Source organism: Ruegeria sp. L11 (assembly GCF_056531755.1).
In genome coordinates this window covers 457,143-514,813 of sequence record NZ_JBQFMI010000001.1, presented here as the reverse complement: position 1 = coordinate 514,813, position 57,671 = coordinate 457,143, and the positions used below count along the sequence as shown (strand labels likewise).

Here is a 57,671-nt window from a genome sequence, read left to right as displayed (position 1 = left end):
ACCTGTGTGGTCAACACATCGCCATTTCTGAGGATGCTGCGTTGCGGCATGAAATCGGAGCCTACCTGGCCGCAGCTGCTTTACCACCCCTGACAGATTCACAATCGAGTGATTTGGAACGTGCGATGTATTGCCTCAAGGATCGGGCGCGGACTTTTCCTGAACTCCTTGAAAAGGCTCACTTTGCCTTGACGGAACGCCCAATCGTTCCCGACGAGAAAGCCGCAAAGGCGCTGGCATCTGTATCCGACGGTATACTGGAAGAATTGACGCCGCAGTTGCAAAATGCTAGCTGGTCTCGAGACGAACTGGAGGAGACCCTGAATTCCTTTGCCGAGTCAAAGGAGCTCACGTTCGGCAAGCTGGCTGGCCCACTCAGGGCCGCCTTGGCTGGTCGGGCCGTCACGCCTTCGGTTTTTGACATGATGCTTGTGCTGGGACGGGATGAAACCCTGGCGCGGCTTTCAGAAGCAGCGAAATAACCCGAATTTCATAAACGGGTAACGCTGCTCCGCTAACACCCGGACTGCGCGAAAGCGCGCAGTCGTTGCCCGCACTGCCCGAGGTTTCTTTGGCATGCGTATGAATGAAGAAGGGATAACCATGACAGACAGCAACAAAACAGCCACTCTGACCGTTCACGGCAAAGAGTATGAGTTGCCGGTTCATACCCCGACCGCCGGTCCGGATGTCATTGATATTCGGAAGCTTTACGGTCAGGCAGGGGTATTCACCTATGATCCCGGTTTCACTTCAACCGCAAGCTGTGACAGCACAATAACCTTTATCGATGGTGAAAAAGGCGAGTTGCTGCACCGTGGCTACCCGATCGACCAACTGGCAGAGAAATCGCACTTTCTTGAGGTCTGCTACCTGCTGCTCTACGGAGAGCTGCCGGTCGCAAAAGATCTGGAGAAATTCGAAACCACGATCACCCGCCACACCATGCTGCATGAGCAGATGCAGTATTTCTACCGTGGTTTCCGCCGCGACGCGCATCCCATGGCCATTATGGTCGGTGTTGTCGGCGCAATGTCGGCCTTCTATCACGATTCGACCGATATCGCGGACCCGCATCAGCGCGAGGTCGCCTCGCATCGCCTGATCGCCAAAATGCCGACAATCGCCGCATGGGCTTATAAATACCACACGGGGCAGCCCTTCGTGTATCCGCGCAATGACTTGGATTATGCGTCGAACTTCCTGCGCATGTGTTTCAGCGTTCCTGCCGAAGAATATGAGGTCAACCCGATCCTCAGCCGCGCGATGGACCGTATCTTAACGCTTCACGCAGACCACGAGCAGAATGCGTCAACGTCCACCGTGCGTCTGGCGTCGTCATCGGGCGCAAATCCGTTTGCATGCATCGCCGCTGGTATTGCCTGCTTGTGGGGGCCGTCCCATGGTGGCGCCAACCAGGCATGTCTGGAAATGTTGGAAGAGATCGGCACCGTAGATCGCATTCCCGAATTCATCGCCCGTGCCAAAGACAAGAACGACCCGTTCCGCCTGATGGGCTTTGGCCACCGCGTGTACAAAAACTTTGACCCACGCGCAAAGGTGATGAAACAGTCGGCCGACGAGGTTCTGGATCTGCTGGGCATTGAAGACAACCCTAAACTGCAAGTTGCTAAAGAGCTGGAACGCGAAGCGCTGGAAGACCCGTATTTCGCCGACAAAAAACTGTTCCCGAACGTTGACTTCTATTCGGGTATCATCCTCGAGGCGATGGGTTTCCCGACCTCAATGTTCACACCAATCTTTGCACTTTCGCGGACTGTTGGCTGGGTCAGCCAGTGGAAAGAAATGATTGAAGATCCACAGAACAAGATCGGCCGCCCGCGTCAGCTGTACCTGGGTGAGACGCTGCGCGATTACGTGGACATCGAAAACCGCTGATCCATCAAAGCACGCAATAAATCCAGAAGGCCCCGGTTAAACCGGGGTCTTTTGCTTTCGATACTGAAGCAGCGGACGGTTGGGTATTTGGTTTCAGAACAAGCTCATTTGATCCCCGGGTTGCGGCGGAACTGCAAACCGGTCGCATCGTAACGGAGCGGATTTGATCGAAAGCCCCAGTCTTTTGCAAGTTTTAGCAAACCTCAGCGCGATGAGCTCGGCGTATTCCCCCTCACCCCGCATCCTGTGCCCCCAGCGCGGATCATAGTCGCGCCCGCCATGCATTTCACGCAGCTTGGACATGACCTTTTCTGCACGGGCGGGTTCATGCTCTGCCAGCCAGTCCTGCCAAAGCTGAGAGACTTCGCGGGGCAATCGCAACATGATCCAGCTTGCCGCATCTGCGCCCGCCTCTTTTCCAGCGTCCAACAGGCTCTCCAACTCATGATCTGTCAGCCCAGGCACAATAGGCGAGGTCATTACGCGAACCGGAACACCGGCATCGGTCAACGCTCTGATCGTCTGCAACCGACGCGCCGGAGACGGTGCGCGAGGCTCCATCCGCCGGGACAGACCCGCATCCAGCGTGGTGAGCGATATACCGACCCGCACCAACCCCCGGCTGGCCATGTCAGCCAGAATATCCAGATCACGCTCGATCAGTGTTCCTTTGGTCACGATTGCGACGGGGTGGTTGAACTCTTGCAAGACCTCAAGGCACGACCTTGTAATCAGGCGGTTTTTTTCAATGGGCTGGTATGGGTCAGTGTTTGTCCCGATCGCGAGCGTGGCGACCTTGTAGGACTTCGCCGACAGTTCCTTGCGCAGAACAACGCTCATGTTGGCGCGCGCAACAAGGCGGGTTTCGAAATCCAGTCCAGCGGACAAGCCCAGATAGGCGTGGCTTGGTCTGGCGAAACAATAGACACAGCCATGCTCACAGCCCCGATATGGGTTGATCGAACGATCAAAAGGCAAATCAGGTGAACGGTTAAAGGTGATGGCACTGCGCGCCACCTCATCCCGCGTCTCGGTTCGCAAGGGCGGCAAGTCTTCATCGATGTCCCACCCGTCATCAACAGCCTGCGTTGCAAACCGTTCAAACCGCCCGGTCGTATTGGACGTCACCCCCCTTGCTTTGATGATATGCCCGATGCTCACGGCACATATGTTCCCTTTTTGTTCCTATCTGACGATAAACCTGAAACGAATCCTGTGCAAGCCAGCACCGCGAAGAAACCGGGAAGCATTGATGAAAAATAAACAGGATAATATTGCAGACTTTTCAATCGAGCCGGTGCCATTTTTGGCATATAGGTCGGTCCCGAAACGACCAACGTCGCAATCGTCACAGTCAGAATGCGACGTTTTGGCCAAAACGGAAAAAATGCCACCACGGGCCGATGGCCCGCCCAGCACAGGGAATACCCCATGTCCGACGAAGAAGATATCGTCCTGTCCGAACTGAATGATGACGAACTGGTCGATCAGATGTTCGACGATCTCTATGACGGATTGAAAGAAGAGATCGAAGAAGGCACCAATATCCTGCTGGAACGCGGATGGACGCCGTATGACATCCTGACCAAAGCTCTGGTTGGCGGCATGACCATTGTGGGCCATGACTTCCGCGACGGCATTCTGTTCGTTCCCGAGGTTCTGCTGGCAGCCAACGCGATGAAAGGCGGCATGTCGATCCTCAAGCCGCTGCTGGCCGAAACCGGTGCTCCGCGTGTTGGCAAGATGGTCATCGGCACCGTGAAGGGTGACATCCACGATATCGGCAAGAACCTTGTGTCGATGATGATGGAAGGTGCAGGATTCGAGGTTGTCGATCTGGGAATCAACAACCCGGTCGAGAATTACCTGGAAGCACTGGAAACGGAACAGCCCGACATTCTGGGCATGTCCGCCCTGCTGACCACCACGATGCCCTACATGAAAGTCGTTATCGACACCCTGGTCGAACAGGGCGTGCGCGACGATTACATTGTTCTGGTCGGTGGCGCGCCGCTGAACGAAGAGTTCGGCAAAGCCATCGGTGCAGACGCCTACTGCCGTGACGCTGCGGTTGCAGTGGAAACCGCCAAGGATTTCGTGGGCCGCAAGCACAACCAACTGGCTGGCTAAGACCTTTAAGGTTTTTCTTAAAAGACCGCCCATTTCGGGCGGTCTTTTTCGTTTTAGCGCTCCGCCCCTTCATGAGGTGTATCGTTTATCCGTTTGTAAACGAAAGTGCGGTTAAAAAACCGAAACGTCCAAGTTTCGGGGGTTCCGTGCCACAGTCTTTCACAGCCATTTCGTTGGGCAAACTTGCCGATATCGATATCGCCGAGGGCAACAATGTCGCCGAAAACGCCTCTGCCCTGGTTGGGCAAACCTTCGGTCACGCGGACGCGCCGTTGGCGCATAACAGCGTGACGTGGAACGTGGTTGGAAACTCCGGCTCTGCCTATGACATGAACAACATGTCTGCCAATGATCGGTTTTCGATCGACGGCGGCGCGCCGCAAACCTTTGATGGCACATCAGTGTACCACGCCACCGTCACTTATTTCGACGGCACAAGTGCAAACATTACTGCCGTTGTCGCGCAGGATGTGGATGGCAACACATATTTGGTGCCTGAGTTCTCGGCCAATGCAGATCAAGGCGCTCTGGAAGCGGGGCCTATACATTCGATCACCTTCAACAGCCTTGCTGGCAATCGATATTCAGGCATGGTGTCCAGCCGTGAAGACTGGGACCTGGTCCCCTGCTTTACCTCTGGCACGCTGATCAGAACCCGCAAAGGGGAACGCCCAGTGGAAACGCTGCGCCCCGGCGACTGGGTGGAAACCCTTGATCACGGGTTTCAAACGGTGCGCTGGGTCGGGCAGCGGCGGGTTCAGGCGGTTGGCGTGTTCGCGCCGGTCCTGTTCAAGGCAGGCGCGCTTGGGAACACCCGCGATCTGCTGGTGTCGCAGCAACACAGGATGCTGATCCAGAGCTGGCGCCTGGAACTGCATACCGGCCAAAACGAAGCACTGGCCCCCGCCAAACACCTGATCAACGGACATGACATCATCCTCAAACCCGGCGGGGTCGTAACCTACATTCACATTCTGTTTGATCAGCATGAGCTGCTCTGGTCGGAAGGCTGCCTGAGCGAGAGCTTTCATCCCGGTGCCCAAAGCTGGAACGCCCTTGAACAGTCAGCCCGACAAGAGATCCTGTCCTTGTTCCCCGAGATATCAAAGCAAGGTACTGTCGCCTACGGCCCGCCCGCTCGGCCTCTGTTATCGGCATTCGAAACACGAACGTCGGCAGCCTGACACGAGATGTCGGAAGAAGGCTTGCCTGCAAGCTGTTTTCATTCTCTTGTGCTATGAGCCCATAAGGATGCCGATCCATGCCAAGCGATACGTTACCAGATGATGCAAGCCTGACGACCAAAGGCTATGACGGCGTGGAAAACGCAAGCATCCTGCTGATCGCCTGCGGGGCGCTAGCGCGCGAAATTCTGGATATCAAAACGCGCAACGGCTGGGATCACATGGCGCTGACCTGCCTGCCTGCAATCCTGCATGTTCATCCGGAACGGATCACCCAAGCAGTTGAAGACAGCGTGGCCAAACACCGCGACAGGTTCGAAAAAATCTATGTGGTTTACGCCGATTGCGGAACCGGAGGTCTGCTGCAATCCGCTTGTGAAAAACTGGGCGTCGAGATGGTAAAAGGCCCTCATTGCTATTCGTTCTTCGAAGGCAATCAGGCCTTTCAGGAACGCGGCGAGGACGAAACAACTGCCTTCTACCTGACTGATTTTCTGGCCCGCCAGTTCGACGCATTTGTCTGGAAACCACTGGGTCTGGATCGCCACCCGGAACTGCGGGACATGTATTTCGGCAACTACACCAAACTGATTTATCAGGCCCAGATCGACGATCCGAAACTGACCGAACGCGCACGGGAATGCGCGGACCGCATGGGATTGGCGTTCGAACGGCGTTTCACCGGCTACGGCGATCTGGAAACCACTTTGTCAGACTGGGCAAACCGCCCCGAGTGACCTCAGGCGTTTTCCTGCGCGACCTGGCGGATGCGTTCAATCATGGCCCGCAGACCATTGGACCGCTGCGCTGACAGATGATCGTTCAAGCCCAATCGGGCCAGTTCCGCTGCCGCATCGACCTGAGGCACCTCGGACACCGGCAGCCCGTTGTATAGGGACCGAAGCACGGCGATCAGCCCGCGAACGATCAGTGCATCACTGTCGCCATCAAACTTGAACACGCCTGCTTCGATCATCGGGTGCAGCCAGACCTGACTGGCGCAGCCGTGAACCTTTGTCGCCGGAACTTTCAACGCGTCATCCAAAGGCTCCATCGCCTTGCCCTGTTCGATGACATGGCGATACCGGTCTTCCCAGTCTTCGAGAAACTCGAAATCCTCGACAATGTCTTCAAAGGCAGGCGTGGCCATGGCGCAGTGATCCTTTCGTTGAAATCACAATGTGACCTAAGCCGACGACCACCTGCTGTCCAGCCCCAGCTGTGGCTTTTCAACGCGAAGAATATACGCTAACCCATTGTCTGAATTCGTGTGAAAAGCAGTGGGTCCATGCAAAAGTCTCTGTCCGTTCTTATCATCGCCATGCTGACCCTGACTGCCTGCGGCAGCTGGCGCGACTCGCGGGTGAATCCGTCAAACTGGTTTGGCTCCAGCCGATCTGTGAAGTCTGAAACGCCGCCGGACCCAAATGCCGCCGATGCGTTGGTTCCCAAGACAAGTGAGGGAAGCGGCCTGTTTTCGCGCCCAGATGCCGAAGACACCAGTGTTCCAATCGCCAAAATCGATGAGCTGCGGATCGAACCTATACCATCAGGCGCGATCATCTACTCCTCTGGCACCGCGCTTCGGCAGGGTGCCTATAACGCACGCTTGGTTTCGGTTAATTCAGAAGAAAACAAAGAAAAGGGGATTCTGGAGTTTGTATTCCGCGTGAATTACCCCAGTTCAGAGACCCCGCAAGGATCTGAACGCACAAGAATGGTGTCGGATGCCATAAATGTTTCGACCCAGGATCTTGAAGGCATTCGCCTGATCCGTGTCGTCGGGCAACAGAACACCTTGGAATCGCGGCGGCGGTAATCGCCGCTAAAGCGAGACGACCTTGACCGCCTGCCCTTTGGCCGCCAGCGCGATTTTTCCCTCGCACAGTTTCAGCGCGTCTTCACCAAAGACCTCGTAACGCCACCCCGACATTGCGGGCAATTCTCGCTCGCCAGCGGCAATCTGGTCCAGTTCGGAACTAGTTGCGATCAGTTTGGCCGCAACGCCCGAACTTTCGGTTTTGGATTTCAGCAGAACACGAAGCAAGTCAGCCAAAGCCGGGTTGACCTTGAGATTGTCGCGGGAATTGTCGATCTTCGGCAGATTTTCCTGAGGACAATTCACGCCCTTCGTCACCGCAGCAAGAATACCTTCGGCAATCGGGCCTTTGCGCGCCTCGCGCAGCAAAAGCCTAGACGCACCGAGATCGGCGATTGTTTTAGGCTTGGTCGACGCCAGTTCGACCAGGGCGTCATCCTTAAAGACCCGGTTGCGCGGCACGTTATGCTCCTGCGCATACCCTTCGCGAAACTGCGCCAGCTCGCGCACAACAGCCAAGAACTTGGCCGAGTTGGTTCGCGTTTTGACCCGCTTCCACGCCTCTTCGGGGCGAATGTCATACGTGGCAGGCTGTGTCAGCGTCCGCAGCTCTTCAGCCACCCAGTGGCTGCGCATCGTCTTTTTGAGTTCCGCAGCAAGATATTCGTAGATCTTGCGAAGATGCGTCACATCCGCCAATGCATATGTTTTCTGGGCTTCCGTCAAAGGACGACGGGACCAATCGGTGAACCGCGACGTCTTGTCGACGCCCTGTTTGCAGATTTTCCGCACCAGCGTCTCATAGCCGACCTGCTCGCCAAACCCGCAGACCATTGCGGCGACCTGTGTGTCGAACAACGGGTTGGGAAAAACACCGGCCTCGACCCAGAAAATCTCAAGATCCTGACGCGCGGCGTGAAACACCTTGACCACGTTCTCGTTTCGGAAAAGCTCATACAGCGGTTCGAGAGACAGGCCATCAACCAGCGGATCAACCAGAACCGCGCTGTCTTCATCATCAGAGGGAAGCGCCAGTTGCACGAGGCACAGTTTCGAATAATAGGTCCGCTCGCGCAGAAACTCGGTATCGACTGTGATATATGGATAGCTTGCGGCCGCCTTGCAGAAATCAGCCAGTTCTTGCGTCGTCGTCAGAGTTTTCATGCGCCGTACTAGTTTTGCTCTTGCTCTTGTGAGTGCCCGTAATTTCCCTCGCCCCCAAGCGATACCGACGACCATAGGACGATTTTCAGGCGAGTGTAAATCACCCTCGGAACCTCACTGCATGAGAACGGGTGACCTGTTGCCTTCGGCAAAGCGGCGCAGCACCGCCGGATAAAGTTCATGTTCCCAGATCAGAACTTTTGCTGCCAAAGTGTCCGGGGTATCTGCTGGTTCGATATCCACCCGCGCCTGCCCCAAAATCGGGCCATCATCCAGGGCCGCCGTCACCTCATGGACCGAGCAGCCATGTTCCGCATCACCCGCTTCAATTGCGCGGGCGTGGGTATGTAACCCCTTGTATTTCGGCAGCAATGACGGATGGATGTTCAACATTCGCCCCTGAAAGCGGGTTACGAAATCCGCAGTCAGGACCCGCATGAACCCGGCCAGGCAGACAATATCCGGCCGCGCTTCTTCCAAAGGCTTCAGCAACTCAGCCTCAAAGGCTGCGCGATTGCCCTTGAATGGCCGGTGATCAACCACTGCGGTCGGAATGCCACGGTCCGCAGCTTTTTTCAGCCCGTCCGCCTGCGCATTGTTGGACAGAACCAAACAGGGCCGCGCCGGATGATCACCGGTCATGCTGTCGACAAGCGACACCATGTTGGACCCGCCCCCCGAAATCAGGATCGCGACGCGCTTGGGGCTCACAACAGTTTGCCCGAATAGGCAACTCCGGGCGTTTCGGTGACAGTGCCGATCCGCGCCACCGTCTCGCCGGCCTCGGCCAGCAATGTCGAAAGCTGATCGGCCCTATCTGGGTCGCACACAATGATCAGACCGATGCCACAGTTGAAGGTCTTGAGCATCTCGGCTTCCGCAATACCGCCAATCTGCGCCATCCAACTGAATACAGACGGCAATTGCCAGCTGTCCAGATCAATCTGGGCCCCCAGCCCTTCCGGCAATACGCGCGGCAGGTTCTCGGTCAGACCGCCACCGGTGATATGGGCCAGTGCGTGAACGCCACCATCGCGGATCGCGGACAGGGCCGGTTTGACATAAAGGCGCGTCGGCGTAAGCAGCGCCTCGCCCAACGAACCTTCACCAAAGGGGCACGGTGCATCCCAGCCCAGCCCAGACAGTTCGACGAGTTTACGTACCAGTGAGTACCCGTTGGAATGCACTCCGTTCGAGGCCAGACCAAGCAGCACATCCCCCGCCTGCACCCCCGAAGGCAGATCGGCACCGCGTTCCATTGCCCCGACCGAGAATCCGGCCAGATCGAAATCGCCATCAGGGTACATGCCGGGCATCTCGGCAGTTTCGCCACCAATCAGAGCACAACCGGATTGTGCACAGCCTTCGGCAATTCCTTCAATGATCCGCGCGGCTGTATCTGTGTCCAGCTTTCCTGTCGCGAAATAGTCGAGAAAAAACAGGGGCTCGGCCCCCTGACAGATCAGGTCATTGACACACATTGCCACCAGATCGATGCCAACCCCATCCACGACGCCGGTATCGATCGCAATTCGCAGTTTTGTACCAACCCCGTCCGTGGCACCAACCAGAATGGGATCCTGATACCCAGCAGCTTTCAGGTCGAACAGTGCGCCGAAACCGCCCAGTCCGCTCATCACGCCGGGGCGGTTGGTTCGCTTTGCTGCGGGCTTGATCCGGTCAACCAGAGCATTGCCCGCGTCGATATCCACGCCTGCATCGGCATAGGTGATTCCGTTCTTGCCCGCTTTCATGGCCAGTTCCTTTTGAATGCTTTGCGGGCGGGTTATTCGATTGTGGCGTTTGTTGCAACGGTCAGGCTTGACGCGGCTGTTCACCGTGATACGCAATGCGCCTAGGCGGGCCTGTAGCTCAATTGGTTAGAGCAGAGCGCTCATAACGCTTTGGTTGGGGGTTCGAGTCCCTCCGGGCCTACCAAATCACCGCCACGTGCCTTGAACACACCGCCCATCCTGCTGGTTTTGTTTGTATTTATGACCTCAGGCGTTCGTCACGTCTTGCGTACCCTGTCTACATACGCTTGGAAATCAGACGCATTTATTCAGTTCATCGATTTTCGCTTTCGGTTTAATCGCCGTGGGATGACAGGTCTTGCTAAAAACTCCGAAATCATTTCGCGAGTAATCCAGCGCCTCGGCTCAGAATATCGTCATATTGGCGCAGGTTTGGAGCGGCAAAGGTGTCAGGCGTTTACCGTCCAATAATTATATCCGCGCACAAACCGCCCAGGCGTTCACTTTTGGCCAATCGCAAAGTGCCACCATGTGCGCGCGCAACGTCCGCCACGATCGCCAACCCCAAACCCACGCCACTACCCTGATTCTGATTGCGCGCTGGGTCGAGCCGCGTAAAGGGTTTGACCGCCTCTGTGCGCTGCTCTGCGGGAATTCCAGGGCCATCATCTTCGACACGGATGCGCATCGACTTGGCGTTCAGCGATAGGCTGACCTCAGCACGGCTGCCGTAGCGCACAGCGTTGCCGATCAGGTTTTCAACGGCCCGACGAACAGCCATAGGGCGCAGCATTGCCGTTCCCTCACCCTCGACAGTGACCAACTCGGCCCGATGCCCTGCCCGATTGGCGTCATCCACAATCTGTCGAACAAATTCCGCCGGATTGATTTCCTCGGGCGATCCTTCGGACGCCCCGCGCGAAAATTCGAGGAATGCATCAACCAAGGACTGCATTTCCTTTACATCCTGTAGCAAAGGTCGTGCCTCATCCTCGGGCAGCATGGCCAGTCCTAGCTTCAGGCGCGTCAAAGGCGTGCGCAGATCATGGCTTACGCCTGATAACATCAGCGTCCGTTGTTCGATCTGACGTTCGATCCGTGACCGCATATCCAAAAACGCATTCCCCGCCGCGCGTACTTCGATGGCACCGCCCGGTGAATATGGTACGCTCCGCCCTCGTCCAAACGCCTGCGCCGCATTGGCCAGCCGTGTGATGGGGCGCAACTGGTTTCGCATGTACAGAAATGAAATCGAGGTCATTATGATCGCGAAAAACAGCATCGTCACGATCAACTGATGCGGCGCCGCTGGCGACAATCTGCGCCGGTCAAACGTCAGTTCCAGCACCCCCAGATGTGTATCCAGGTACAGACGCGCTTCGCGGCTGCTTGGCAACGCTACAGCACTCAGCTCTGGCAACCTTGCGCGAAGTTCGGCCTCGACCTGCGGTGCTATGAAGTCGTACCACCGTGGACGGTCAATTTTGGGAGTTTCGTTGGCTGGCAGAAATCTGGCCTGCATTTCCAGCGCCAGAAGATCCGGGCGCACTTCGGCCAATGCCTGGTGCTGCGTCTCGGCCCCATCCATCATGGTGGTGATCAGCATCACTTCCCTTGAGGCTGCGCGCGTCATCTGGTCAGTGACATCTTCCAGATGCTTTTGAAGAAAAGCAACTCCAACGACCAGAAGCAGCACGATCACAGGAAGAACCAGAATCAATGCTGCCCGGGCGTAAAGGCTGCGTGGCATATAGGGTTTGAGCCAGTGCGTGGACATGCGCTAAACCTAGCGGGCTGCCCGTACAAGAGGAAGAGCACAGAATGCAGGCACCTGACGAATTCAATCCGCCTTCGGGTGTTGCGACAGAATTGCAACCGGGTCTTCGGCGCATTCTGGCCCCCAACCCGTCACCGATGACCTATCGCGGCACCAACACCTATCTGCTGGGCGATCGTGACATTGCCGTCATTGATCCCGGCCCCGCAAGCGAAGAGCATTTGAACGCGATCCTGAGTGAACTGCGACCTGGCCAGAGAATCAGCCACATAGTCGTCACGCACACACATCTGGATCACTCACCCTTGGCAGCACCCCTTGCCGCGCGAACGGGAGCTGCGATCTATGCGTTTGGTGGTCCCGAATCCGGTCGCAGCGCTGTTATGGCGACCCTTGCAGCGCGTGGGTTGGCCGGAGGTGGCGAAGGCATCGACACCGCGTTTCGTCCGGATATCGAGGTTGCGGATGGTGAGGTCATCTTTGGCGATGACTGGCAGCTTGAGGTTATTCACACTCCGGGGCATCTGGGAAACCACATTGCCCTGGCATGGCAGGATACCTGTTTCACCGCCGACCATGTGATGGGATGGGCCAGTTCGCTGGTGTCGCCACCGGACGGAGACCTGACCGATTTCATGACGGCCTGCCACCGCCTGCGCGCGCGCGATTGGTCCGTTTTTCACGCGGGCCACGGTGCACCGATTACAAACCCCGCCGCGCGATTGGATTGGCTGATCCGGCACAGGCAAAACCGCGAAGCCCAGATTCTGTCTGCGCTCGAGGAAGCAGACGGATCGGCGCGGCACCTGGCCGAACGTATCTACACCGACACACCCGCGACACTGCTGTCAGCCGCGGAGCGGAATGTTTTTGCCCACCTCGTTGATCTGACGGGAAAAAAACAGGTGTCACCGCTCGGCGAACTATCTGCCACAGCGGTTTTTCGCAAAGATCTATGAAGCCGCGAAAAATTTTCAAAGTTCGCGTGCTTAACCTCTGGACGCCGGGATTCCGGGTTGCTATACGCCCCTCAGTTCCGGCGTAGCTCAGCGGTAGAGCAGTTGACTGTTAATCAATTGGTCGTAGGTTCGATCCCTACCGCCGGAGCCAAAACTTCCCAATATTCAACCTTTTGTCAGGGTCAGAAACCACATCGGTATTCTGGGGCTTTTTCGTTGAAAAAATAATATCCGCCCTCTGGACGCCGGATACTCCGGTTGCTATACGGCGCGGACCGTTCCGGCGTAGCTCAGCGGTAGAGCAGTTGACTGTTAATCAATTGGTCGTAGGTTCGATCCCTACCGCCGGAGCCAATTTACCCCGCTAGATCACATCTCACCCCGCAAGGGCATCCTTGAAATCCGCACGCAGGTTGCGTTTCAGCACCTTTCCGGTTGCGTTCAGCGGCAGCGCGTCAACAAAAACAACCTTGTCCGGAATCTGCCATTTGGCAATTTTCCCTTCGAAGAAGGCCAGAAGTTCCTTTTCGCTTGGGTTTTCGCCCTCGGCCCTTACTGCAACTAGCAAGGGGCGTTCGTCCCATTTCGGATGCGGAACACCGACCACGGCGGCAGTTGCCAGTTTCGGATGCGCAACAGCGATATTTTCAAGTTCGACCGAGCTGATCCACTCCCCTCCGGACTTGATGATGTCCTTGGATCGGTCACGAATGGTCATGTAACCATCGGTGTCCAGCGTTGCGACATCGCCTGTGGCGAACCAACCGTCTTGCAACAGATCCTGATCCTGCATCAGGAAATAGCTGTCCAGTACCCAATGCCCCCGCACCATCAGATCGCCCTGCGTTTCACCGTCATGTGGCAGATCTTTGCCGTCATCATCCACGATTTTCAGTTCAACCCCAAACGGTGGCCGACCCTGACTCAGACGGATAAGGTGTTGTTCTTCAAGCGGCAGCACCAGATGTTTGGCCAATGGGTAGTTGGCCGTACCAAGCGGGCTCATCTCGCTCATTCCCCACGCATGTACCGTATCGACGTCATATTTATTCCGGAAAGTCTCCATCATCGAAGGTGGGCAAGCGGCACCTCCAATCACGGTCCGTTCGAGGCTTTTCAAACTCGTCCCGCATTTGGCTGCATGCGCCAACAGTCCCTGCCAGATTGTAGGCACCCCCATGGCCAGCGTCACGCCATAGGTGTCGATCAGATTGACCAGCGCCTCGCCATGCAAATCCGGGCCGGGTAAAACCAGTCGCGATCCGGACATGGCGCAGGCATAAGGCGAGCCCCATGCATTAACGTGGAACATAGGAACGACGGGCATCACGACATCCATCGCCGAAAAGCCGATCACGTCGCGCGTATTCGACGCGAAACTGTGCAGGACCGTCGATCTGTGGGAATAAAGAACCCCCTTGGGATGGCCGGTTGTACCCGACGTGTAACACAGCCCTGACGCGGTGTTTTCATCCAGTTCAGGCCAATCAAAGGCCGCGTCACCGGTTTCGATCAGCTCATCATAAAATTTCAGGTCGGGTATCTTTGCTGCAGCGTCATCGTTGCGGGGGCCCATCAGAACAAAATGGCGAACATCCGTCAGCGCACCGTGCAAGGCAGCAACCAGCGGGACGAAGGTTGCATCAAAGAACAACACCCGATCCTGAGCATGGTTGATAATGTAAGTCAGTTGTTCAGGAAAAAGCCTCGGATTGACCGTGTGACAGACATATCCCGCACCCGAGGTGGCATAATAGATCTCCAGATGCCGACGATTGTTCCAGGCCAGCGTCCCGACCCTGTCCTGCGGCTCCAGACCCAGCTGCGTCAGGGCCGACGCCAAACGCCGGGCGTTCACGGCTATCTCGGACCAATTGGTTTCTGTCACTGATCCATCCGTTTCGACCGAGAAAATCTCGGTCTGACCGTGGTAACGCTGTGCGTGATCAATCAGCGACGAAATCAGCAAAGGCTGTGTCATCATCTGTCCCAGCATGGACATCCTCCCGTCATGGGCGGGACCTTGCCTGGCCCCTGCCTGTTCCGTCTGGCACAGACAGGCAGGGGTGTTCCCCGTCACGTCAGTCCAGCCGTTTCCTATAAGGAACCCTGCCAATCATTTAATTGTCTGACAATAAAAGAATGCAACCCACACCGGTAGCGGAATACATCCCGTCGCCTAATCCCGGTGTTTCAGCGCGTAGGCGACCAATGCTGCGGTCGACCCATCCTTGCCCTCGGCGCTTTCTTCGCCATCCACGATGGGGCCAAGCGAATTGGCCAGTTCCTTGCCCAGCTCAACCCCCCACTGGTCGAAAGAGTTGATGCCCAGCAACACGCCTTCGACAAACACCCGGTGTTCATAAAGCGCAATAATCTGACCCAACACAAACGGTGTGAGTTTGGGGTAAATCAATGTTGTCGAGGGACGATTGCCGGGGAAAACCCGGTGCCGGGCCTGCCGGTCCAGTTCATCACCCAGATACCCCTGCTGCGTCATGCGTTGGCGCGCTTCTTCGAACGAACGGCCACGCATCAGGGCCTCGGACTGCGCCAGACAATTGGCCAAAAGCAGACGGTGGTGATGGGTCAGTTCTGGTTCATGCCCCTCGGCCGCAACCATGAATTCGCAGGGAATGACATCTGTGCCCTGATGGATCAGCTGGTAAAACGCGTGTTGTCCATTGGTGCCCGGCTCACCCCAGACGACAGGTCCTGAAGGCATGGTCAAGGACGACCCATCCATCGCCACGGATTTGCCATTCGATTCCATTTCCAACTGCTGGAAATATGCGGGCAGACGCAAAAGCCGCTGGTCATAAGGCAGCACCGCACGACTGGTATGCCCCAGAACCTGACGATGCCAGATGCCAACCAATGCCAGCATCACAGGCATGTTTTCATCCCAGTCAGCCGAGCGGAAATGCAGGTCCATCGCCTGCCCGCCGCGTAAAAACGCGTCAAATGCGTTTGAACCAACAGCAATCATGACCGGCAAGCCGACCGGCCCCCAAACCGAATAACGCCCACCGACCCAATCGGCGAAACCAAATACATGCGCCTCGGGAATACCGAAGGCCTTCGTCTTGTCCAGAGCGCTGGAAACGGCGGCGAACTGGCGCAACGGATCGCCGCCGCCTTCTGACATCCACGCGCGGGCGGTGCGCGCATTGGTCATCGTTTCGATTGTGGTAAAGGTTTTTGAGGCGACAATGACCAGCGTGCGCGTCGGGTCAAGCTGCCGCAACGTGTCCGCAATATGCGCCCCATCCACATTCGAGACGTAATGCACCCGTGGTCCATCGTGATAAGGTGCCAGCGCCAAAGTGGCCATGACAGGGCCGAGGTCTGACCCGCCGATGCCGATATTGACCACATCGGTAAAGTTGCCCCCCGCCCCAGCGATAGCGCCGCCGCGCACCTCTTCCGCGAACACGCGCATCCGTTGCAGCGTATCCAGAACCTCGGGCATAACGTCCTGACCGTCCACTTCAACCGGCCCGCCATCAAGGTTGCGCAAGGCCGTGTGCAACACCGCGCGCCCTTCGGTCTCGTTGATCTTCTCGCCCGCGAACATCGCATCACGCCGAGACGCAAGACCAGCCTCTGCACACAATTGAATGAGCGCGGATCGCACCACATCATCGATCTGTGTTTTTGAATAGTCGAATACCACATCCCCGGTTGAGGCTGAAAATACTTCGGCCCGGTTTGCATCTGCCGCAAACAGGTCAAGGATACGACGGTCACTTGTCGTCTGAGCCAGTGTTTTCAAAGCATCCAGATGCATTGCTTTACTCCGCCCAGTGTACGGTCATGCCACCAAGAACTGCGGCGATCGGTGCCTCTTCCGGTGGTAGCGACATGGCTTTTTCAAGAACGGCGCGTTTTGCCTGTCCATAGATGATCAGATGTTTCGACAGCGCCCCGTCCAGGACCGGAGCGGTCAGGGAAATTCGCGCCTCTGGCTGCGTTTCGGTCCGGGCGACGATCAACGTAGGTGCATCACTGCGCAATGCCTCGTCCAGCCCTTCCATTCCCGGAAACAATGAGGCCGTGTGCATGTCTTCGCCCATTCCTAGTACCAGCACCGACAATGGCAATACCGGCGCAATCAGCGACTCGATTTCGGGCAACGCTGCCTCAGGTTCTGAATCAGGGACATAAAGCGGAATGTATTGTGCCACAGAGGCCCGGCTGGTCAGCAACCTTTCGCGGATCAAACGTTCGTTCGAGCGGTCATGATCTGCTGGCACACAGCGTTCATCCGTCGGCAACACACGCACACGATCCCATTCAAGATCAGCGGCACACAGGCTATCAAAAACAGGGCCCGGAGTTGTTCCCCCAGGAACGGCCATTGCAACGGTATCATGGTGCAGCAATGCGGCCTCAAGGTCGCCCGCCAGCACGTTGGCCACGTCGATGGCAAGCATTTCGCGATCAGCATATTCCTGAATTTTCATGGCTTTATCCCTTGCCAGTGACGTCCGTCACGTTTCATCAGAAGTTCGGCGTCGCCCGGCCCCGTGCTGCCGCTGTCATAAGGCTTGGGCACATCCCCACGTGCCAACCATCCGGCGATGATCGGATCGGTCCAGGCCCAGGCGGCCTCGACCTCATCCCCGCGCATGAACAGGGTCTGGTTTCCGCGGATCACGTCCATCACCAGGCGTTCATACGCATCTGGCGGGTCCTGATTTTCGGGGCCCAGGGCTTCGGCAAAGCTCATGTCCAAGGGAACGTCGATCAGTCGCATCCCCCCCTGCCCGGGTTCCTTGATCGTCACCTTCAGCGTGATCCCCTCGTTCGGCTGCAACCGGATCGACAACGTATTTGCATGGCGCCCCGCCTCTTCCCCGAATATCGAATGCGGCGCGTCCTTGAACATCACGTTGATCACCGACGAGCGCGCCACCAGACGCTTACCGGTGCGCAGGTAGAACGGTGTACCTGCCCAACGCCAGTTGCTGATGTGGGCCTTTAACGCCACATAGCTTTCGGTGGTTGATCGCGGATTGCCAACGCAGTCCCGGTACCCCGGCCCGTCTGGACCGACCGCAAACTGCCCCCGCACGATGTGGTGCGGTTCAACCGAATCAAGCGCCCGGATCACCTTGAGCTTTTCATCCCGAACTGCGTCAGGATCAAACTTGGCCGGAGGTTCCATCGCAATCAGGCAGAGCAGCTGCATCAAGTGGTTCTGCACCATGTCCCGCATCGCGCCCGCGCGCTCATAATAATCTTCGCGCCCTGCGACACCAACAGTTTCCGCAACCGTTATCTGGATATGGTCGACATACTGGCTGTTCCACAGCGGTTCGAACAGCATATTGCCAAACCGGACCGCCATCAGATTCTGGACGGTTTCTTTGCCCAGATAATGGTCGATCCGGTAGATCTGATTTTCATTAAAATGCGCGGCTAGCGTGGCATTCAAGTCCCGCGCGCTTGCCAAATCATGTCCAAACGGCTTTTCGACCACGATACGGGTTTCTTCTGTCACCAGATCATACGCCCTAACCCGTTCGGCCAATGGCCCGAACAGGCTGGGACCGACCGAGAAATAGAAAGCGCGAACCCGGTCCGGTGACAGCTTTTCGCCCAACACATTCCAACCTTCGGTCGTCAAGGCATCCAGCGATACATAGTCGACCCGTTGCAGGAAACGGGTCAGGGCTTGCGAATTCCGGGCCCGTTCCGAAGCATGCCGTTGCAGCGACGCTGCAACCATCTTTCGAAATTCATCCGCTGAATGACCGGCGCGCGCGGCTGCAATAATCCGGGCATCCTCATGCCACTGACCTGCACAATACCGACGGTAAAGCGCAGGCAGAATCTTACGCTGCGCCAGATCACCGGTGCCGCCGAAAATAACCAGATCAAATGGATCAACAGGGATGACACGTGAAACCATGAGTTGTCCTTACCCTGACCCTTCCGGCATGTCCAATGTTAGCGCAACCAAAATCCAAGAAATCTTGTTGATCAAAACTCTGTCAGAACCTCTGCACCAGACTTACCAAATCCGCGACAAAGGGCTAGATCAGTTTGATGACTTCAACGAACCGGATGTGGGAATGAAAGACAACGCCCCTCAGCTTGCCAATATCGGCAAGTTTCAGCGTAAACTGGTAACGGCCGATGGCCAGACCCGCGCAAAGGTTTCCCTGACCAACCCTCAGACCCTGTGGTTCAACACCGGCACGCTGTGCAATATTGAATGCGTAAACTGTTATATCGCCAGCAGCCCGACCAATGACGCACTGGTTTATATCACTGCGGACGAGGTTCGTGACTACCTGGATCAAATCAAAGCCCGCAATTGGCCGGTGCGTGAAATCGGTTTTACAGGCGGCGAGCCTTTCCTGAACCCCGAGATGATCGACATGACACGTGCCGCGCTGGAGCGTGGATACGAAGTTCTGATCCTCACCAACGCGATGGCCCCGATGATGCGCAGCAAGATGCGCGACGGGCTGCTGGCATTGCAAAAGACATTCAATGACAAGCTGACCCTGCGCGTTTCCGTCGATCATTACCGCGCAGAACTGCACGACCTTGAACGCGGCAAGGGGAGCTTTGAAAAAACCCTGACGGGTATGAAGTGGCTGCGCGATCACGGCTTTAACATCGCTGTTGCCGGGCGCACCGTTTGGGGTGAGTCTGACACGGAAAGTCGTGCGGGTTATGCCGCATTCTTTACAGAGCACGGCTTTGACATTGACCCGCATAACCCGGCACAGACCGTCCTGTTTCCCGAGATGGACGAAACTGTCGAAGTACCCGAGATTACAACGGCTTGCTGGGGAATACTGAGTAAGTCACCCGATGCATTGATGTGTGCCAGCGCCCGCATGGTGGTGAAACGGAAAGGCGCTGACCGGCCTGCCGTGTTGGCCTGCACCCTGCTGCCCTACGAGCCGGAATTCGAGATGGGTCATTCTCTGGCCGAATCCGAGGCTGACGTTCACCTGAACCACCCCCACTGTGCCAAATTCTGCGTGCTGGGCGGCGCCAGTTGTTCTGGCTGATTGGGCCAGGAAGTTCCTGATTTCATTTCAGACGCATCATCAGATACGCGCCGACCGCTTCGGTTCATTGTTTGAAGAGCATGCACTAACGGAAACTGCGCCTGCCCCTCGCTCAATTCACACGAAACTCGCCTACCATGTTGCGCCACTCACCCGGTGCGATCATTTTGCGGTGGGTGAATTTGACAGAATGCAGCGGGCCTTCGATTTCGCGCTGCCAGAAGTCGATGAATTTGAACAATTTCGGATGATCCGGCGCAAGGTCGTAATCCTGCCAGATGAACGTGTTCAAGACGTGGATATAGTCTGGCATATGATAGAAAAACTCCGCCGTCGTCAGCCCGTACCCCTTGAGCATCAATTCGGTTTCGCTTGGATTCATGCAGACCTCCTGTTTGATACAAGGCCTGTTCAAGATACCACGAAAACCTTCTAATACTTATATAACAATATGTTACTTGAGTATTACCGGGGAATTTCCCCGTAAAGGCGCTGCTTGCTTGCACCTTATGTGCCGGGTCTGATAAGATACACCCACAAGATATAGACCCAGAACAAGACACGGGCAGTTTACGTGAGCGATACGCCAGAAATTCCTGAAAACATGGATGAAACCCCGCCCGAGCGCCCAGTCTATGACGGCCCGACGGTTTCCATCGAATCCGAAATGCGCACGTCCTATCTGGACTATGCCATGTCGGTCATCGTCAGCCGCGCGATCCCTGATTTGCGCGACGGGCTGAAACCGGTTCACCGGCGTATCCTTTATGCAATGCACGAAACGGGGAATACCCACGATAAGGCGTACCGCAAATCGGCACGCCCGGTGGGCGACGTGATGGGTAAGTACCACCCGCATGGTGACAGTGCGATCTATGACGCGCTGGTGCGGATGGCGCAGGATTTCTCGATGTCGCTGCCGCTGCTGGATGGTCAGGGCAACTTTGGCTCGATGGACGGCGACAACCCGGCGGCTATGCGGTATACCGAAGTGCGGATGGACAAGCCCGCCGCTTCCCTGTTGGCTGATATCGAAAAAGAAACGGTCGATTTTCAGGACAACTATGACGGCAAGGACCGGGAGCCGACAGTTCTGCCGGCCCGTTTCCCGAACATGCTGGTCAATGGTGCCGGAGGTATCGCCGTGGGGATGGCGACAAACATTCCACCGCACAACCTTGGCGAAGTAGTCGATGCGACTCTGGCGCTGATCGACGATCCCGACCTTACATCAGAACAGTTGATCGAATACGTCCCCGGCCCCGACTTTCCAACCGGCGGTGTGATGCTTGGGCGCTCAGGTGCGCGTAAGGCCTATCTGGAGGGCCGCGGCAGCGTCATCATCCGCGCCAAGACCCGGGTGGAAGAAATTCGCAAGGACCGCTATGCCATCGTTGTCGACGAGATTCCCTATCAGGTGAACAAGGCCGCGATGATCGAAAAGATCGCCGAGGCGGTTCGCGAGAAGCGGATCGAAGGCGTGGCCCATGTACAGGACGAATCCGACCGCAACGGCGTGCGCGTTGTGGTCGAGCTCAAGCGCGATGCGACGCCCGAGGTGGTGCTGAACCAGCTCTACCGCTTTTCGCCGATGCAGACCTCCTTTGGCTGCAATATGCTGGCGCTGAATGGTGGCCGCCCCGAACAGCTGACCCTGCGCCGGTTCCTGACCTCGTTCATCGACTTCCGTGAAGATGTCGTTGCCCGCCGTACAGCCTATGACCTGCGCAAGGCGCGCGAACGCAGCCACATCCTGTGTGGTCTGGCTGTGGCCGTGTCCAATGTCGATGAAGTGGTCGCAACGATCCGGTCGTCGGCGGACGCCGCCGAGGCCCGCGAAAAACTGATGACCCGCCGTTGGCCTGCCTCAGGAATCGAAAGTTATCTGCGCCTGATCGATGATCCTCTGTCCAAGATGAATGACGATGGCACCTATAATCTGACTGAGGTTCAGGCCCGTGCCATTCTGGAGTTGCGCTTGCAACGCCTGACCCAACTGGGCGTCAAAGAGGTCACGGACGAGCTGGAAGAACTGGCGGCCAAGATCAAGGAATACCTTGATATTCTGTCCTCGCGCGAACGGATCATGAGCATCATCGCTGATGAGTTGCGCAGCGTGCGTGAACAGTTCGCGGTCGACCGCCGCACTGAGATCGTTGACTGGTCCGGTGACATGGAAGACGAAGACCTGATCGAGCGTGAAGACATGGTCGTGACCGTCACTTCGGGCGGGTACATCAAACGCACGCCGCTGGCAGATTTCCGCGCCCAGAAACGCGGTGGCAAGGGCCTGTCGGGGATGCAGACCAAGGAAGAGGACGTTGTGACCAACCTCTTCGTTGCAAACACCCATACACAGCTGCTGTTCTTCACGACGGACGGGATGGTCTACAAGCTCAAGACCTGGCGCTTGCCCCAATCCGGGCGCACCGGCAAAGGTAAGGCCATCGTCAACATCCTTCCGATCCCAACTGGCGTTTCCATCGCCGCGATCATGCCCGTGGATGTACCGGACGAGGAATGGGAAAACCTCCAGATCGTCTTTGCCACCAGCGCAGGTGACGTGCGTCGTAACCGGTTGTCGGACTTCACCAATGTCCGGCGCAACGGCAAGATTGCCATGAAGCTGCCCGACGGCATTGAACTGGTGAATGCGCGCATCTGTTCGGAAGACGAAGACGTGATGCTGGTCACCAATTCCGGCCGCGCGATCCGCTTCCGGACAACTGACGTGCGTGTCTTCAACTCGCGCGAATCCACAGGTGTCCGAGGGATCAGGCTGACCAACGGTGACCGCGTCGTGTCGATGTCCGTGATCCGTCATTTCGAGGCGACACCCGAAGATCGTGTGGCCTATCTCAAGATGCGGCGTGCGGTCGCGGGGCTTACCGAAGAAGACGCTGGTGAAGACGAGGAAGCCGCAGCAAGCAGCGATTTCAGCCAGGAAAAATACGCCGAGATGTCGGCTGCCGAAAACCTTATCCTCACTATCACCGCTGGTGGTGCAGGCAAGTTGAGTTCAAGCCACGACTATCCTGTGCGCGGACGTGGCGGCATGGGTGTGGCGGCGATGGACAAGGCCATGCGCGGCGGGGACTTGGTTGCATCCTTCCCGGTCGAGATCGACGATCAGATCATGCTGGCCACATCGAAAGGCCAATCTATCCGGGTGCCGGTCGATGGTATCTCTTTCCGCTCAAGATCCGCAGGTGGCGTGAAGGTGTTCAATACCGGCAAGGGCGAAGAAGTCGTCAGCGTCGCGTGGATCGCAGATCAGGGCGACGAGGAAGAATGACAGTAACCCCGGGCACCGGTTCGACGGTTCCCGGGGTTCAGTTCATGTCAGGTAGGTATTGAAAAAAGCGATGGTCCGGCTCCATGCCAGATTTGCCGCGGCTTCGTCATATCTGGGCGTCGTATCGTTGTGAAAGCCGTGATTGACGTCCGGATAGAAGTGCACGCTGAATTTCTTTTGATTGGCTTTCAACGCCTCTGAATATGCAGGCCATCCAGCGTTGATACGCTCATCCAGACCGGCATAGTGGATCATAAGAGGTGCTTCGATGGACGGAACATCTTCGGCTGGTGGTTGCCGACCGTAGAATGGCACCGAGGCCGCAAGGTCCGGATAGGCTACGGCCAACGCGTTGCAAACACCTCCGCCATAGCAGAAGCCGACAGCGCCAACCTTGCCTGTCGAAAGTTCATGATCACGAAGGAATTCAAAGGCGGCGAAGAAATCCGCCATCAGTTTTTCCCGGTCCATCGAGCGCTGCATTTCTCGCCCTTCTTCATCAGTACCGGGATAGCCGCCAAGGGGCGACAACCCATCAGGTCCAAAAGCCAGAAAACCGGCCTTGGCCGCGCGGCGCACAACGTCCTCGATATAGGGGTTTAGACCCCGGTTCTCGTGTACGACCAGTACCGCTGGCAATTTTCCTTCGGCATTTGCCGGCATCGCCATCAGGCCGCTGGTTTCGCTATGCCCATCCGGGCTGTCATATGCGACCACCATGGTTTGGATCGCGGGATCGTCCGGGGCCACCTGTTGCGCCCAGGCGTAATTGGGTTGCAACTGGTCCAGAATCATTGCGCCTGTCATTCCGGCAGCCGTGTATTTACCGGCTTTTGAGATGAACTCACGCTTGGACATCGTGCCGTGCACATATCCGTCGAATATTTCGAGGATACGCGGATCAAAATCACTGGCTTTCTTGCGGGCGTTTCCGGTCATCGTTGCCTCCCAGGCGATGGTATCGGTGCACCGATTCTAACGCCTAGGCTGCAATTCGGAAACTCACAAATCGTAAAGCGCGCCGAACTTGGTCTCGAGATAGCTTAGCAGTGGGTCCGGTCCGGGCTCGATGCCGCTTGCACGGGCAATCACCTCGCGCGGTGCATAAAGGCCGCCATGCTGCTGCACATGCTCGCGCAACCAGCCGGTTGCACCGGTGGTGTCGCCGCGAGCCAGTTGCGCATCAAGATCGGGCTCTGAACCGCGCAAAGCCTGATAGAGGCACCCAGCATAGACATTGCCCAGCGAGTATGTCGGGAAGTAACCGAACAACCCAACCGACCAATGCACATCCTGCAAACAACCGTTCGAGGGCTTGTCGACCGCATAACCGAAATCTGCCTTGAACCGATCATTCCAGGCGGCTTCCAGATCGCCGACCTGCAAGTCTCCGGCCATCAGCGCGCGTTCCAGATCAAACCGCAGCATGATGTGCAGATTGTATTGAACCTCATCCGCCTCGGTGCGGATATAGCCGTTATGGACGCGGTTGACCGTCGCATAAAACGCATCCGGATCGGCAATGCCGAACTCGCCGAACGCCTCTTTCATTTGTTCGAACAACCAACCGGTAAAGGCCCGCGACCGACCCAACTGGTTTTCGTAGATCCGGCTTTGACTTTCATGCACGCCCATCGACACACCAGACCCGAGCGGTGTCAGCAGGTATTTCCTGTCGATCCCCTGTTCATAGGCGGCGTGGCCCACCTCGTGAATGGTGGAATAGAAACAATTGAACGGGTCCGTTTCGCTGGTTCGCGTGGTGATGCGGACATCAAGACCACTGCCTGAACTGAACGGGTGAACCGCCTTGTCCACGCGGCCATTGTTCAGGTCATAGCCAAAGGCGACCGCCAGTTTTTGTGTCAGACGCATCTGGGTCTGCTCATCAAAACTGCGGTTCAGGGCAGCGGGCTCGGGCCGCTCCAGCACAGCGGCGCGCAGGGCCACCAGTCGTGGGCGCATCTGGTCGAAGATATCCGCAATCTGTGCGCTGGTCGTGTAAGGCTCGTAATCTTCGACCATGGCGTCGTATACGTCGCCCCCTTGCGCCAGCGCCTCGCCTTCCTGTCGTTTCAGCGATACGACCTCTTCCAGAACCGGAAGAAAGGCCGAGACATCTTCGTCCGCGCGCGCCTGCGCCCACTTTCCCTGCGCAGCGGATGTCACACGGGCAATCGCCGTCGCCAGATCGGCAGGCACCTTCACCGCGCGATCATATGCGCGCCGGATTTCACGCATCTGCGCCTTGCCGACCTCATCCTGAGGCGCGGCCTGATCCAGCCATTCGGCAACACGAGGATCAGAACGACGTGCGTGCAGGACAGATTCGATAGCTGCCATTTCTTCGGCGCGCTGTGGCGCAGCGCCGCGCGGCATGACGGTTTCCTGGTCCCAGCCAAGCCGACCGGCGATCTGGCCCAAAGCCGAAGTTTCCCGCTGAAAGGTCATCAGTTCATTGAAAGCGGTCATAATTTCAAACTCCGCGCACAGATGTTGCGATTGGATAAGCCGTGAGGAACCGCGCGCGCAGGATCAGCGTCCAAACGATGACGGCCATAAACTGGTGGAAGATAGCGACCTGCCATGGCGCGCCGTAAACCACGGTCACGATGCCGACGACGACCTGTAACGAAAGCGCGGCGAAAGCAGCGTTGAAGGCAAAACGCGTCTGCGGATGCGCGCTGCCGCTGCCACGTCGCCAGACGACAACGGCGAAGATGAACAGCAGATACCCTGCACACCGGTGGATGAACTGTACCAGACCGGGGCTTTCAAAGAAGTTTCGCCACATCGGCTCCAACATAGTCGCATCCGGTGGAAGCAACTGCCCTCCCATCAGCGGCCAGTCGGTGTAAGACCGCCCGGCGTCGATCCCGGCGACAAGCGCGCCAATGAGTATTTGTAAAAAGGCGAAGTGCATCAGCCCTGTGGACAATGAAAACAGCCTGACCTCTTTGGCCCGGCGCGCCTGCATCAGGTCACGTTCTTCCCGGCCGAGTTCAAAGATGTACCAGGCCAGGACTCCCAGGATCACAAAAGCCAGCCCCAAATGCGTTGCCAGACGGTAACTTGCAACAGCCGTCATGCCTTCACCCTGGGTGACGCCCGAGGCCACCATCCACCAACCAACAGCGCCCTGCAGACCGCCAAGAAGACCCGGAACGATCAGCTTTCCCATCCACCCTGTCGGGATCTTGCGGGTGAGAAGAAAGGTCAGAAATCCAACGGCCCAGACCAAACCGATCATGCGGCCCAACTGACGATGGCCCCATTCCCACCAATAGATGGATTTGAAATCACCCAGTTCCATCCACTGGTTCTGGATGCGCCATTGGTCAATCTGCTTGTACTTGTCGAACTCTGCCTGCCAGTCCGCCTCGGTCATCGGCGGCAAAGCTCCGGTGATCGGACGCCATTCGGTGATCGAGAGGCCGCTGTCGGTCAGGCGCGTCAGGCCGCCAACCGCGATCATCACAACGACCAGCGCAAACAGGATCATCAGCCAGATGCGGATCGCATTGCGAGCGCCGCCGCGCCCCCGGTCGATCATACCGGGTTGAACCGCCTGTTGTTTTTTGGTGTTCGTGACCTCTTCGAAGATGCTGCGCTTACCGCTCATGCTGTCCTCATGTCCTGATTTCGTCGCAAGCTAGGGCTTGGGTGAAGATAGGTCCAGCCTCAGCCTTTATCCTTCCAGCGGACCATCTGACGCATGATCCCGTGCAACATCTGCACATCGGCCCGCGTCATCCGCATCCGCGACCACAGGTTGCGAAGGTTTACCTTCATCCCTTCGGCCTTTTCGGGAGGGTAGAAGAACCCCGCCTCTTCCAGCCTGTCCTCGTAATGTTCGACAAGTTTTTCAACTTCGATCCCAGTGGCCCAGTCACCTTTGCCCAGGTCGGTCGATTCATGCACCACATCCCCGGTCTGGCGCATCCACTCATAGGCGGTCAGCAATACGCATTGACCAAGGTTCAGCGAGGCATATTCCGGGTTTACCGGCACCGAGATGATCGCGTTGGCCTTGGCGATGTCTTCATTCTCTAGCCCCGCGCGTTCAGGGCCGAACAGAACGGTAACCTTCTCGCCCGCGGCGATCTTTTCGGCGGCAATCTTCATTGCGTGTTCGGGGCTGTAGACAGGTTTGGTCAAGCCCCGCTGACGGGCTGTCGTGGCGAAGACAAACGTGCTGTCGGCCAGCGACCCGGCCAAGTCGTCAAACAGCTGCGCCTCATCCAGCAAGCGCCCTGCGCCGCTGGACATTGCCACCGCTTTGGGGTTCGGCCAGCCGTCACGAGGGGCTACGATACGCATCCGGTCCAGCCCAAAGTTCCACATCGCCCGCGCAGCAGCACCGATGTTTTCGCCCATCTGCGGGCGCACAAGCACGAAGGAAGGCTGGGGTTTGTCGCTGGGCATGGCTCACCTTAAGAAAACTTGGCCTGCTGTAATTGGCAGGCTCTTGCAGGGCAAGGCGCAGGGGCGTTATTTGCAGGCTCTTGACCATAAAAGTTTGCTTCCCAGCCGCAATCCGCTAAACCGCGCCAAAGACTGAAAGCCGAAGGACGCGCCCATGGACACCCCCGAGCAGCCGCAGATTTACCTGATCACGCCTCCGACTATCGAGTTGAGCACGTTCACGAACAAGCTGGCGACTGTGCTGGACGGGGTCGAGATTGCCTGTGTCCGCCTCGCGTTGGCCGGAAGTGACGAAGATACCATCGCTCGCGCGGCCGACGCTTGCCGTGAAATCGCCCACGCGCGCGACGTGGCCATCGTAATCTCGAACCATGTATTGCTGGCGCAGCGTCTGGGGCTGGACGGGGTGCACCTGGATGATGCTGCACGCTCGGTCCGCACCGCGCGCAAGGAACTGGGCGCCGATGCAATCGTCGGAAGCTTTTGCGGCGCGTCCAGCCATGATGGTATGACTGCTGGTGAAAACGGAGCGGATTATGTGGCCTTCGGTCCTGTCGGCTCGGCCAAACTGAGGGACGGGACCCGCGCCGAAAAGGACCTGTTCCAATGGTGGTCCGAGATGATCGAGGTTCCGGTTGTGGCCGAAGGTGGGTTGACGCCCGAATTGATCCGCGATCTGGCCCCCTGCACCGATTTCTTTGGCATTGGCGATGAGATCTGGGGCAATGACGATCCGCTTGGCGCACTGAAAACGCTGCTGGCCGCGTTGCCTTAACCCTGCACCCAAGGCTCGACTATCCAGTAGACCCCGGCACCTGCAATCAGCATCGAGGCCAGAACCGATACCCGGCCTCGTTTACGGTGTGAGCCGCCAGAAAACAAAAGCGCCAGAGCAAGCCCGGCAAAGGCTACTACAACAAGCGGCAGAATATTCCCGGCGCCAAAGCCCAAGATGGCCGGGGGCAGATGATCTGGCGGCACTCCGATCCCGATCAGGGCCGAGGCAAATACCAGACCTTGAAGACCGCCAATGGCGAGAACCGCCAACAAACGCCAGACCTGCAATCGCCGGGCAACCAGGTTCCACAGCGCCAGAACGATGGTCGAAGCCACCAGAACCGGGGCCTCGCTCACTTTTCCTGCATCCAATACGCCATGCAAACCCAGCCCAAGCCCGATCAGAGCGCCCGCTGACAGGAACACCAGTTGAGATACCACTGGGCGCAATTTCAAAGACAGAAACACTAGCGCCAAAACAAGAATGGATGGCTTAATTGGGTTTCGGAGAAATTGATCGACCCCTTTTGTGAAATATGTCTGCAATGTTTGTTGCGTTGTCAGAGATGCCCCGCCTTGCAAGGGGATCAGCGGGCTGGTTTCACCGGCAGCCAAATACCCGGTGTATGGGGCTGCAACATTTTGCTGTCGCAGAACGATTGGCCCGCTTTCTGACGGCCAGGTCAGACGCAGGTTTGACACCTGATCGGGTAAAGGTGCAGTCAGCAACAGTTTGGAAATGCGTACTTTTTCCGTATCTCCCACTACAGGAATACGCACACCTTCATAAGACAAACTCAATCGCTCTGGTGCCTCAACCACAAGATTTTGTTTCCAGAGCTGAACGAACTCTTTGATCTGGGGCTCCAGTTCAGAGGAAACCAGTCGCCGCAAGGATTTGTAGTTTGGATCGTCGGAAAACGAACCGGGCTGCGCGGGATTGTTCCCGGTCAACATAGCCTCGGCATTCCATTTCAACTCAAGAAACAAAGTGTCGGACTTGACCCAGAAATCAACGACGGTCGGCGGGGCGGATTGCGCCCTGCCCGATCCGGGATGCAAAGTTACAAGAACAAGAAAACTCAGGGCACAGGTTTTGAGGATTCGAAAGATGGCGCGGAAAACAGGGCCATTCATACGAAAAGCTCCAACAGGAAAATCAAATCACCAATCATTGCCTTCGATTGTTCCCGCGAAGGCGGCAGATCGCAAGCCCAAAGGGCATATGGGACCTGTGCACCGCAAATCTCTGATTGCGGTAACGTTCTGACTTGCATGGGCATCACCGCTGCGGCATGACGTCCTTTATGACTCAGAACAGTAATATCCTGTGTATCGGCTCGGTCCTGTGGGACGTGATCGGACGATCGGCCAGTGCCATGCGGCAAGGCTCGGACGTGCCTGGCCGGATTACCCGCCTGCCGGGTGGTGTTGCGATGAACATAGCCATGACGCTGGTGCGTTTTGGTATGACGCCCACCCTGCTGACCGCCATTGGCCGCGACCCCGAGGGCGACGAGCTGATTCATGCCTGTTCCCGCCTCGGTATGATCACGGATCACATCTATCGCTCGCAGGACCTGCCGACCGACCGATATATGGCCGTCGAAGGTGCCAACGGGTTGATCGCGGCCATTGCCGACGCGCATTCGCTGGAAGCCGCTGGCGCTAAGATACTGCGTCCGCTGATGCACGGCCCGCTTGGCTATGAAAACACGCCCTTTGAGGGGCCCATTGCGCTTGACGGCAACCTGACCCTGAACCTGCTGGAAGAAATCGCCCAAAGCCCTGCATTTGCCCGTGCCGATCTGCGTGTTGCCCCGGCCTCGCCCGGTAAGGCCGAGCGCCTGTTGCCCTTCCTGAAACATGCCCGCGCCACGCTTTATGTGAACCTCGAAGAAGCAGGAATATTGTGCCAGCGTGAATTCACCGATTCTGAATCTGCCGCAAAGGGCCTTCTGGATCGTGGCGCACTGCGCGTGCTGGTCACCGATGGCGGCAGCTCGGCCACGGTCGGCAGTTCGGACGAAATTCTGACCCAAACACCCCCCTCCGTTCTGGTCACCCGTGTGACCGGCGCCGGGGATACCTTCATGGCGGCTCATATCGCCTCAGAATCCGGCGGCGCATCGAGTGATGAGGCTCTGACCCGCGCTCTACATGCCGCAGCAACCTACGTTTCCGGAGAAACCCCACTGTGATCGACATTCAATATTCAGCCGAGGTCCGAGCTGCCAAGGACGCGGGTCATCCCATCGTTGCGCTGGAAAGCACCATCATCACCCATGGCATGCCCTACCCGCAAAACGTCGAAGTTGCGGCGCAGGTCGAACAGGACATCCGCGATGCGGGGGCGGTTCCGGCGACCATGGCGGTGATTGAAGGCAAATTGCACGTGGGGCTCGAGCCTGACCAGTTGCAATGGCTGGGTCAGGCGCAAGGCGTTGCCAAAATCTCGCGCGCAGATATGGCGGCCTGCATCTCGACCGGTGGTACCGGAGCCACAACCGTCGCCGCCACCATGATCGCCGCGCATTATGCCGGGATCGAGGTATTTGCCACCGGCGGCATCGGTGGCGTGCATCAAGGCGCCGAAACCACGTTCGACATCTCGGCTGATCTGCACGAACTTGGCCATACTCCAGTCACTGTCGTCGCTGCCGGGGCCAAGGCCATCCTTGATCTGGCCAAAACTCTTGAGGTTTTGGAAACGCTGGGTGTGCCCGTCATCGCCCATGGCCAGGATGCGTTTCCTGCCTTCTGGTCTGCAAAATCACCCTATGCCGCCCCCCTGCGCATGGACACTCCAGAGGCTATCGCCAAGGCCCATGCAACCCGTCGCGCGTTGGGCCTGCCCGGCGGGCAGCTGGTGGCCAACCCGATCCCGATCTCGGATCAGATCCCTGCCGAAATACTGGCCCCCATCATCGCCGAGGCACAGGCTGATGCAGATGCGCATCGGATCACCGGAAAAGATGTAACGCCCTATCTGCTGCAACGTATCTTTGAAAAGACCGAAGGACGTTCGCTGACCGCCAACATTGCCCTCGTGCGCAACAATGCGCGCCTTGCGGCGGCGATTGCACGGGCACTGGCAGAACAGGGATAACGCAAGCCTATTGTGCCATGGATACCGATTGACTACCTAAATCCCGATAACCACTCGGAACCAAGATGAATACACCGTTCGACGAAGAACCGCATCATCGCCGCCCTGGCATGCTGGCACGGCTGCGCGCATCTTTCCTGACCGGCCTCGTTGTCATTGCACCGGTCTGGCTGACGGTTTGGCTGATTTGGTCGGTAGTCGGCTGGATCGACAGTGCCGTTTTGCCACTGGTGCCTCATCAGTTCCAACCGGAACAATACGTTGGTATCAACCTGCGCGGTGTGGGCGTCGTGATCTTCCTGATCTTTACCGTGATTGTAGGGTGGATCGCCAAAGGCATTCTGGGCCGGTCCCTGATCCTGTTCGCCGAAAGCGTGGTAGATCGGATGCCGGTCGTCCGCTCGATCTATTCCGGGATCAAACAAATCTCGGAAACCGTATTTGCCCAAACCGAACGCTCTTTTGAAAAGGCTTGCCTGATCCAGTACCCCCGCCGCGGGATCTGGGCCATTGGGTTCGTCTCGACAACCGCCAGGGGCGAAATCAGCAAACGCGCAGAGACCGGAGGAGAGCTGCTAAGCGTCTTTGTTCCGACCACCCCCAACCCGACCTCGGGCTTTTTGCTGTTTTTCCCGGCGGAAGACGTAATTTTGCTGGACATGACAATTGAGGATGCCGCGAAACTGGTGATCTCGGCCGGGCTCGTTTATCCTAACGAAAAAGACCCTACGCAACCACCCGAGTGATTAACCGAACATGGTCGGCAGATCGACTGTACTGGTCTGGCCCAGATCACTCTTGTGCTTGGCCAGAAAACGATCCGCTGCCGCCCGCCCCGCCTGTTTCAGCTTGTGCAAAATAACCGGGTTGGGCACGGTTTTGGTGGCAACAGACAGGCTGCTCATCAACTCGTTATCCGCAATCATATGCACCAGAACGCGGCTCATGTCCCCGGCCTTCAGCTTGCCCTCTTTCAGAAGCCGCTGAACAAAGCTGATTGCCCGCAATTCGCGAAACAGGGAGGAATTGAAGCTGATCTCGTTGATCCGGTTCTGGATCTGCTGCGGTGTGACCGGTACCGCGTCGCGCTCCAACGGGTTGATATTCACGATCACTACGTCATCCGGCAGGTCATTGTTGAACAGCGGATAGAGCGCCGGATTACCAGTATAACCGCCATCCCAGTAGGCTTCGACCCGGTTAGTATTTGGATCAAATATCTCGACTGCCTTGAACAGGGTCGGCAGGCAAGCTGAAGCCAGAATGGCATCTGTCGAGACCTCCTCGCCAGTAAAGACGCGGATTTTCCCACTTCTCACGCAGGTGGCGCACACAAACAGGCGGGGTCCCGCATCGGCGCATACTTCCGCAAAATTGAACCTGTCCACCACCGGCTCCAGCGGATTGCTGTAGAATGGACCATAGGCATAAGGCGACACCATCCGCGACCAGGCATCACCGATTGAAAACGGCACCGAATATTCCATCGCCTGCGCGATTGCGGCCGGTTCCAACCCGCGAAACCAATTGGCTATACGCATGTCTCCAATCGCACCCATACGCCTCCAAAGCCCGTCCAGCTGCGCGCGCGCACCCTCACGTCCTGAATGAACCATCCCCGATTTGAACGCCGCACCGTTCAACGCACCGGCGGATGTTCCGGTGATCGCGGCTACCTCGATGTCTTCCTCATCCAGCAGTCGGTCAAGCACACCCCAGGTGAATGCCCCATGCGCACCGCCGCCCTGCAAAGCCAGATTGATCCGTATCACCGCCCTCACCCTTCATCTTTTCAGAAATACTCCGGGGGTTTGGGGGCAGCGCCCCCAAGGCCAATCACAAGGCGGTCCAGCCGCCATCGACAGAAATCGTGGTTCCCGTGATCTGCGCCGCTGCGTCCGAGCACAGGAAAATGGTTGTCCCGCCCAGTTGCTCAACCGTGGCGAATTCCTTGGAAGGTTGCCGTTCCAGAAGCACGTTTTTTACAACCTCCTCGCGGCTCATATTGTATTCTTTCATCGTGTTCGGGATTTGGGCCTCAACCAGGGGTGTCAGCACATAGCCCGGGCAAATGGCGTTGCAGGTGATAGGTTCTTGCGCGGTTTCCAACGCAACGGTCTTGGTCATCCCCACCACCCCGTGCTTGGCGGCAACATAGGCTGCCTTGAATGGCGACGCCGTCAGGCCGTGGGCCGAGGCGATATTCACGATACGACCCCAACCCGCCTTGCGCATCATCGGCAGTGCGGCAGCGGTCGTGTGAAAGACCGAGTTCATGTTGATCGCAATAATCGCATCCCATTTTTCCGCCGGAAACTGATCGATCGGGGACACAAACTGAATGCCCGCGTTGTTCACAAGTATGTCGCAAGCTCCGGCCTGCTTAATCAGCGCCCGGCACTCTTCGCCTTTTGACATGTCCGCCTTGATGTAACGCGCTTTGGTTCCGGTCTCTTTGGCAATCTCAGCGGCCAGCGCGTGATCTTCGTCTCGGTCCGTAAAGGAATTCAGGACAACATCTGCTCCGGCCTTCGCCAGCTCGCGCGCGACCCCCAGACCGATGCCAGAATTAGACCCCGTGATGATTGCTGTTTTGCCGGAAAGGCTCATGACCGTTCTCCCTGAAGCGATGATTTGGTGCACAATGCCATGCTGCACCTGCAAAGAAAACGGGGAAACACAACTGCCTGAAATCCCAGCCTGACACTTCTCAAGCAGCCAAAAAAAACGCCCGCACGAAGCGGGCGTTAAGTTATTGAGGCAGGTTTCATACAGGCAAGAAACCTATCGAGCAGTGCATCCTTTATAAGCAATTCCACGCCTTCGTCCAAGCTAAAAGTTTGATAATATGAAAAATCATCACTACGGTGAATCCCAACAAAATAAGGCCAGAGCAGGATTGTTTCCAAAATGAGCCCGGATTTTCTCCGACCGTTTCGACCACTTGCGGCGGGAATCGCCAGCATTTTCATGATCTCGTCCGCCCATGCAGAATCGTCTCATGGCATAGCTATGTATGGGGACCCGGCCCTACCACCGGATTTTGTGTCCCTACCCTATGCCAACCCCGATGCGCCCAAAGGCGGCAAAGTCGTTTTCGGAAATACTGGCGGCTATAACAGCCTGAACCCGTTTTTGCAAAAAGGCACCTCGCCCTGGCAATTGCCATTTTGGACCCATGAAAGCCTGATGGGGCGATCCTGGGACGAACCTTTCTCACTTTACGGGCTGTTAGCCGAATCAGTTGAGACGGCGCCGGACCGGTCGTGGGTTGAATTTACCCTGCGGGAAGAGGCCCGGTTTTCTGACGGCAGCCCGGTCACGATTGACGACGTGATTTGGTCATATGAGACGCTCGGCACTCAGGGGCATCTGCGCTATCGCGGTTTTTGGGACAAAATCGACAGGATCGAACAGACTGGCCCGCGTTCGGTTCGGATTACTTTCAACGTGCCTGATCGCGAACTTGCCCTGCTCGCAGGGATGCGTCCGATTCTGCAAAAGGCGCAGTGGCAGGACAAGGATTTTGCCGACGCCGCCCTGCACGATGTCCCAATCGGCACCGGCCCCTATGTGATCGATAGCTACGAGGCGGGGCGCTATGTGAACCTTCGTCGCAACCCTGAGTATTGGGGGCAGGATATCCCGTTCCGTCGCGGTACCATGAATCTGGATGAAATGCGGATCGAGTTCTACGGCGACGGCAGCGTCCTGTTCGAAGCCTTCAAAGCCGGTGAACTATCAGCGGTGCGTGAGTTCAACGGCGACAAATGGGACACGCAATACAGCTTCCCCGCCGTTCAGCGCGGTGATGTCATCAAGACCGAGATACCGCATGGCAAACCGTCAGGCATGACCGGGTTCGTGATGAACACCCGCAAAGCCCCGTTTAACGACTGGCGCGTTCGCGAGGCCCTGACGCTGGCCTTCAATTTCGAATTCATCAACGACACGATCACTGGTGGGGCGCAGCCAAGGATCACGTCCTACTTCTCGGGCTCAGACCTGGCCATGCAGCCCGGACCGGCCCAAGGGCAGGTAAAAGCCCTGTTGGAACCCTATGCCTCGGTTCTGATCCCCGGCACGCTGGAAGGGTATGAACTGCCGAACGGCGACGGTTCAGCCCGCAACCGCGCAAACATCCGCAAAGCCACCAAACTGCTGACCGAATCGGGCTGGACCGTTCAGGACGGGGTCCTGCGCAACACGAATGGTGACCCGTTCAAAATGACGGTCTTGCTACAGCAGGGGGATAGCGAGATGGCGTCGGTGGTCGAGATTTATTCCCGCGCGCTGGAACGGCTTGGCATTCAGGTCATAGCGGAACAGGTTGACAACGCGCAGTATGTCGGGCGCACCGGGGAACTGGATTTTGATGTTACGCCCTTCCGGCGTGCTCTTTCACTGTCTCCCGGCAACGAACAGCGTTTGTATTGGGGAAGCGAGAACGCGGACACACCCGGTACACGCAACCTGATGGGCGTGGCCTCGCCCGCTGTTGATGCTATGATTGACGCCATGCTCGCCTCGGAAACACCTGAAGATTTTACCGCTGCAACCCGCGCGCTTGATCGAGTTCTGACAGCCGGTCGCTATGTCATCCCGATCTGGAGTTTTGATGTCGGGCGGATTGCCCACATCCGCGAGCTCAAGTTCCCTGAGACTGTGCCAATCTATGGCGACGGACCGCAATACATGCCGGAAGTGTGGTGGTACGACGCCGGGTAATCACGTGAACATCAGGGCAGCCGGGCTTTGCACGACACCGGCTGTTCTCCGCGGGGTGTTGGCGGACCCCTTGAAAAACGCGATTCCTTCGCGCTTCCAGCACGATTGGCCCCGGAAAACCACGCCTGTCGGCGGAATTCAGCACATGGCCATCACACTAGGGATACGTTTCGCGACAGCAGGTCGCAGCATCAGATGCAGGCCATATCGGATGCCGGATGATCCCATGAGACGCACCTTCAGCCTGCTTCGGTCAACGTTAAAAGCTGCATTGAATCGCGGTATTTAGACATAGCCCAAAGATGGAGGTCGCCTTTACAACTCGCGCGCCGGGAATACCCGGTTCCGCACCAAACAGATCTCCTGATCCGCAGGTGCTTTAAACAGTTTCAAGCCCGCCGCCCTGTTGCGGCAGCTATTGCAGAGGCACAATCTTATAAAAGGAATGCAGTGACATGCTGCGACATTTTGTCATGTCTTCCCTTACGGCACCCATTACGTACCCTAAGGAGGGGGAGAGCAGTCCTAATCGCTACATAAGGAAAGCTCATACATGATGAACTGGACGGATTTGACACAAGACTGGAATGCGGCCTACGCACGTGCAAAGCGGCGTTTTCCGAATTTGCGTGACCAGGACATGATGCGCGTATCACAAGATCGTAAAGGGTTCGAAGCCTATCTGGCAGAGCGTCACCAGTTAACCATGAACGAAGCTCATGAAGAGGTCGAAGATTTCCTGTTTACCGAAGGCCTGAACAGAGAATACTGCCGCGCGTCGCTAAGCAAGTGATGTGACCCAAAGGATTGTCGCGTCTTCGTCGCTGACGGAGATCACGTTGTGGCCCATGCTGCCATCGTAATAGGCGCTGTCACCCCTGCGCATTTCAACCGGCTCATAGAATTCGGTATAAAGCCGGACAACACCGGTCAGAACATACATGAACTCTTCGCCATCGTGGCGCACCCAGCCGTCGAATTCGTCCATGGATCGCGCCCGAACCCGCGCACGGTAGGGCAGCATGTGCTTCTTGGTCAGGGTTTCGGCCAGCAACTCATGCTCGTAGGTCGTTGTCGCGTGGGCCGCCCCTTCGCCCATCCGGGTAATCGCCATCCGTCCGATGACCTGGTCCCGCTGCGGCGGTGTGAAAAGCTGAGGCACCGAGATTTCCAACCCAACCGCAAGCTTTTTGAGCGCGTCATAGGTAGGTGACATCTGCCCGTTCTCGATCTTGCTGAGCGTCGAACGGGCCAAACCGGCCTGACTGGCGGCCTGCTCCAGCGTCCATTTCCGCGCTTTTCGCAATTCGCGCACGCGCGCGCCAAGGTCCAGCGGTTCAACTTCGGTGTGATCGCCGGAATCGCGGGCAATTCGGATCAGGGATTTGGGATCTTGGGTGCTCATGCCATTCTCTATAGGCTTGGCCAGCCGCGCTTGCAACGCGCCAGACACCGCGTTAGCCAATGGCCATGTTATCTGTCTTCGATCAGGGGGCGCCCGCGCCCTGCCCCGCACCGTTCAATCTGGCGGCGCATGTCCTTGGCCGTGCCGATCAGGTCCCTGACAAAGTGGCGTTGTCGGTACTAATGCCCCACGGCGCGCAGGACTGGACCTATCGCGACCTGCAATCTGCCGTGTTGGGCACAGGCGCGGGGTTGCTGCAATCAGGTCTGACACCCGGCGATACCGTTCTGATGCGGCTCGGCAATACGGTGGATTTCCCGATTGCCTATCTGGGCGCGATTTCAGTGGGTATCATTCCGGTGCCGACTTCGTCGCAACTGACGGAACCCGAAACCGCCAGAATGATCGACGATCTGTCCCCGGCTGCGGTTCTTCGTGATCCCGCTGTCTCATGCGCGCCTCATCCCAGACAGATCGAGTTGGATGCATTAAAGGCCATGCGCGACATTCCACCCGCCAGCTATGACCTGGGCGACCCCGAGCGCATGGCATATGTCGTCTACACCTCGGGAACCTCGGGCAGTCCGCGTGCCGTGGCCCACGCCCATCGGGCAATCTGGGCGCGGCAGATGATGGTTGATGGTTGGTATGGTCTGCGCGCGTCCGATCGGCTGTGTCACGCCGGAGCGTTCAACTGGACCTATACACTTGGCACCGGTCTGATGGACCCGTGGACCATCGGCGCAACCGCCTTGATCCCGGAACCGGGCACGGACATCTCCGCCCTGCCCGCTCTGCTCCGCCAGCATCGCGCAACGATCTTTGCGGCGGCACCGGGGGTCTTTCGAAAATTGGTGCAAGAGTATGAGCAAATCAACTTACCTGACCTGCGCCACGGTTTATGCGCGGGGGAAAAGCTGTCGCGCGCCCTGCACGAGAAATGGCTAAGCGCCACCGGTACGGAATTGTTCGAAGCCTATGGCATGTCCGAATGCTCGACCTTCATATCCTCCAGCCCGGCACACCCTGCGCGCGGCGACGCATTGGGGCACCCGCAACCGGGCCGTCGCGTGGCCATTCTGGGCCCGGACGGCCCGGTGCCGCAGGGGCAAGAAGGCACCATCGCCATTCATCGGTCTGACCCTGGATTGATGCTGACCTACCTCAATGCACCGGATGAAGTTGAAACCCGGATGCAAGGCGAATGGTTCCTGACCGGAGATCAAGGGGCAATGGCTGTGGACGGCCAGATCAGTTATCTGGGCCGGGACGACGACATGATGAATGCCGGAGGCTACCGCGTATCCCCGGTCGAGGTCGAAGCCGCCCTGTCCCGTTTTCCCGGTATCACGCAGGTCGGCGCGGCCCCGGTCGAGGTCAAACCGGACACATTTGTGATAGCAGCCTTCTATACCGGCCCGGAAAAGCTGGACGATGCGGCCCTGCGCGCCTATGTCGAGGCCAATCTGGCACGTTATAAACAACCGCGCGCCTTCATCCACCTGTCTGCGCTGCCCACCGGCGGCAACGGCAAACTCCTGCGCCGGGCGTTGCCGGCCTATTTCGAGGCACCAGCCACATGACCCAGACCGTCAAGCTCGACATCCTGTCCGATCCGATCTGCCCGTGGTGCTATATCGGCAAAACGCATCTGGACAAAGCATTGGCCAATGTGCCCCAGCACCCTTTTGTCATCGAATGGCATCCGTTTCAGTTGAACCCTGATATGCCGGACGCAGGTATGGATCGTCGCGAATATCTGGAACGCAAGTTCGGTGGCAAGGACGGTGCCGTACGTGCTTATGCGCCCGTGGTTGAACACGCTGAAAACGCCGGTCTGAAGATCGACTTCGAAGGCATGAAACGCACACCTAATACACTGGATGCACATCGCCTGATCCATTGGGCCGGGATCGAAGGCAAACAGAATGCTGTCGTCGATGCGCTGTTCGATGCCTACTTCGTTCAGGCCCGCGATATCGGCGACCCCGAGGTCCTGTCCGACATTGCAGACAGTGCCGGAATGGATGCTGCGGTGGTCATGAAGCTGCTGAAATCCGACGCTGACCGCGAGGATATTCGAAACCGCGATACCCACTCACGCGAAATGGGCGTCAGTTCGGTCCCGACCTACATTGTTGCCAATCAACATGCCGTTCCGGGTGCTCAACCGCCTGAAATGTGGGAAAAAGTGATCGCTGAAATCATGTCTCAACTTGACACTTATCCTGCAGAATAGCACAGAGGTCTGTGCGAATTTCCAGTCTGGTCTAACCTGACCCGCCATGGTAGCGCGAACAGGTTAGGAGTGCTTCATGGCCAACCGCATGTCGAAGGCGGAATTCATTGCGCTGATCGCAATGATGTTCGCCACTATCGCGTTTTCGATCGATTCAATGCTGCCCGCCCTGCCCGAAATCGGCGCGCAGCTCAGCCCAGAGGACGTCAATCGCGCCCAACTGATCCTGACGTCCTTCGTTCTGGGAATGGGTATCGGTACATTCTTTACCGGCCCGCTATCGGATGCGCTGGGGCGCAAGCCAGTGATCTTTTGCGGTGCGCTTTTGTACATTGCGGCTTCGGCTGTGGCCTGGGCCAGTTCTTCGCTGGAGCTTGTGCTGATTGCGCGTGTTGTGCAGGGTCTGGGCGCTGCCGGGCCACGTGTCGTGGCGATGGCCATCACGCGTGACTTGTATTCGGGCCGGGAAATGGCACGCATCATCTCGATTGCCATGATGATATTCACTTTGGTACCAGCAGCGGCCCCGATGCTGGGCGCGGGCGTTATAGCCCTCTTCGGTTGGCGCGGGATCTTCGTGTCTTTCATCCTGTTTGCTCTGATCGTCGTATTGTGGATGAGCACACGACTGCCCGAATCCCTGGCTGTCGAGGACCGCCGTCCCTTCCGTCTGCATCTGATGATTGCGGCTGTGAACGAAATGTTTGCGCATCCCACTGTGCGCTTGTCTATCTTCGTGCAAACCTTGTGCATGGGGACCTTGTTCACCATGCTGACTATGGTGCAACCGGTCTATGATGTGATCCATGATCGGGCCGACAGCTTTCCCTTCTGGTTCGGATTTGTCGCCCTGATGTCAGGTTCGGCCAGCCTTTTGAACGCGGCTTTGGTGGTGCGTGTCGGGATGCGCCGGATGGTGACTTTTGCCTTCGGCGCGCAGATTGCCATCACGTCTGTCGTCATCATCCTGAACATGGCGAACCTTTCACCCGCGATGTCATTTGCCCTGTTTGTCTTCTGGCAGACGATGGTCTTTTTCATGGCTGGTGTAACCATCGGCAATCTGAATGCCATTGCCATGGAACCCATGGGCCACATCGCGGGCATGGCCGCGTCGGTTGTCGGGTCGATTTCAACCGTACTGGCCGCGGCAATCGCCGCCCCGATCGGGCTTCTGTTCAACGGGTCCATCGCGCCTTTGACAATTGGCATTCTGAGTATGTGCGTTCTGGCGTTTGGCCTGATGATCCACATGGGTCGCATCGAAGAACGGCTGCCAGCCTGACCTGTGAATCGCGGGTGAATCACGCTATCCTACCCAGAACTTAAGGGGAGGAACTGCGATGTGCGATTACTACGATCTGGGCAACTATTCCTGCGCGATTTCCACATCCAGTCCCGAAGCTCAGCTGTGGTTTGACCGTGGCCTGAACTGGACATACGGTTACAATCACGAAGAGGCGGTGGTCTGTTTTCAACGCGCGGCCGAGCATGATCCGAATTGCGCGATGGCCTATTGGGGTGTCGCGTATGCCGCCGGACCAAACTACAACCTCCCCTGGGACCTGCTGGATGAGAGAGGTCGGGAAGAAGCGTTGTCACGGGCTTACGACGCGATGCAGAAAGCTCTTAGCCTGCTCGCAGGATGCACTGCCGTCGAACAGGCCTTAATTCAGGCCTTGCCTGCGCGTTACCCGCAACGCGGTCCGGTTGAGGACATGCACCAATGGGACCACGGTTTTGCCGACGCGATGCGCACGGCATTTGCGGCACACCCGGACCACCTCGACTTGCGTACCATTTATGTCGAAGCGCTGCTGAACCTGACACCATGGCAGATGTGGGATTTGAAAACGGGCCAACCCGCCCAGGGCGCGGCAACGAAGGAAGCGCAGGATGCGCTTGAATGGGCCATGGCAAACGATCCGTCTGCGATGTCTCACCCGGGCCTGCTGCACCTCTATGTTCATTTGATGGAGATGTCTCCAACACCAGAAAAAGCCCTGAAAGCAGGGGATATCCTGCGCACATTGGTTCCGGATGCAGGCCACTTGGTACATATGCCGACACATATCGATGTGCTCTGCGGACATTACCACAACGTTGTGCACTGGAACGAAAAAGCCTCGGAAGCCGACCTGAAATATTACGAGCGCGAAGGCGCGTTCAACATCTACACAGGCTATCGACAGCACAATTATCACTTTGCCATATACGGTGCGCTTTTTCTTGGACAGATGGAACCGGCCCTACGTGCAAATCAGGGATTGTGGGATACAACGCCCGAAGAATTGCTGCGCGTCGAAAGTCCCCCGATGGCCGATTACTTCGAAAGCTACATGTCCATGGGCCCTCACATCCTGATCCGGTTTGGCCGCTGGGACGAGGCTAAGGCACTGAAACTGCCCTCAGATCCTGACCTGTTCCGCACTCTGACCGCCACAACGCACTACGCGCGCGCCATCGCTCATGCAGCAACCGGTGATATCGCCAATGCCGAGGCCGAAGAAAATCTGTTCCTTGCTGCCAAGGAATGCGTTCCGGAAACACGCAGACTGCACAACAACCGTGTGATTGACCTGCTGGAAATTGCGCGGGAAATGCTGCGCGGTGAGATCGAGTACCGCAAGGGCAACTTTGAAATCGCTTTTGCCCATCTGCGCCGCTCGGTCGAGTTGGACGATACCTTGCCCTATGACGAACCCTGGGGATGGATGCAGCCGACCCGCCACGCGCTTGGGGCGCTTCTTTTCGAACAAGGACGGCTGTCCGAAGCTGAAAACGTCTATCGTGAAGATCTGGGTTTGGGCGGCACGCTAAGTCGCGCCTCGATACATCCTGACAACGTATGGAGTTTGAAGGGCCTTTACGATTGCCTCAAGGCACGCAGCGAACAGGTCGAAGTCCTGCAGATCAAACAGCGGCTCGACCAGGCGTTGGCCCGCGCCGACCGAATGGTAGCTGCGTCCTGCTTCTGTGCGCAGGCGGCAATGCGTAGCTAAAATGTCTTGATCGTGCTGACACACAATGCCTCCGGCGGGGATATTTTTAGCCAGATGAAGCAGGGATCCGCTTCTTCATCTGGCCGTAAATATCCCGGGGGAGATGCGCGGAACGCGCAGCGGGGGCAGAGCCCCCTCCCACATCTCAACCTGCTTTAACCTTTTTCTGCGCGGCGACCACTTTTTCAGCAAGATCGCGGGCAATTGCAAAAGCCCCTTTAATCTTGTCGCTGTCTTTTTTCCAGTCCCGGCGCACGACGATCTTGTTGTCTTTGACCTTGGCCATACCGCGTTGATTTTGAATGAACTCAACCAGTCCCTGCGGCGAAGCGAATTTGTCATTGTGAAACTGGATGGTCGCGCCTTTCGGTCCGCCGTCGAGCTTTGCGATCCCTGCGCGTTTACACATGGCCTTGATCCGCACAACCAGCATCAAGGTATTCACCTCCTTCGGCAATTTGCCAAAACGGTCAATCAATTCCGCAGCAAAGCCTTCCAGTTCGACCTTTGTCGACAGCGATGACAGGCGGCGATAGAGCCCCAGGCGCACATCCAGATCTGGCACATAGTTCTCGGGGATCAGAACCGGCACACCCAGATTGATCTGCGGGGCCCATTGATCGTCTGCATCCGACAGCCCCTCCATCTCGCCGGCTTTGATCTTGGCAATCGCCTCTTCCAGCATGGATTGGTAAAGCTCATAGCCGACATCGCGCATCTGGCCGGATTGTTCTTCACCCAACAGGTTGCCCGCACCACGTATGTCCAGATCCTGCGAGGCCAAAGTAAAGCCGGCCCCCAACGTGTCCAGCGAGCCCAGAACACGCAGGCGTTTTTCGGCGGCAGCAGTCAGTTTCTGGCGCGGTTTGGTGGTCAGGTAAGCATAAGCACGGGTTTTCGAGCGCCCAACGCGCCCCCGGATCTGATAGAGCTGGGCAAGGCCAAACATGTCCGCACGGTGCACGACCATCGTGTTTGCGGTCGGGATGTCCAACCCGCTTTCGACGATTGTTGTGGCCAGCAGCACATCGTACTTGCCGTCATAAAACGCGTTCATCCGATCATCGAGCTCACCCGCTGCCATCTGGCCATGGGCAACCACGTAAGTGAGCTCAGGCAGTTGATCTTTCAGAAATTCTTCGATCTCAGGCAGGTCCGAGATGCGCGGTACAACATAGAAACTTTGCCCCCCACGATAGTGTTCACGCAGCAGCGCTTCTCGGATTGTGACTGCATCAAACTCGCTGACATAGGTGCGGATTGCCAGTCGGTCGATTGGAGGTGTTCCGATAATCGACAGGTCGCGCACGCCGGTCAACGACAGTTGCAGCGTTCGCGGGATCGGTGTCGCGGTCAGGGTCAGCACGTGAATGTCTGAGCGCAGCTGTTTCAGCCGTTCCTTATGACCCACGCCAAAATGCTGTTCCTCGTCAATGATCAGAAGCCCCAGATTGTTGAACCGTATGTTCTTGGCCAAAAGCGCGTGCGTTCCGATCACGATGTCCACTGTCCCGCGGGCCAGCCCGTCACGGGTTTTTTGGGCTTCTTTCGCCGAAACAAAGCGTGACAATTGCCGCACCTCCAGCGGGAACCCCCGAAAGCGTTCCCTGAAACTCGCGGCATGCTGGCGGGCCAGCAGGGTGGTGGGCGCTACAACCGCAACCTGAACGCCCGACATGGCTGCGACAAATGCGGCACGCATGGCAACCTCGGTCTTGCCAAAGCCGACGTCACCGCAGATCAGACGATCCATTGGTGCGCCGGAATGGATATCTTCCATTACATCCGAGATCGCCCGCAACTGGTCTTCGGTTTCCTGATACGGGAATCGCGCGCTGAATTCCTCCCACGCGTGGGGCGGCGGATCCATGACCGGGGCTTTGCGCAGCGCGCGTTCAGCGGCGATGCGGATCAGCTTATCGGCCATCTCGCGGATGCGCTCTTTCAGCTTGGCCTTCTTTGCCTGCCACGCGCCGCCGCCCAAACGGTCCAGCAGACCTTCGTCATGTCCGTATTTCGACAGCAATTCTATGTTTTCGACCGGCAGGTACAGCTTTGCCCGCTCGGCATATTCCAGCAACAGGCATTCATGGGCAGCACCGGCTGCGGTGACGACCTCCATGCCCATGTAACGACCTATGCCGTGATCCACGTGTACAACCAGATCACCGGGGCTGAGCGATTGGGTTTCGGTCAGAAAGTTCTCGGCCTTGCGGCGTTTTTTGGGCTGACGGATCAGCCTGTCGCCCAGCACATCCTGTTCAGCGATCACCGTTAGATCAGGAGTTTCGAACCCATGCTCCAACGCCCAGACGGCAAGGTGCAAGCCGCGTTTTCCAATGCGGGTGCCATTGGCCACATGTATCGCCTCGGCCAACCCTTCGTCTTCGATCAGGCCGGTCAGGCGTTCCCGCGCGCCATCGGAATATGAGGCGATCAGCACCGGTCCTTTGTCGAGCTTTGCAGTGATGTGACTGGCCAAAGCACCGAACAAGCTGATGCTTTCCTGCTGGCGTTCCGGTGCAAAGTTGCGTCCGATACGTCCGCCCGCGTCTATGACACCGGGGCCAGAGGCTTGCGGCAGCGGGCTGAACTGCAAAACCCGACGATCCGCGACCGCCGCCTCCCAGGCGGTATCGTCAAGATACAACAACCCCGGAGGTGTGGGTTTATAGACCGTGTCCATGCGGGATCGGTTTTCCAGCGCCAGTCGCCGGGTTTCGTACTGATCGGCAATCGTATCCCAACGCGCCAGACGCGCGGGCGTCACCTGATCATCGACAGTGATCACCGCATCCGGCAAATAGTCGAATAGCGTCTCAAGTTTTTCGTGGAAGAACGGCAGCCAGTGTTCGATCCCCTGATGTTTGCGGCCCGCGCTTACGGCCTCATACAATGGGTCATCTGTACCGGCGGCACCAAATTCAATGCGATAGTTCTGGCGGAACCGGGTTATCGCGGCCTCGTCCAAGATGACTTCAGATACTGGTGCAAGTTCAACGATGTCCAGCTTTTCGGTTGTTCGCTGAGACGCCGGATCAAAGCGGCGCGCGCCGTCCAGGACGTCACCGAACAGGTCCAGCCGAACCGGGCCCGTCTCTCCCGGAGGGAAGATGTCGATGATGCCGCCACGGATGGCGTAATCGCCGGGTTCCATCACCGTTGGACTCTGGGTGAACCCCATACGCACCAGAAAGTTTCGCAGCGCGGTTTCATCTATGCGATGGCCAACTCGGGCAGTAAACGCCGCCTCACGCAATACCTCTCGTGCCGGGACGCGTTGGGTCGCGGCGTTCAGCGTGGTCAGCAATACATACTGTTCGGGCATCTGGTGAACCAGCGCCGCCAGTGTGGCGACGCGCGCCGCCGAGATATCCGCATTGGGCGAGACCCGATCATAAGGAAGGCAATCCAAGCCCGGAAACACAAAGACAGGCATCTGAGGCGCAAAGAACGCCAGTGCGGAACGCATCGCTTCCATCCGCTTGTCATCGCGTGCGACATGGGCCACCGGCCCCTTGCTGCGGGCAATCTCGTTCAGCACCAGCTGTGCGTCAAACCCTTCGGGGGCACCGCCAACTGTCACGTGGTTCGGAGCCTTCATCGCCTCGCCTTTCAGAATCTTCTATCCCAGAACGCCAATCGAAAGGTTCTGATACATGCCCCAGAACGAAGTGACCAGTATCGAGATCATGCCAATGATCTGGGTATACAGTCGGCAGCGGGAAATTGTTTTTGAGACAGTTTCAAGCGTCAATTCCTGCCGCCGAAGACGCCTTGCATGCACGATATTGATCAAAAGCACCAAGGTCATTGGGAACAAAAGCAAAAACAGGGCCTGCGCGAATTCGACGTCATAATAGAACCCAAGCGTGGCCATCCCGGTAAACAGAAAACACCCAAACGCCAAAAGGATGGTGCCAGACATCTCGACAATCAGCAGAATCCGATTTGTATGGATGCGAACGATGTCGAGCAGATCGGTTTCGACCTGACCTCCGATCCGGCGGGCACGGACAACCAGATCATATGGGATGCCCATCACCCAGTGGCTGGCCGACGACCAGAGTACCGCCAGTACGATCCAGAACCACAGATTCGAAAAGCTGCGCATGTCGATGAGTTCAAAGATCGAAGAGTACCAGTCCAAACCCAACCCTTTATTCACACTACTCAGGGGGGTTCCATCTAGGCGCGCGTCCATTGATACCCTTGAGACCTTTGTGAATTCATGCCACCCAATGCACGAATGTTCAAGGAGAACGCGCCATGAAACCGACCATTGCCCCATTTCCCATGACCCGCTTTCGCCGCGCCCGTCAATCACAGGCAATTCGTGCGCTGGTGCGTGAGAACACTCTGACAACGGATGACCTGATCTGGCCGGTTTTCGTACGCGATGGCGAAGGCATTGAAGAGCCCGTGCCCTCGATGCCTGGTGTGGTTCGCAGATCGGTTGACCTGATTGCCAAAGCAGCGGTCGAGGCCCAGGCCCTTGGGATTCCTGCGATTTGCATCTTTCCCTACACCGATCCGGCACTGAAAACCGAAGACTGCGCCGAGGCATGGAACCCCGACAACCTGTCAAACCGGGCCATCCGGGCAATCAAGGCAGCGGCTCCGGACATTGCCGTAATGACGGATGTGGCGCTTGACCCGTATAACATCAACGGTCACGACGGATATGTCGTTGACGGCGAAATCGTCAACGACCAGACCGTCGAGGCTCTGGTAAAGATGACGCTGGCACAGGCCGACGCCGGTGCGGATATCATCGGCCCGTCGGACATGATGGACGGCCGGATCGGGGAAATGCGTCGCGCGCTGGAAGGTGCAGGCTTTCGCAACGTGATGATCCTCAGCTATGCCGCAAAATACGCCAGTGCGTTCTACGGACCCTTCCGCGACGCGGTCGGCGCATCGGGGGCCCTGACGGGCGACAAGAAGACGTACCAGATGGACCCCGCAAACTCGAACGAGGCTTTGCGCCTGATCGAACGCGATCTGACTGAAGGCGCGGATATGGTGATGATCAAGCCGGGCATGCCTTATCTGGATATCTGCCGCCGCGTGAAAGACAGTTTCGGTGCGCCGACATATGCCTATCAGGTATCGGGCGAATACGCGATGATTCAGGCCGCAGCCCAGAACGGCTGGATCGATGGCGAGAAGGTGATGCTGGAAAGCCTTCTCGCCTTCAAACGCGCCGGTTGCGATGGAATTCTGACCTATTTCTCTCCTCAGGTTGCGCGCATCCTGCAGGGATAAAGCCCGCAAGTTTCGCGATATTTCGCCGATAAGATTGCCCGATCGGGCAGCTTTCCCGTGACACATCGCCCTGATCGGCGTATCCTTGCCGCCAAGACCGGGATCACCCGGCATATCAGGCACAGTTACAGAGATATAAAACCATGAGCAGTTCCAACTCCCCCCGACTGAATCGTCGCGGCTTTGCCTTGGGCATGGCAGGTCTGAGCTTGACCGCCGCCTGCGGCAACGGTGTCGGCAATTCCAACGCAGCAACAATCGATGCCCGGGTCGACGCCACGCTGACCGAGATGTACAGCCGCTATCCCAATACGGTTGAAATTGCGAACAAGGCCAACGGCATGCTGGTCATGCCGCTGATTACCGAAGCCGGTTTCGTGTTCGGTGGCGGTTACGGTCGCGGCGCACTGCGCATCAGCGGTGCAACAGTTGACTTCTATTCGGCGGTCAAGGGCACGGCCGGGCTACAGATCGGCGCGCAGCAATATGCGCATGTTCTGTTTTTCATGACCGAAGACGCCCTGAACGATTTCCGGCGCTCCAGTGGTTGGACAGCCGGAGCAGATATTGGCTATGTGGTCAGCGATCAGGGCGATTCCCTGTCGACAGACACAACGACACTGCGCTCGCCCGTTCTGGCCGCCATCTTCGGACAGGCTGGGCTTCAGATCGGTGCGACCGTGGAAGGCACGAAATATACCCGCATTATTCCATAACTCGGGCTTCCCACTTCTTCTGACAAACCCCATCACAGCGGAATGCTGCGGTGGGGTATTTGTTTTCATCCTTTCTGCACAGGTTCTTGCCGCGTTCCTCTTTCGGTTGGACCCGCCATCCACTAATCTCCGCGCAACCTTCATGTACTAGAATTTGGGGCAGTAATGGGTCTTGTTTTCCGCTGGCTGGTGCGCATCGTGTCGGGTCTGATCATGCTGATCCTCGCCGCAATGGGCCTTGTCTATTTTCTGGCCAGCCAATCCCTGCCGGATTATGACCAGAAACTCGAAGTCAACGGGTTGACCGCTCCGGTTGAGATCGTGCGCGACACCGCCAATGTGCCGCACATACTGGCCCAAAATGACCCGGATGTGTTTTTCGGTCTTGGATATGCCCACGCGCAGGATCGATTGTGGCAGATGACGGTCATGCGCCGCACCGCGCAGGGCCGCTTGTCCGAAATCTTTGGACCACGCACCCTGCGCGTTGACAAGCTGCTGCGCCGGCTGGATCTGTACGGCCTTGCCCATCGCTCGGTCGAAGTGCAGGACGACTATACCAAGGCTGCCCTTCGTGCTTATGCGGCCGGGGTCAACGCACGCCTGACCGAGATCAACGACGAGGCCTTGGGGCGCGGCGCGCCTGAGATGTTCCTGTTCAATGCACCCGTCTCGCCCTGGCAACCGGGTGACAGTATTGCCGTGATCAAGCTTATGGCGCTGCAGCTGTCCGGTCACCTGACCGACGAGGTTCTGCGGGCGCGTACGTCTTTGATGCTGAGCAATCCTGACAGGCTGGCAGATATTCTGCCCGATGTTCCCGGCCCCGGCATTGCTGCGTTGCCTGAATATGCTTCGCTGTTTCCCAACCTTCCACGCTATGCCGCTGGTACGAGTTTTCCTGAAACGCTGCTGTCACCCCTTCCCAAACGCGGGCTGGCGGGGGCATCAAACGCCTGGACTGCTGCGCCTTCGCGCTCGGCAAGCGGTGGAACATTACTGGCCAACGACCCGCATCTCGGCTTCACAGCACCCGGCGTGTGGTATCTGGCGCATCTTGGTCTGGAAAAGGGAAGCGTCATTGGGGCCTCGATCCCTGGTATTCCCGCAATCATGACCGGTCGCAGTGACCGGTTGGGTTGGGGGGTGACGTCATCCTATCTTGACGATCAGGACATTCATATTGAGCAGCTGAACCCGGAAAACCCCGAAGAATACCTGACCCCGGATGGCTATAAGGAATTCCAGACCCGTCCTTCGATCATTGAAATCAAGGGGGAAGCTCCGGTTACACTGACGCTGCGCTGGACTGAAAACGGGCCAGTGTTGCCCGGTACGGATTACAAGCTGGAAACCATCACACCGCCCGGCCATGTTGCGTCTTTGTCCTGGACTGCGCTCAGCCCGCAAGACACTTCGATGACGGCGTCCATGGCCCTGATGAACGCGGACAACGTGCAGGACGCCGTAACCGTGGCGCGGCAATTCATTGCGCCCTCGCAAAACCTGTCACTGGTCGACAAAACGACAATAGGGATGAAACTGATTGGCGCCATGCCCCGGCGTGATCTGCAAAACCAAAGCCGCGGACGCATTCCGACACCCGGCTGGATCGAAGCAAACCGCTGGCAAGGTCGCCTACCTTACGCCAACAACCCGGAATTCGTGGCCCCTGCCGGTGGCGTTCTGGGCAACACCAACAACAAGATCATCGACCGCCCGTTCCCGGATCATGTGTCCTACGAGTGGGGTGACACTCAGCGCGTACATCGCTGGGAACGCCTGATGCAATCGCGTGAGGTGCATACCCGCGACAGTTTCATTGAGGCGCAACTGGATACGGTCAGTTTCACCGCGCGCTCTCTGCTGCCGCTGATCGGTGCTGACCTTTGGTACACCGGTGCCTCGGCCCCTGAAGGGACGCCCGAACGGCAGCGCCAGATTGCGCTGTCGCTGCTGGCGGACTGGAACGGCGAGATGAACGAGCATCTGCCCGAACCGCTGATCTACGCAGCCTGGGTGCGGGCCCTTCAGATCCGCCTGATCTCGGACGAGCTGGGGCCGCTGGCCAGCGAATTCAAACATGTCGAGCCTTTGTTCATCGAGCGGGTCTATCGTGACATTGATGGCGCCGGTGTCTGGTGCGATGTACGACAAAGCGCGCCGGTTGAAACCTGTACCGAAATGGCACGACTTGCGCTGGATGACGCGCTGATCTGGATCACCGAACGCTACGGCAGCGCACTGGAATCCCTGCGCTGGGGTGATGCCCATCAGGCAACCCACGACCACCCGGTTCTGGGGAACGTGCCTATACTTCGGTATTTTGTGAACATTCGCCAATCGACCAGTGGCGGCGACAACACCTTGCTGCGCGGGCGCACGTCCGGCGAAGGGCTCGACCCGTTTCAGAACGTCCACGGGGCCGGGTATCGCGGTGTGTATGACTTTGCCGATCCCAACAGCTCGGTCTTTATCACCGCTACCGGCCAATCGGGCCATTTCCTGTCTCGCTATTACGACGATCAGGCGCAGCTGTGGCGGCGTGGCGAGTATATTCCCATGTCGCTGGACCTTGACCTTGCCCGCGCCGCTGCTGTCGGAGTGACCAATCTGATCCCACGTTAAGCATCAGGGTTTCGGCGACTCCCCGCCCCTTTTTGTCCGGACCGTGGACGCCATGCGGCAGTTTCGCCTACCATCACCGGGCGAACTGTTTCGGACCAGGGGGAAACTATGGCCAGCATTCGGGATACTCTGAACAACCTTGCCCGGGATTACGCAATCGCCTGGAGTTCAGGTGACGCCGATGCCGTTGCCAGTTTTTTCGCGCTGGACGGACGGATTACAATCAACAGAGGTGACCCGATCGAAGGGCGCGCAGCGATTGCCGATATGGCCCGGGGTTTCTACGCCGATTTTCCTGATCTGGAGGTGCGCTGCGACATGATGCGATGGGCCGGATCTCATGCCCTATTTGTCTGGACGCTGGAAGGGCACCACTCACAGACTGGTAATCATGTCGTTGCGCGCGGTTGGGAAGAATGGGAATTGACACCCGACAATCTAGTTCAGTCATCCTTGGGTTGGTTCGACCCTGATGACTATCAGCGACAGATAGACGGGCGATAATCTAGTCCAGACGGTCGCTTGCGGTTTCAATTGTGTAACTCCGCGGTATTCCCTGTGTAATCAGAAACCACTCGGATGCCTTCGTCCGCTGCTGATGCGCATCAAAGGCCTGCTGATTCACAAAAACCTCTGAAACAGTGAACCGTCCGGGTGTGATCTGATCCTCGACAACGTCGAACGACAGGCAACCCTCTTCCGCCTTTGTGAGGGCGATATGCGTGGGCAGAGCGGCGCGCACATCTTCAAGGCGGTCCGCCGGGACATCAATAAATCCGGTCAGGAATACTCTTTGATCCATTGTATCAGCCATCTTCCGCAATTTCACTGTATCTATAGTGTGTCGAATTGGGCGGCCTGCTTATCTGTCCAAAGAACAGTGATACGGAACCCCTCTTCGGTCTGCTCTTCAGATTGTACAACATCCTGCCGGAACAACCACGCCCGCTTGTTCCCTTCCGCAAAGGTCAGGTTCAGAACAACCTCGTGCCGGGCCCCTTGCAGAATTGCTGCAATCTCGGACAGTAATGGGGTCACGCCTTCGCCGGTAACTGCCGAAATGGCAAATATGGCCGGATCGCGATCCGCCCTCGCCAATGCGGCGTCTTTTTCTTCCGTGCTCAGCAAGTCAGTCTTGTTCCAAACCTCAAGCCGGGGGCGTTCTTCGTCGACACCAAGCGAGGTCAGGATTGCTTCGACATCCTGCGCCTGTGCTTCGGTTTCTTCATGGCTGATATCGCGCACGTGAACAATCAGATCAGCACCCAACACCTCTTCAAGCGTGGCCCGAAAAGACGCCACAAGCTCGGTCGGCAGGTTCGAGATAAAACCCACCGTATCCGATAGGATCACTTCCGGGCCATCGGGCAGTTGCACGCGGCGCATGGTAGGGTCCAGCGTGGCAAACAGCATGTCCTTGGCCAACACTTCGGCCCCGGTCAGCCGATTGAACAGAGTAGATTTCCCGGCATTGGTATATCCAACCAACGCAACGATCGGATAGGGCACCTTGGCCCGCGCGGCGCGGTGCAACGTGCGGGTCTTGACCACTTTCTGCAATTGGCGACGCAGACGCACCAGTTGTTCATCAATGGCGCGGCGGTCGGCTTCGATCTGGGTCTCGCCGGGTCCGCCGACAAATCCCAAACCGCCACGCTGACGTTCAAGGTGGGTCCAGGCCCGCACCAGCCGTGTCCGCTGATAGCTGAGCGCAGCCATTTCGACCTGCAACACCCCTTCACGGGTACGTGCGCGGTCGCTGAAAATCTCAAGGATCAGCCCGGTCCGGTCGAGGATCTTGACCTTCCATGCCTTTTCCAGATTGCGCTGCTGAACCGGTGTTACCGGTCCATCGATCAGAACCAGCTCAACCTCGTTTTCACGAAGCCGCTCACCCAGTTCTTCGATCTTGCCACTGCCAAACAAATAGCCGGGTTGGGCGCGTTGCAGGCGTACGATTTCAGACCCGATCACATCCAGATCGGGCAAAGCGGCGGCCAGCGCAACCGCCTCGGCCAGCGCGGGTTCGGGAACGCGGCGCTGTTCATCTGATTTGATTTCGGGATGCAGCACCCAGGCCCGGGTGCGCGTCCGGTCATGTTCCATCAAGAGGCGTCTTCGCCCTCATACAGGTTGATCGGCTGTGATGGCATGATGGTTGAAATCGCGTGCTTGTACACCAGCTGCGACTGTCCGTCGCGGCGCAACAATACACAGAAATTGTCGAACCAGGTGATCACACCCTGCAATTTCACGCCATTGATCAGGAAAATTGTAACCGGAACCTTAGCTTTCCGTACATTGTTCAGGAAAGCATCCTGAAGATTCTGTCTGTCCGAAGCCATATTATGATAATCTCGCCATTGTTCTTGCTACGCGTTGCGGACCAACGCGCTCCCTCTGGTTCAGTATGGAGCGCCGCGTAAAGATATTCCAGACGAAAAATTAAGCACTAAAGACGACGGGATCCAACCGGTTCAATCCCGCCACAGCGAAGGGGTGATCAGGGCGATGATCGCAAGCGTCTCGAGCCGGCCAATGACCATCGCCGCGCACAGCGTCAGCTTGGCCCCTGCGGACAGGTCGATCAACCGGATTGGAACATCAGTGGCCAATTCAATCAGCGGACCCGTCGTGCTGAGCGTTGCGACGCTGAGCACCATGGCCTGTTCGAACCCGGCACCCATTGCGGCCAGCAAAAGGTTGAACACCGCCAGTGTCAGCGCAAAGAGCATCAGAAAGATCCAGGCGATAAACGCGCCGTCCCTTTGAATGCGTCGGTTGCCGCCTCCAACCCCGCTGACGGATGAGGGATAGATCAACCGGTCGATCTCGCGCGCACCGTTCAGGTACAGGGCAAAAACCCGCAGCAGTTTCACGCCGCCAGCCGTGGTCGCAACCCCGCCACCGATCAGGGCCAGCCCCATCAGCAACAATCCGGGCGTTCCCAGACCAGACAATTGCTGCGCATCATCCCAGTTTGCGCTTTCAAACCCGGCGGTTGTCAGAAAGGCCAGAACGGTGAACAGCATACCCCAAATGACCTGCAATGCCTGTAAAGGCTCGATTTGCCCACCGATTTCCGTAACACCAGCAATAACGCGAAAGAACAATAAGGCCGCAACGGCCAGAACAATCATCAGGCCAATGCGAAACTCCGGGTCCGTATCCAGTCGGGAATAACCGGATGTCGCCGTGTCGGTCGAAAATGTCAGGCGCGAAAGGGCAAAGAACAGGAACAAAAACAAGATCGCCTCACCCGTGAAGCCCGCCTGCGCGCCTTCCATGCCGCCCACCGGAGAAATTCCGGACGTCGCCATGACCGACATTGCGTGGCAAACGGCTGTCAGTCCGGTTTCGCCTGCGATCAGAAGAAGGATCCAGATCACAGCCGTCAGCCCGGCATAGACCGGGGTCAGTCCCTTTGCCACACGGAGCAGTCGACCGCGCGGATCAACGCGTTCGCTTTGCGCAACACCCGATACCGGGCGACCCGGCTGACCGCGGGCCGTGACCTCGAACCCACCCAGCGACAAAGGCGCAAGGATTGCCGCGGCGGCAATCCACATCAGCAAACCGCCCATCCATCCAACCAAGGCGCGCCACAGGTGCAGCGGGGCCGTCAGGCGGTCTGGATCCGGAAACAGATCCGCCCCCGTGGTTGTCAGGGCACTGACCATGTCAAAATAGGCGTTCAGGAATGTGGTCGTTCCCAGCGCATCGTGAAATGGAATCGCAAGAAAGACAGGCAGAATGGTGAAACATGCAAGCATCACCGCCAATTGTCCCAAAGTTCCGCGCCTTGGCACACGGTTGGACGAGGCCAGTGCGACACTGACGACCAGAAACAACCCTATGATACCGGAGTACAAAAACGACCGCGATGTATCGTGATCATCCAGCGCCAGCGCGTAAACTGCCGGAATCCACATGGCCAGTGACGCAATAGCCCAGATCAGAAGAAACAGCGGCAACCGCCGCAATAGCCCGATCTGTTGTATCCCCGCATGCGCCATCAGAAGAAATCGATTGAAACCTGCATCAGGCGTTCGACCTCAGGCACGTCGTTGGCCATGGCAAAGATCGCGACGACATCCTTTTCATCGATCCTGAGGCTGCCCGTCGGTCGCATAACTTCATCTCCTTTGAGTACGGCCCCCACCAGTACGCCCTCGGGAAAATCGATATCGCGCAGCTTTTGACCGGCCATGGGAGAGGTTGAAAGAACCTCAGCCTCGATCACTTCGGCCTCAGCATCTCCGATCGAGTAGACCTGTCGCACCCGGCCATGACGGATGTGGCGCAAGATCGAACTGACGGTGGTTGCCCGTGGATTGATATACGCATCAATCCCCAAAGGTCCCATCAGGGCCACCATACTGGGATCATTGATCAAAGCGATCGCCAGGGCACAACCCTCGGCCTTGGCGCGTACAGCGGCCAGCATGTTCGTGCGGTCGTCATCCGTAACCGCCAGCATTGCATCCGCCCTGTCGATACCGGCTTCGCTCAACAAACTGGCATCAAGGCCATCACCGTGCAGCACAATCGTTCGTTCCAGCGCCTCGGCGGCGATCTCGGCGCATCGGCGATCCCGCTCGACGATTTTGGCGCGCACGCGGCTTTTTTGTTCTTCCAGAGTTCGCGCCACTTCAAGCCCGACATTGCCCCCGCCCACGATCACCACACGATCCTGACGCTTTTGGGTCTTGCCAAACACCTCCATGGTGCGATCCACGTCTTTTACATTGGTAAAGACGTAGCATTCGTCGCCCACAAACAGCTGATCCTCGGATTCTGGTGCAAACAGTGTGCCATCGCGACGCACCCCCACTACGATCGAACTGAGCGTCGAGAACAAATCGGTCAATTGCCGCAAAGGTGTGTTCACGATCGGACAGTCTTCATCCACGCGAATACCCAAAAGCTGCGCCTTGCCGTCCATGAAAATCTCGGTGTCAAAGGCGGACGGGGCCGACAGGCGGCGCATCGCGGCGGCGGCAACTTCGCGTTCGGGGCTGATCACCACATCAATCGGCAGATGATCGCGCCGGTAAAGGTCCGAGTGGATCGCCTCAAGATATGATTTCGACCGCAGTCGCGCGATCTTGCGCTGGATCGAAAAGACCGAATGCGCCATCTGGCAGGTGACCATGTTCACCTCATCCGAATGGGTCGCAGCGATGATCATGTCCGCATCGCGCGCGCCTGCCCTTTCAAGCACATCGGGGTAACTTGCAAACCCGGCGATCCCCTGGACGTCCAGCGTTTCGGTCGCCCGCCGAACCAGATCGGGATTGTTGTCGACAACGGTGACGTCGTTCAGTTCGCCCGAAAGGTGCCGCGCAATCTGCCAGCCGACCTGACCCGCGCCGCAAATAATGACCTTCATGTTTCTGGCCCTTCTGCCTGAAAGGATTGAATGACAGATGCCCCCAAAGCGGTCAATTGAATTGTCATCGCCGATCAGCTGCGGCAAGATAAGCATATGAAAACGCTGTTTCCTATGCTCGTGCCCCTGATGGTGCTGTCCTCGTGCGGGCCGCTCTCGCTTTACTATCGCGAGGGTGAAACCGTATCACGTCTGCGAAAAGAGACCACCCAGTGCCAGCTTAGGGCGGTTAAAGAGGTGCCGGTTGCCAATCAGATCCGCCAAAGCCCGCCGACTTATTGGCCCGGGCGCACATATTGTGACGGCAGAGGTCGTTGCTATCAATCCCCAGGCTGGTGGCAACCCGGCAGGGTATATACCGTCGATGTGAACCAGGGCCTGCGAAACACGGTCGAGGCGCAATGCATGGCCGAAAAGGGATTTCGCCCTGTCAGCTTGCCGCCCTGCAAGCAAAATGTGAAATCGCGAGTGCCACTGGCGCGAACAACGACGTTGCCGCCCCTCAACAGTGCCTCATGTTTTGTGAAGTTCGATGACGGGTCGTTTCAGATCATCACACCGGGGCAATCCGGATAAGAAGAACCACGGTACCGCGCGATTGATCATTCCAGTCCGGTTGAAGCGCGTTTGCGCCGCGCGGCAAGCCACAGATGAAGCGCCATGGCAACAGCATAGAACCCGACCACGGCAATCAACATGCCCGCTTCACTAGTACGCCACAGTATTGCAAGCAAAACAGGTGTGCCCAAAAGGTTACCCGCATTCCCCATCTGCGCCATGGCACCATAGCTCAGCGCCTGGTTTTCGGGTGTCGAGTTCAACTGCGGCACCGCCGCAAAGCTGCCGCCCTGAACAAGCCCCAGCACCGCAAAAAGCGCAACGCAGACAACGGGCAACGGGGCACCAAGAAACAGGGCGCCTATCGTAAGGATAGACAGCCCGAAACCGAGGTTAATAACAAAAACAC

The 57,671-nt window shown here is 57.5% G+C and carries 53 protein-coding genes and 3 tRNA genes (2 of these 56 cut by a window edge); 27 read left to right on the top strand and 29 right to left on the bottom strand.

The genetic code is table 11. From position 1 onward, the window contains the following. A protein-coding gene (gene gltX, locus ACR0CE_RS02540; RefSeq protein WP_480831213.1) for a glutamate--tRNA ligase crosses the window boundary here: on the top strand, positions 1-482 show its 3' portion. The gene continues 919 nt to the left of window position 1, outside the view; the window shows 482 of its 1,401 coding nt (coding positions 920-1,401); its start codon lies beyond the left edge, outside the window; it ends in the stop codon at positions 480-482. A 121-nt stretch (positions 483-603) separates the two neighbouring features. Continuing rightward, complete coding sequence (gltA, locus tag ACR0CE_RS02535; RefSeq protein WP_480472976.1) at positions 604-1,899, top strand: citrate synthase; 1,296 nt, start codon at positions 604-606, stop codon at positions 1,897-1,899. Positions 1,900-1,992: 93 nt separating this feature from the next. On the opposite strand, the gene ACR0CE_RS02530 is transcribed toward gltA, so the two are convergent. Together ACR0CE_RS02530 and ACR0CE_RS02525 are read right to left on the bottom strand one after the other, a co-directional pair. Further along, positions 1,993-3,060 carry a PA0069 family radical SAM protein gene (locus ACR0CE_RS02530; RefSeq protein WP_480830773.1) on the bottom strand — a complete coding sequence of 356 codons (1,068 nt, stop codon included), beginning with the start codon at positions 3,058-3,060 and terminating at the stop codon, positions 1,993-1,995. Continuing rightward, positions 3,057-3,332: a hypothetical protein gene (locus ACR0CE_RS02525; RefSeq protein WP_480830771.1), complete on the bottom strand. Its 276-nt coding sequence runs from the start codon at positions 3,330-3,332 to the stop codon at positions 3,057-3,059. Before ACR0CE_RS02525 ends, ACR0CE_RS02530 begins: the two co-directional genes overlap by 4 nt. Between ACR0CE_RS02525 and ACR0CE_RS02520 the strand changes: the two genes are divergently transcribed. The 3 genes from ACR0CE_RS02520 to ACR0CE_RS02510 all read left to right on the top strand — a co-directional run bounded on the left by ACR0CE_RS02520 (position 3,331) and on the right by ACR0CE_RS02510 (position 5,950). After that, positions 3,331-4,029, top strand: a complete 699-nt coding sequence (locus ACR0CE_RS02520) for a corrinoid protein (protein WP_209503809.1) — start codon at positions 3,331-3,333, stop codon at positions 4,027-4,029. The two genes, ACR0CE_RS02525 and ACR0CE_RS02520, sit on opposite strands and share 2 nt — an antisense overlap. A gap of 146 nt (positions 4,030-4,175) precedes the next feature. Beyond that, positions 4,176-5,213, top strand: coding sequence for a Hint domain-containing protein (locus ACR0CE_RS02515; protein ID WP_480830770.1), 1,038 nt, complete (start codon positions 4,176-4,178; stop codon positions 5,211-5,213). A gap of 77 nt (positions 5,214-5,290) precedes the next feature. Next, on the top strand, positions 5,291-5,950 hold the full coding sequence (locus tag ACR0CE_RS02510; RefSeq protein ID WP_480480760.1) for a DUF1638 domain-containing protein: 660 nt from the start codon (positions 5,291-5,293) through the stop codon (positions 5,948-5,950). A 2-nt stretch (positions 5,951-5,952) separates the two neighbouring features. On the opposite strand, the gene ACR0CE_RS02505 is transcribed toward ACR0CE_RS02510, so the two are convergent. Further along, entirely contained in the window at positions 5,953-6,363 is a 411-nt protein-coding gene (locus ACR0CE_RS02505) for a SufE family protein (protein ID WP_267367543.1), read from the bottom strand. Between the two features lie 138 nt (positions 6,364-6,501). Between ACR0CE_RS02505 and ACR0CE_RS02500 the strand changes: the two genes are divergently transcribed. Next, positions 6,502-7,032: a hypothetical protein gene (locus tag ACR0CE_RS02500; protein ID WP_480830768.1), complete on the top strand. Its 531-nt coding sequence runs from the start codon at positions 6,502-6,504 to the stop codon at positions 7,030-7,032. 6 nt (positions 7,033-7,038) lie between these two features. On the opposite strand, the gene rnd is transcribed toward ACR0CE_RS02500, so the two are convergent. From rnd to purM, 3 genes are all read right to left on the bottom strand, one after another. Continuing rightward, positions 7,039-8,196 carry a ribonuclease D gene (gene rnd, locus ACR0CE_RS02495; protein ID WP_480830766.1) on the bottom strand — a complete coding sequence of 386 codons (1,158 nt, stop codon included), beginning with the start codon at positions 8,194-8,196 and terminating at the stop codon, positions 7,039-7,041. 114 nt (positions 8,197-8,310) lie between these two features. Beyond that, complete coding sequence (gene purN, locus ACR0CE_RS02490) at positions 8,311-8,907, bottom strand: phosphoribosylglycinamide formyltransferase (RefSeq protein ID WP_480830765.1); 597 nt, start codon at positions 8,905-8,907, stop codon at positions 8,311-8,313. Then, a complete protein-coding gene (gene purM, locus ACR0CE_RS02485; RefSeq protein ID WP_480830763.1) occupies positions 8,904-9,950 on the bottom strand; it encodes a phosphoribosylformylglycinamidine cyclo-ligase in 1,047 nt (348 codons plus the stop codon). Before purM ends, purN begins: the two co-directional genes overlap by 4 nt. Positions 9,951-10,057: 107 nt before the next feature. On the opposite strand from purM, the gene ACR0CE_RS02480 reads away from it, so the two are divergent. Further along, positions 10,058-10,134, top strand: a tRNA-Ile gene (locus ACR0CE_RS02480). 273 nt (positions 10,135-10,407) lie between these two features. Here ACR0CE_RS02480 and ACR0CE_RS02475 read toward each other — a convergent pair. After that, positions 10,408-11,727 carry an ATP-binding protein gene (locus tag ACR0CE_RS02475; protein WP_480830761.1) on the bottom strand — a complete coding sequence of 440 codons (1,320 nt, stop codon included), beginning with the start codon at positions 11,725-11,727 and terminating at the stop codon, positions 10,408-10,410. Positions 11,728-11,771: 44 nt separating this feature from the next. Between ACR0CE_RS02475 and ACR0CE_RS02470 the strand changes: the two genes are divergently transcribed. The 3 genes from ACR0CE_RS02470 (at position 11,772) to ACR0CE_RS02460 (ending at position 13,040) form a co-directional block, all read left to right on the top strand. Further along, on the top strand, positions 11,772-12,686 hold the full coding sequence (locus tag ACR0CE_RS02470; RefSeq protein WP_480830759.1) for an MBL fold metallo-hydrolase: 915 nt from the start codon (positions 11,772-11,774) through the stop codon (positions 12,684-12,686). Between the two features lie 76 nt (positions 12,687-12,762). Next, positions 12,763-12,837, top strand: a tRNA-Asn gene (locus ACR0CE_RS02465). A 128-nt stretch (positions 12,838-12,965) separates the two neighbouring features. Beyond that, positions 12,966-13,040 (top strand) — tRNA-Asn (locus tag ACR0CE_RS02460). A gap of 22 nt (positions 13,041-13,062) precedes the next feature. On the opposite strand, the gene ACR0CE_RS02455 is transcribed toward ACR0CE_RS02460, so the two are convergent. The 4 genes from ACR0CE_RS02455 to zwf form a co-directional block, all read right to left on the bottom strand. After that, positions 13,063-14,682 (bottom strand): long-chain-fatty-acid--CoA ligase, encoded by a 1,620-nt coding sequence (locus ACR0CE_RS02455; protein WP_480830757.1) that lies wholly within the window; start codon positions 14,680-14,682, stop codon positions 13,063-13,065. 183 nt (positions 14,683-14,865) lie between these two features. Continuing rightward, positions 14,866-16,476 (bottom strand): glucose-6-phosphate isomerase, encoded by a 1,611-nt coding sequence (gene pgi, locus ACR0CE_RS02450; RefSeq protein WP_480830756.1) that lies wholly within the window; start codon positions 16,474-16,476, stop codon positions 14,866-14,868. A 4-nt stretch (positions 16,477-16,480) separates the two neighbouring features. Continuing rightward, positions 16,481-17,152, bottom strand: a complete 672-nt coding sequence (gene pgl, locus ACR0CE_RS02445) for a 6-phosphogluconolactonase (RefSeq protein ID WP_480480742.1) — start codon at positions 17,150-17,152, stop codon at positions 16,481-16,483. Then, positions 17,149-18,603, bottom strand: coding sequence for a glucose-6-phosphate dehydrogenase (gene zwf, locus ACR0CE_RS02440; protein ID WP_480830754.1), 1,455 nt, complete (start codon positions 18,601-18,603; stop codon positions 17,149-17,151). Before zwf ends, pgl begins: the two co-directional genes overlap by 4 nt. A gap of 163 nt (positions 18,604-18,766) precedes the next feature. Between zwf and ACR0CE_RS02435 the strand changes: the two genes are divergently transcribed. Then, positions 18,767-19,720, top strand: coding sequence for a radical SAM protein (locus ACR0CE_RS02435; RefSeq protein WP_480831211.1), 954 nt, complete (start codon positions 18,767-18,769; stop codon positions 19,718-19,720). A 112-nt stretch (positions 19,721-19,832) separates the two neighbouring features. On the opposite strand, the gene ACR0CE_RS02430 is transcribed toward ACR0CE_RS02435, so the two are convergent. Beyond that, the gene (locus tag ACR0CE_RS02430) at positions 19,833-20,102 is read right to left on the bottom strand and encodes an usg protein (protein ID WP_267366492.1); all 270 of its coding nucleotides are present in this window, start codon (positions 20,100-20,102) and stop codon (positions 19,833-19,835) included. 192 nt (positions 20,103-20,294) lie between these two features. On the opposite strand from ACR0CE_RS02430, the gene gyrA reads away from it, so the two are divergent. After that, positions 20,295-23,015: a DNA gyrase subunit A gene (gene gyrA, locus ACR0CE_RS02425; protein ID WP_480830751.1), complete on the top strand. Its 2,721-nt coding sequence runs from the start codon at positions 20,295-20,297 to the stop codon at positions 23,013-23,015. Between the two features lie 42 nt (positions 23,016-23,057). Here gyrA and yghX read toward each other — a convergent pair whose 3' ends face one another. The 4 genes from yghX to ACR0CE_RS02405 all read right to left on the bottom strand — a co-directional run bounded on the left by yghX (position 23,058) and on the right by ACR0CE_RS02405 (position 27,440). After that, positions 23,058-23,954, bottom strand: a complete 897-nt coding sequence (gene yghX, locus ACR0CE_RS02420) for a YghX family hydrolase (RefSeq protein WP_480584531.1) — start codon at positions 23,952-23,954, stop codon at positions 23,058-23,060. Between the two features lie 63 nt (positions 23,955-24,017). Continuing rightward, on the bottom strand, positions 24,018-25,487 hold the full coding sequence (locus tag ACR0CE_RS02415) for a carboxypeptidase M32 (RefSeq protein ID WP_480545539.1): 1,470 nt from the start codon (positions 25,485-25,487) through the stop codon (positions 24,018-24,020). Positions 25,488-25,491: 4 nt separating this feature from the next. Further along, entirely contained in the window at positions 25,492-26,637 is a 1,146-nt protein-coding gene (ctaA, locus tag ACR0CE_RS02410; RefSeq protein WP_480830749.1) for a heme A synthase, read from the bottom strand. 59 nt (positions 26,638-26,696) lie between these two features. Next, on the bottom strand, positions 26,697-27,440 hold the full coding sequence (locus ACR0CE_RS02405) for an RNA methyltransferase (RefSeq protein ID WP_209596450.1): 744 nt from the start codon (positions 27,438-27,440) through the stop codon (positions 26,697-26,699). Between the two features lie 154 nt (positions 27,441-27,594). Here ACR0CE_RS02405 and ACR0CE_RS02400 point away from each other — a divergent pair, with 154 nt between their 5' ends. After that, on the top strand, positions 27,595-28,215 hold the full coding sequence (locus ACR0CE_RS02400) for a thiamine phosphate synthase (protein WP_480485501.1): 621 nt from the start codon (positions 27,595-27,597) through the stop codon (positions 28,213-28,215). On the opposite strand, the gene ACR0CE_RS02395 is transcribed toward ACR0CE_RS02400, so the two are convergent. Beyond that, a complete protein-coding gene (locus tag ACR0CE_RS02395; RefSeq protein ID WP_480830747.1) occupies positions 28,212-29,354 on the bottom strand; it encodes a HupE/UreJ family protein in 1,143 nt (380 codons plus the stop codon). The genes ACR0CE_RS02400 and ACR0CE_RS02395 overlap by 4 nt on opposite strands. A gap of 170 nt (positions 29,355-29,524) precedes the next feature. Between ACR0CE_RS02395 and ACR0CE_RS02390 the strand changes: the two genes are divergently transcribed. From ACR0CE_RS02390 to ACR0CE_RS02380, 3 genes are all read left to right on the top strand, one after another. Then, positions 29,525-30,418, top strand: a complete 894-nt coding sequence (locus ACR0CE_RS02390) for a PfkB family carbohydrate kinase (protein WP_480480723.1) — start codon at positions 29,525-29,527, stop codon at positions 30,416-30,418. Further along, entirely contained in the window at positions 30,415-31,326 is a 912-nt protein-coding gene (locus tag ACR0CE_RS02385; protein WP_480480721.1) for a pseudouridine-5'-phosphate glycosidase, read from the top strand. Before ACR0CE_RS02390 ends, ACR0CE_RS02385 begins: the two co-directional genes overlap by 4 nt. Positions 31,327-31,391: 65 nt before the next feature. Then, on the top strand, positions 31,392-32,072 hold the full coding sequence (locus ACR0CE_RS02380) for a DUF502 domain-containing protein (RefSeq protein ID WP_267365243.1): 681 nt from the start codon (positions 31,392-31,394) through the stop codon (positions 32,070-32,072). On the opposite strand, the gene ACR0CE_RS02375 is transcribed toward ACR0CE_RS02380, so the two are convergent. The 3 genes from ACR0CE_RS02375 to ACR0CE_RS02365 form a co-directional block, all read right to left on the bottom strand. After that, positions 32,073-33,098 (bottom strand): patatin-like phospholipase family protein, encoded by a 1,026-nt coding sequence (locus ACR0CE_RS02375; protein WP_480772768.1) that lies wholly within the window; start codon positions 33,096-33,098, stop codon positions 32,073-32,075. 64 nt (positions 33,099-33,162) lie between these two features. After that, positions 33,163-33,936 (bottom strand): 3-hydroxybutyrate dehydrogenase, encoded by a 774-nt coding sequence (locus ACR0CE_RS02370; protein ID WP_480480719.1) that lies wholly within the window; start codon positions 33,934-33,936, stop codon positions 33,163-33,165. 137 nt (positions 33,937-34,073) lie between these two features. Then, positions 34,074-34,298, bottom strand: a complete 225-nt coding sequence (locus ACR0CE_RS02365; RefSeq protein WP_480493162.1) for a hypothetical protein — start codon at positions 34,296-34,298, stop codon at positions 34,074-34,076. On the opposite strand from ACR0CE_RS02365, the gene ACR0CE_RS02360 reads away from it, so the two are divergent. Both ACR0CE_RS02360 and ACR0CE_RS02355 read left to right on the top strand, forming a co-directional pair. Continuing rightward, a complete protein-coding gene (locus tag ACR0CE_RS02360; RefSeq protein WP_480830746.1) occupies positions 34,237-36,054 on the top strand; it encodes an extracellular solute-binding protein in 1,818 nt (605 codons plus the stop codon). The genes ACR0CE_RS02365 and ACR0CE_RS02360 overlap by 62 nt on opposite strands. A gap of 553 nt (positions 36,055-36,607) precedes the next feature. Continuing rightward, entirely contained in the window at positions 36,608-36,847 is a 240-nt protein-coding gene (locus ACR0CE_RS02355) for a hypothetical protein (protein WP_480517215.1), read from the top strand. On the opposite strand, the gene ACR0CE_RS02350 is transcribed toward ACR0CE_RS02355, so the two are convergent. Beyond that, positions 36,836-37,459 carry a helix-turn-helix domain-containing protein gene (locus ACR0CE_RS02350; protein WP_209503779.1) on the bottom strand — a complete coding sequence of 208 codons (624 nt, stop codon included), beginning with the start codon at positions 37,457-37,459 and terminating at the stop codon, positions 36,836-36,838. The two genes, ACR0CE_RS02355 and ACR0CE_RS02350, sit on opposite strands and share 12 nt — an antisense overlap. 65 nt (positions 37,460-37,524) lie before the next feature. On the opposite strand from ACR0CE_RS02350, the gene ACR0CE_RS02345 reads away from it, so the two are divergent. From ACR0CE_RS02345 to ACR0CE_RS02330, 4 genes are all read left to right on the top strand, one after another. Beyond that, entirely contained in the window at positions 37,525-39,042 is a 1,518-nt protein-coding gene (locus tag ACR0CE_RS02345) for a class I adenylate-forming enzyme family protein (RefSeq protein WP_480537982.1), read from the top strand. Next, the gene (locus ACR0CE_RS02340; protein WP_480537984.1) at positions 39,039-39,698 is read left to right on the top strand and encodes a DsbA family oxidoreductase; all 660 of its coding nucleotides are present in this window, start codon (positions 39,039-39,041) and stop codon (positions 39,696-39,698) included. Before ACR0CE_RS02345 ends, ACR0CE_RS02340 begins: the two co-directional genes overlap by 4 nt. Positions 39,699-39,774: 76 nt before the next feature. Then, entirely contained in the window at positions 39,775-40,983 is a 1,209-nt protein-coding gene (locus ACR0CE_RS02335; RefSeq protein ID WP_480830744.1) for a multidrug effflux MFS transporter, read from the top strand. Between the two features lie 58 nt (positions 40,984-41,041). Next, positions 41,042-42,700 (top strand): hypothetical protein, encoded by a 1,659-nt coding sequence (locus ACR0CE_RS02330; RefSeq protein ID WP_480830743.1) that lies wholly within the window; start codon positions 41,042-41,044, stop codon positions 42,698-42,700. Between the two features lie 145 nt (positions 42,701-42,845). Here ACR0CE_RS02330 and mfd read toward each other — a convergent pair whose 3' ends face one another. Together mfd and ACR0CE_RS02320 are read right to left on the bottom strand one after the other, a co-directional pair. Continuing rightward, positions 42,846-46,304 carry a transcription-repair coupling factor gene (gene mfd, locus ACR0CE_RS02325; protein WP_480830741.1) on the bottom strand — a complete coding sequence of 1,153 codons (3,459 nt, stop codon included), beginning with the start codon at positions 46,302-46,304 and terminating at the stop codon, positions 42,846-42,848. A gap of 21 nt (positions 46,305-46,325) precedes the next feature. Further along, entirely contained in the window at positions 46,326-46,850 is a 525-nt protein-coding gene (locus ACR0CE_RS02320; protein WP_480481661.1) for a component of SufBCD complex, read from the bottom strand. Positions 46,851-46,969: 119 nt separating this feature from the next. Between ACR0CE_RS02320 and hemB the strand changes: the two genes are divergently transcribed. The 4 genes from hemB (at position 46,970) to ACR0CE_RS02300 (ending at position 51,816) form a co-directional block, all read left to right on the top strand. Further along, positions 46,970-47,968, top strand: coding sequence for a porphobilinogen synthase (hemB, locus tag ACR0CE_RS02315; RefSeq protein WP_480830739.1), 999 nt, complete (start codon positions 46,970-46,972; stop codon positions 47,966-47,968). Positions 47,969-48,111: 143 nt separating this feature from the next. Beyond that, positions 48,112-48,684, top strand: coding sequence for a lipid-binding SYLF domain-containing protein (locus tag ACR0CE_RS02310; protein ID WP_209503773.1), 573 nt, complete (start codon positions 48,112-48,114; stop codon positions 48,682-48,684). Between the two features lie 165 nt (positions 48,685-48,849). Continuing rightward, positions 48,850-51,312: a penicillin acylase family protein gene (locus tag ACR0CE_RS02305; RefSeq protein WP_480830738.1), complete on the top strand. Its 2,463-nt coding sequence runs from the start codon at positions 48,850-48,852 to the stop codon at positions 51,310-51,312. A gap of 108 nt (positions 51,313-51,420) precedes the next feature. Then, positions 51,421-51,816, top strand: coding sequence for a nuclear transport factor 2 family protein (locus tag ACR0CE_RS02300; RefSeq protein WP_480480699.1), 396 nt, complete (start codon positions 51,421-51,423; stop codon positions 51,814-51,816). Between the two features lies 1 nt (position 51,817). Here the strand turns inward: ACR0CE_RS02300 and ACR0CE_RS02295 are convergent, their stop codons facing one another. The 5 genes from ACR0CE_RS02295 to trkA form a co-directional block, all read right to left on the bottom strand. Then, positions 51,818-52,126, bottom strand: a complete 309-nt coding sequence (locus ACR0CE_RS02295) for a putative quinol monooxygenase (protein ID WP_480480697.1) — start codon at positions 52,124-52,126, stop codon at positions 51,818-51,820. A 20-nt stretch (positions 52,127-52,146) separates the two neighbouring features. Further along, positions 52,147-53,418: a GTPase HflX gene (hflX, locus tag ACR0CE_RS02290; protein ID WP_480504981.1), complete on the bottom strand. Its 1,272-nt coding sequence runs from the start codon at positions 53,416-53,418 to the stop codon at positions 52,147-52,149. Continuing rightward, entirely contained in the window at positions 53,418-53,657 is a 240-nt protein-coding gene (hfq, locus tag ACR0CE_RS02285) for an RNA chaperone Hfq (protein ID WP_005982826.1), read from the bottom strand. The genes hflX and hfq overlap by 1 nt, the downstream gene beginning before the upstream one ends. Before the next feature lie 132 nt (positions 53,658-53,789). Beyond that, the gene (locus ACR0CE_RS02280) at positions 53,790-55,328 is read right to left on the bottom strand and encodes a TrkH family potassium uptake protein (protein ID WP_267366208.1); all 1,539 of its coding nucleotides are present in this window, start codon (positions 55,326-55,328) and stop codon (positions 53,790-53,792) included. Beyond that, complete coding sequence (gene trkA / locus ACR0CE_RS02275; RefSeq protein WP_480504979.1) at positions 55,328-56,704, bottom strand: Trk system potassium transporter TrkA; 1,377 nt, start codon at positions 56,702-56,704, stop codon at positions 55,328-55,330. Before trkA ends, ACR0CE_RS02280 begins: the two co-directional genes overlap by 1 nt. Positions 56,705-56,800: 96 nt before the next feature. Here trkA and ACR0CE_RS02270 point away from each other — a divergent pair, with 96 nt between their 5' ends. Further along, complete coding sequence (locus tag ACR0CE_RS02270; protein WP_480830735.1) at positions 56,801-57,280, top strand: hypothetical protein; 480 nt, start codon at positions 56,801-56,803, stop codon at positions 57,278-57,280. 26 nt (positions 57,281-57,306) lie between these two features. On the opposite strand, the gene ACR0CE_RS02265 is transcribed toward ACR0CE_RS02270, so the two are convergent. After that, positions 57,307-57,671 carry the final stretch of an MFS transporter gene (locus tag ACR0CE_RS02265; protein ID WP_480830734.1) on the bottom strand. 817 nt of this gene lie beyond the right edge of the window, so the window shows 365 of its 1,182 coding nt (coding positions 818-1,182); its start codon lies beyond the right edge, outside the window; it ends in the stop codon at positions 57,307-57,309.

Coding starts and splice junctions, on each gene's coding strand:
- ACR0CE_RS02475 (WP_480830761.1), bottom strand. CDS start 11,727: ATGTCCACGCACTGGCTCAAACCCTATATGCCACGCAGCCTTTACGCC.
- ACR0CE_RS02470 (WP_480830759.1), top strand. CDS start 11,772: ATGCAGGCACCTGACGAATTCAATCCGCCTTCGGGTGTTGCGACAGAA.
- ACR0CE_RS02505 (WP_267367543.1), bottom strand. CDS start 6,363: ATGGCCACGCCTGCCTTTGAAGACATTGTCGAGGATTTCGAGTTTCTC.
- hflX (WP_480504981.1), bottom strand. CDS start 53,418: ATGGAACATGACCGGACGCGCACCCGGGCCTGGGTGCTGCATCCCGAA.
- rnd (WP_480830766.1), bottom strand. CDS start 8,196: ATGAAAACTCTGACGACGACGCAAGAACTGGCTGATTTCTGCAAGGCG.
- ACR0CE_RS02295 (WP_480480697.1), bottom strand. CDS start 52,126: ATGGCTGATACAATGGATCAAAGAGTATTCCTGACCGGATTTATTGAT.
- ACR0CE_RS02455 (WP_480830757.1), bottom strand. CDS start 14,682: ATGCTGGGACAGATGATGACACAGCCTTTGCTGATTTCGTCGCTGATT.
- ACR0CE_RS02405 (WP_209596450.1), bottom strand. CDS start 27,440: ATGCCCAGCGACAAACCCCAGCCTTCCTTCGTGCTTGTGCGCCCGCAG.
- pgi (WP_480830756.1), bottom strand. CDS start 16,476: ATGCATCTGGATGCTTTGAAAACACTGGCTCAGACGACAAGTGACCGT.
- ctaA (WP_480830749.1), bottom strand. CDS start 26,637: ATGAGCGGTAAGCGCAGCATCTTCGAAGAGGTCACGAACACCAAAAAA.
- ACR0CE_RS02520 (WP_209503809.1), top strand. CDS start 3,331: ATGTCCGACGAAGAAGATATCGTCCTGTCCGAACTGAATGATGACGAA.
- purM (WP_480830763.1), bottom strand. CDS start 9,950: ATGAAAGCGGGCAAGAACGGAATCACCTATGCCGATGCAGGCGTGGAT.
- hemB (WP_480830739.1), top strand. CDS start 46,970: ATGAAACCGACCATTGCCCCATTTCCCATGACCCGCTTTCGCCGCGCC.
- ACR0CE_RS02525 (WP_480830771.1), bottom strand. CDS start 3,332: ATGGGGTATTCCCTGTGCTGGGCGGGCCATCGGCCCGTGGTGGCATTT.
- ACR0CE_RS02280 (WP_267366208.1), bottom strand. CDS start 55,328: ATGGCGCATGCGGGGATACAACAGATCGGGCTATTGCGGCGGTTGCCG.
- ACR0CE_RS02380 (WP_267365243.1), top strand. CDS start 31,392: ATGAATACACCGTTCGACGAAGAACCGCATCATCGCCGCCCTGGCATG.
- ACR0CE_RS02390 (WP_480480723.1), top strand. CDS start 29,525: ATGACTCAGAACAGTAATATCCTGTGTATCGGCTCGGTCCTGTGGGAC.
- ACR0CE_RS02350 (WP_209503779.1), bottom strand. CDS start 37,459: ATGAGCACCCAAGATCCCAAATCCCTGATCCGAATTGCCCGCGATTCC.
- mfd (WP_480830741.1), bottom strand. CDS start 46,304: ATGAAGGCTCCGAACCACGTGACAGTTGGCGGTGCCCCCGAAGGGTTT.
- ACR0CE_RS02270 (WP_480830735.1), top strand. CDS start 56,801: ATGAAAACGCTGTTTCCTATGCTCGTGCCCCTGATGGTGCTGTCCTCG.
- zwf (WP_480830754.1), bottom strand. CDS start 18,603: ATGGTTTCACGTGTCATCCCTGTTGATCCATTTGATCTGGTTATTTTC.
- ACR0CE_RS02310 (WP_209503773.1), top strand. CDS start 48,112: ATGAGCAGTTCCAACTCCCCCCGACTGAATCGTCGCGGCTTTGCCTTG.
- ACR0CE_RS02330 (WP_480830743.1), top strand. CDS start 41,042: ATGTGCGATTACTACGATCTGGGCAACTATTCCTGCGCGATTTCCACA.
- ACR0CE_RS02300 (WP_480480699.1), top strand. CDS start 51,421: ATGGCCAGCATTCGGGATACTCTGAACAACCTTGCCCGGGATTACGCA.
- ACR0CE_RS02360 (WP_480830746.1), top strand. CDS start 34,237: ATGAGCCCGGATTTTCTCCGACCGTTTCGACCACTTGCGGCGGGAATC.
- ACR0CE_RS02430 (WP_267366492.1), bottom strand. CDS start 20,102: ATGAATCCAAGCGAAACCGAATTGATGCTCAAGGGGTACGGGCTGACG.
- gltA (WP_480472976.1), top strand. CDS start 604: ATGACAGACAGCAACAAAACAGCCACTCTGACCGTTCACGGCAAAGAG.
- ACR0CE_RS02365 (WP_480493162.1), bottom strand. CDS start 34,298: ATGAAAATGCTGGCGATTCCCGCCGCAAGTGGTCGAAACGGTCGGAGA.
- yghX (WP_480584531.1), bottom strand. CDS start 23,954: ATGACCGGAAACGCCCGCAAGAAAGCCAGTGATTTTGATCCGCGTATC.
- ACR0CE_RS02355 (WP_480517215.1), top strand. CDS start 36,608: ATGATGAACTGGACGGATTTGACACAAGACTGGAATGCGGCCTACGCA.
- pgl (WP_480480742.1), bottom strand. CDS start 17,152: ATGAAAATTCAGGAATATGCTGATCGCGAAATGCTTGCCATCGACGTG.
- ACR0CE_RS02500 (WP_480830768.1), top strand. CDS start 6,502: ATGCAAAAGTCTCTGTCCGTTCTTATCATCGCCATGCTGACCCTGACT.
- ACR0CE_RS02435 (WP_480831211.1), top strand. CDS start 18,767: ATGAAAGACAACGCCCCTCAGCTTGCCAATATCGGCAAGTTTCAGCGT.
- ACR0CE_RS02305 (WP_480830738.1), top strand. CDS start 48,850: ATGGGTCTTGTTTTCCGCTGGCTGGTGCGCATCGTGTCGGGTCTGATC.
- ACR0CE_RS02345 (WP_480537982.1), top strand. CDS start 37,525: ATGTTATCTGTCTTCGATCAGGGGGCGCCCGCGCCCTGCCCCGCACCG.
- ACR0CE_RS02415 (WP_480545539.1), bottom strand. CDS start 25,487: ATGACCGCTTTCAATGAACTGATGACCTTTCAGCGGGAAACTTCGGCT.
- ACR0CE_RS02395 (WP_480830747.1), bottom strand. CDS start 29,354: ATGAATGGCCCTGTTTTCCGCGCCATCTTTCGAATCCTCAAAACCTGT.
- ACR0CE_RS02400 (WP_480485501.1), top strand. CDS start 27,595: ATGGACACCCCCGAGCAGCCGCAGATTTACCTGATCACGCCTCCGACT.
- ACR0CE_RS02340 (WP_480537984.1), top strand. CDS start 39,039: ATGACCCAGACCGTCAAGCTCGACATCCTGTCCGATCCGATCTGCCCG.
- ACR0CE_RS02370 (WP_480480719.1), bottom strand. CDS start 33,936: ATGAGCCTTTCCGGCAAAACAGCAATCATCACGGGGTCTAATTCTGGC.
- ACR0CE_RS02335 (WP_480830744.1), top strand. CDS start 39,775: ATGGCCAACCGCATGTCGAAGGCGGAATTCATTGCGCTGATCGCAATG.
- trkA (WP_480504979.1), bottom strand. CDS start 56,704: ATGAAGGTCATTATTTGCGGCGCGGGTCAGGTCGGCTGGCAGATTGCG.
- hfq (WP_005982826.1), bottom strand. CDS start 53,657: ATGGCTTCGGACAGACAGAATCTTCAGGATGCTTTCCTGAACAATGTA.
- ACR0CE_RS02510 (WP_480480760.1), top strand. CDS start 5,291: ATGCCAAGCGATACGTTACCAGATGATGCAAGCCTGACGACCAAAGGC.